We start from the raw sequence: 57,671 nt of genomic DNA on the forward strand, positions 1-57,671 counted from the left end.
TTTCTGTGATAATATCAATACAATGAATACAAGAACATATAACGTCGATGGAAGCAAAGAGGCTTGTTTTAGATTTTGGGGAAAGCACCACAGTAAGAGAGTAGAAAAATTTAATAATAAAGATAACTTTTCTAGATGTAAAAATTGTTGGTGTAAAAACATGTGTATGGAATGTGTTGCAAATATGATTGATGGCTACTCTTCCATCATATCTGAAACTGGAACTTTTTTAGGTTGTCAAAAACAAGAGTTAATGGAATAATGTATTTATAAAATCATTGCTATTACTAAGGACGAAAACAAACTATTCAAACTGGTCAATAACTTTGAGAGGTTCATAAGGTATGCTTAAAGAATTCATTTCTAAGAAATTTTTATTAATTTATTTAGTCTGTATTTCCATTACATGGCTGGAAGCAATCATTAATCCAAGCATCGTTAGCATGGTTATTAGGAGTTTTGAGCATCAAAAATTAGAAACGCTTTGGTATGCTCTTGCTCTTGGAATTATTGGAAATATTATCCTTTTGATTGGTTTATCAGGAAAAAGGTATTTCTATGCTAAACTAATCGCTTTTTTTAACTTCAAACTTAAGAAAAAGATTTTTTACCAGTTCCTATATAGTGATTCAATAGCAACTAATGATATCTTGTCTGATTTAGAAAATGATATCAAACAGCTTGAAGATAACTGTATTGAACCATCAGTTATTATTTTATCATCTCTTGGTTTTACCATTGTATCAGCGATTTATGCTTTATGTACCAATTTTTTATTAGGTCTTATTTTTATCCTATTTTATTCAATACCTGCTCTTTGTAGTGGTATTGGATCAACAAAACTCGACCTTATTTCCATGCAAAAATCAAAAATTAATCAATTTTATCTTTCAAAACTAACAAATATCATTGGTGGCGCAAGAGTTATAAAAAATTACCATGGTGAAGAATTCTTTTATGAGAAATATTCACAAGAATTGCATAACAATATCAAGCAAAACATCAACTATGAAAAACAACGTACCATCAATATTAGCATTGTTAATGGAATTGATGCTTTTTGCTCCGTTTTTCCAATCATTATTGGTGGCTTTATGACCTTCTATGGTAAATTATCAGGCGCAAATTTCGTTGCTATTTATTTAGTATCATACAACATTAGTTATCAATTCCAAGATCTTTCGTATTACATTAATACTTTTAAATCTAGTAAAAATTTACGTCAAAAATATCAACAAATTTTCAACATTCCTACCGTTGATATCATGAGAAGTCACAACGATTTTTTTCCTATTCAGTTAAAAAATATTAATCTTACATTTGATGACAAAGTCATCTTTTCCAATTTTTCTTATCAGATATCTTCAGGTCAAAAAATTGCCGTTATCGGTCCAAGTGGCTGTGGAAAATCAACCCTACTTAATATCATTTATGGCGAAATGCTGCCAGATTCTGGTCAAGTTTTATTTAACGGAAAATCTTTACAAAAACAACAAATAATGCAATCTACTGCTTACATTCTTCAAGATAGTTATTGTTTCAACGAATTAACACTAGAAGAAAATATTGCCTTGAACAAAACTTTCGATGTTAATAAAATGGATAAAATACTGAACTTAGTCAACATTACCTATCTGAAAGGAAAAATTATTAACCCTAATAAAATATCAGGTGGAGAAAAACAACGCATAGAAATTGCACGAAGTTTGTATCATGATAGCAACTTAATTTTAGCCGATGAGGTAAAATCAAATTTGGATAAGGCTAATGCCAAACAAATTGAAGAAATTTTATTAGCAATTCCACAAACAGTCATCGAGGTTATTCATCATTATACAGATGAAACTTTAAATCATTATGACCAAGTTATTGATTTATCACATAAAAACTCTTAATAAATATATTTAAAAAGTCTAGGAGCTGTCCTAGACTTTTTCTATCTTCACCCTAGATTTGCGATGGTACAGCCGCTACCGCCTGCATTTTGTGGGGCGTAGCCGAATGATTTGACGTGCTTGTTGCGGCGAAGGTATTTTGTCACCCCTTCACGGATAACACCTGTTCCGATACCGTGAATGATATCAACTTGTGCCATGTTATTTAGCAAGGCTTGGTCGATAAATTCGTCCAATTCTTGCATGGCTTCTTCATAACGTTTACCACGAAGGTCAAGTCGAGCACGTGGTCCAGCTGATTTCTTGCTTTTCTTAACCACATGAACTTGTTTTTTCTTAGGTTTTTGCGCTTCTTCTTGAACTTTGACAAGGCTAAATTCGTCTTCTTTAAGCGTCATCTTAATAAGACCAACTTGCGCTTCCCATTTACCATTTTTGGTTTGGTTAATCAAGGTTCCGCGTTGACCGTAAGCTGTGACGATAATGTCATCACCCACGCGCGGTGCACGCAATTTCTTGGCTTTCTTAAGAACTTTATTTTTCGATAAATCAACTTCAGGTGCTAATTTTTTCAACTGACTTTTAGCTTCAATGACTTCATGTGGTTTAAGGCTTGCTTTGTGGTGAAGATTTTTAAGGATTTCTTCACTTTCAGCCATGGCTTTATCCACAATTTCTTGTGCCTTAGCAGAAGCTTTTTCAAGTTCTTTGTCTTTTGCATGTGAGAATTCATTGTAAAGTTTCTTGACTGCACGGTTGAATTTAAGGTTATCTTGTTCAACTTCTTTGATATGGTCAAGACGTTTACGACTTTCATGCGTTTGTTCTTCCAAACGTTCGATGATGCGGTTAACATCTGTATCAGAATCCGTCAAACGCTCTGCTTCATTGACAATCACTTCAGCAAGACCTAATCGACGGGCAATTTCAAAGGCATTTGAACGCCCTGGCACACCTTGCATGAAATGATAAGTCGGGCTCAGAGTCTCTGTATCAAATTCCATGCTGGCATTTTCAACAAACTCTGTCTCGATACCGTAAGCTTTTAGTTCAGGATAGTGAGTTGTTGCCATGGTTTTGACTTGTGTCAAACGCAAATGCTCCAAGATTGAAATGGCAAGGCTAGCTCCTTCTTGCGGGTCAGTACCTGCCCCCAATTCATCCACAAGTACCAAACTATCTTTGTCAGCTGCCGCCAAGATATCCACAATATTTGTCATATGGCTTGAGAATGTTGACAAGCTTTGCTCGATAGATTGCTCATCACCAATATCAGCGAAAATCTCATTGAAAACAGCGACTTTACTACCTTTGTCAGCTAGGATTGGAAGTCCTGATTGTGCCATAAGCTGTGCTAATCCCAAAGTTTTCAACATAACCGTCTTACCACCAGTATTTGGACCAGTGATGACGATAACTGTCAATTCATCTAAGAAATGCAAGTCATTTGCGACTGGATTTGTCAACAGCGGGTGACGAGCTTGCAAAAGTTGCACAGTTTTATCTGTGGATAACTGTGGAACAACTGCTTTGTTTTCTTGCATGAAGAGGAATTTTGCACGCACAAAATCCAAATGTCCCAAAACCCAAGCATTATTTCGAATAATATTAGTATGAGGGCGAAGCATATTTGACAATTCGCGTAAAATACGAGCCATTTCATGGCGTTCATCTGCGCGTAATTGTGTGATTTCTTCATTTAGTTGCACCACTGCACGCGGCTCAATATAAACCGTGCTTCCTGATGCTGAAATATCATGCACGACCCCTGAGATGCGATTGCGGTAGCTATTTTTCACCGGCAAAACCGCACGGCCATTACGACTAGCAATCAAAGTCTCTGTCAAATGGTCAGCTTGCTTTTTCAAAATGTCCTGCAAGACTTGACGAACTCTGCTTTCATCATGATTGATTTGACGACGAATTCGGTCTAATTCATGACTTGCAAAATTCTCAATAAATCCACCATCGTTAATGGCTTGTAAACTTCCTTGCAGACTTGGTAAAAGTTCAATTTTCTCAAAAAGAGTGTTTAAAGCCGTCAAGTTAACATTTTCCAAATCGTTATAGAAATGCTTAACTTCTGCTGATACTTGCAAGATTTTCTTAATATCAATAATCTCTGAAACATTGACATCCGCATCTAATTCCAAGCGGCGCATGCTTTCAGAAATATCACGTAAACTGCCTAAACCAAAGCCATGTTGCTCAACAAAAATCTGTTCCATATCTGACATTTCAGCAAAAGAACGTGAGATACGGTCAGAATCTGTCATCGGAGCAAGCTTACGCAATTCATCTTGCCCTTGTTCAGTTTGTAAATAGCCAGCAAAAAGTTGCTTGACCTTATCAAATTCTAACTGTTCTAAAATTCTGTTATTCATATCACTATTATACCAAAACTTACCTTATTCTAGTGCTCTTTTAGCACACTCATGTTCATACAAAAATAAGGGCTAAACGCCCTTCTTCTTATCCTAAAATGGCTGTTACCCAAAGTGCCTTAATAACACCTGTCAATGGTTGGAAATAATTAATAATCAAACGTGCAATCCAGCTGCTTGAGAGAAGATTTTGAACCATTGACATCGGGACAGTTGCAAGTAATGTCAAGACTAAGCCAAAGAAGACTAAAGCTACCAAAACAGCCATGATGCCACTAAAACAATTAAGCTTGACACTATCAAAATGGTGAACTGGTGCCAGATGCACCAAAATCCCTATAAAACGAAAAATGGCATAAACTAACATGTAAATAGCTGTGAAAGCCACCCCAGCATAATAAACTCTATCTAAATCAAAAATATTAACGTCCGTGAAGAAATTCATGCTGGCACCTTGCCCTGCATTTGAGTAAGGAATCCATAAAGTAATCTCTTCAGACAATGCTTGATAAAAGCGACTAGCCACAACTAATGACACAATACTTGCTACAAAATAGTAAGCTTGTAAGATAATACCTCGTGAATAGCCAATGTAAAAATGCCAAGCTAAAATCAGCAAAATAAAAACTGATAACATACATTATTCCTCATCAGAATCAGATTTGCTGGCTTTCTCCTTAATATCGTCAATCGCCTCAGAACGGAGAGCCGTCAATTCTTTTTCCATTTTTTCAACTTCAATCTCACGACTAAGCTGAGTTGAAAGCGAATTGAGAGCCATCAAAATAGCAATCGTTTCATTATCAGCTTGTGGTAATTTTTCTTTGATTGTATTATATTTTTCTTTGGCTACACGCTCAACTTCCTCCATGAAGAGGTTATCCTTATCTGTTGTCAATGTGAGCGACTTTTCTCCAAAGACGAATTTATAACGATTTTTGCTTTCCATATAGTCACCTCTTTGACATTATACCTTAAAATAAACATTTCGTAAAATGAAAGCGTGAAAATCCCAGTTTCAACAGGCTATTTTGCCACCTTGTCATCTTTTTATGTTACAATAAAATTATGAATACAATTGTTATGAAACTAGGGAAAATTGACTTGCAAAACCTCATTAAAACACTAGCTGGCAGACAAGTCACAAACAATAATCCCTACGTCACTTTTGCCGCAAAAGTAAATGGCGTCACAGTCCTTGCTTACACCTCTGGTAAAGTCGTTTTTCAAGGAAATGCTGCACAAGAAGTTGCTAGCCAATTTGGTTATCAAGCGTCAGAAGACACGCAGAATACTAAGGCTGGTCAAGCCATGCCTTTAATCGGTTCAGATGAAGTCGGCAACGGTTCTTACTTTGGTGGCTTAGCGGTTGTTGCTAGTTTTGTAACTCCTGATGACCACGCGCTACTAAAGAAACTTGGTGTCGATGATTCTAAGAATTTAACGGATAGTAAGATTCGCCAAATCGCCCCAATCTTAGAAAAGAAAATCAAGCATAAAGCTCTGCTATTGTCCCCTCAAAAATACAACCAAGTCGTTGGAAAAGGTAAGATGCACAATGCAGTCTCTGTAAAAGTAGCTCTTCATAATCAAGCTATTTATCTGCTACTGCAAGATGGCGTAAAACCTGAAAAAATCGTGATTGATGCTTTTACTAGCCGTCAAAATTACGAAAAATACCTCAAAAATGAGGTAAATCACTTTGACAATCCTCTAACGCTAGAAGAAAAGGCTGAAGGGAAATACCTTGCTGTCGCAGTTAGCTCCATTATCGCCCGTAACCTTTTCTTGGAGAATTTAGATAAGCTAAGCCAAGAAGTACAGTACAAACTTCCAAGCGGTGCTGGTAGCAAATCCGATAAAGTAGCTAGTCAAATCCTAGCAGCTTACGGCATACCTGGCTTAGAACACACTGCAAAACTCCACTTTGCAAACACCCAAAAAGCACAAAATTTATTAAAAAAATAACATCGAGGAACCAATTATGAAACAATTCATCAAAGAATGGGGACCCTTTATCCTCTTTTTAATCGCCCTTGGTCTTGTTCGTCTTTTCCTTATCCAGCCTGTGAGTGTTGACGGTCATTCTATGGACCCTACGCTGGCTGACGGAGAACGCCTAATCGTTCTAAGAACTGCCAAAATCGATCGCTTTGATATTGTTGTAGCTAAGGAAAAAGAAGGCAACAAAACCAAAGAAATCGTTAAACGTGTTATCGGACTCCCAGGTGATACTATTACCTATAAAGATGATGTTCTTTACGTCAACGGTAAAAAGACAAGTGAACCTTACCTGGACAAGTACCAAAAAGCTTTTGAAGATGATGATTTACAAGACATTTACTCTTACAACACCTTATTCCAACAACTAGCTGAAAACTCTGATGCCTTCACCACTGCTAAAGATGGCAGCACTGAATTTACCGTCAAAGTTCCAAAAAATCAGTATTTCTTGCTTGGAGATGACCGCATCGTTTCAAAAGACAGCCGTGAAGTTGGTTCCTTCAAAAAATCAGCTATCGTCGGCGAAGTCAAATTCCGCTTCTGGCCACTCTCAAAAATTGGAGGCATCAACTAAATTCAACGAAGACTTAACTCACACGAGTTAGGTCTTTTTAATGCGATGTTTGTCTATCACATTGGCGAATGATATAATAAAGCCACTATAACAATCAAGTAAGGATGACTTATGGAATACTTCTTTTCTGGCGCTATTGACCGTATTATTTTTGAAAATGCCAGTAACTTCTTTAAAATCATATTACTCGAAATCGAAGATACCGATTCTGACTTTGATGATTTTGAAATCATTGTCACAGGAACCATTGCTGATGTCATCGAAGGCGAAAATTACACCTTCTGGGGAGAATTAACCCAGCATCCAAAATATGGTGAACAGCTAAAAGTTACCCGATACGAGCGAACAAAACCAACGTCTTCTGGACTCATCAAGTACTTTTCAAGTGACCACTTTAAAGGCATCGGTAAAAAGACAGCTGAGAAAATTGTCCAACTCTACGGCGATAACACGATTGATAAAATCTTGGAAGACCCTAGTAAGCTTGAGAGAATTTCTGGACTCTCTAAAGAAAATCGTGATAATTTTGTTGCCAAATTAAAGCTCAACTACGGTACTGAGCAAATCCTCTCAAAACTTGCCGAATACGGCTTAACCAATCGTGTGGCTATTAATATTTTCAATCATTATAAGGAAGAAAGTTTAGAGATTATCCAAGAAAATCCTTATCAACTGGTCGAAGATATTCAAGGTATCGGCTTTAAAATTGCGGACCAGCTCGCCGAACAATTGGGCATTGAGGCAGATGCACCGCAGCGTTTTCGTGCCGCACTCGTTCATAGCTTATTTGAAACCTCGGTTGAAAATGGGGATACTTACGTTGAGGCGCGTGATTTACTAGAAAATGCTATTACCATTTTGGAAGAAGCCCGCCAAATTGAGCTAGACCCTGCTGCTGTTGCTAAGGAATTATCTACGCTTATCGCTGAAGACAAGGTGCAAAACATCGGCACAAAAATCTTTGATAACACACTGTTTTATGCCGAAGCTGGTATCAAGAAAAATCTAACACGCATCCTTGACACTCCATTAACTAAACAATTTTCAGACCAAGACTTACAAGAAGAAATTGAAGACATCGAAGACGCCTTTGGCATTTCTTATGACGCTGTCCAAAAAAATGCCATTAAAGAAGCTCTTCAAAGCAAAGTTTTCATTCTAACTGGTGGACCAGGGACTGGTAAAACAACTGTTATTAACGGTTTGATTGCTGCTTATGCTGATTTACACGGCATTGATTTAGAGAAGAAGGATATCCCAATTGTTCTTGCTGCACCAACAGGTCGCGCAGCGCGGCGCATGAACGAATTAACTGGGCTTCCAAGTGCAACCATCCACCGTCATCTTGGCTTAAACGGCGACAATGATTATCAAGCCATGGATGATTATTTGGACTGTGATTTGATTATCATCGATGAATTTTCAATGGTAGATACTTGGCTAGCCAATCAGCTCTTTAGCTCCATTTCATCAAATACTCAAGTCATTATCGTTGGTGATAGCGACCAACTTCCATCCGTTGGCCCTGGGCAAGTGCTAGCTGATTTACTTAAAATCAAAACACTGCCGCAAATAGCACTGACAAAAATCTTTAGGCAATCTGAAGACTCAACCATTGTCACACTGGCTAATCAGATGAGACAAGGCGTCTTGCCAGCTGATTTCACTCAGAAAAAAGCGGACCGTTCTTACTTTGAAGCTGGCGCTCAATATATTCCTGAAATGATTCCAAAAATCGTCAGTGCAGCTATTAAAAGTGGCATCAGCCCTCAAGAAATTCAAATTCTAGCGCCTATGTACCGTGGTGCTGCCGGCATTAACCGCCTCAATACAATCATTCAAGATTTGCTTAATCCACTCGGTGACCAATTATCCTTTGCTTTTGGTGATATGAATTTCCGTAAAGGGGACAAAGTTCTTCATTTAATTAATGATGCCGAGCTCAATGTCTTTAACGGAGATATCGGCTATATCACAGACTTGATTCCTGCCAAATACACAGAATCAAAACAAGATGAACTCTACATGTCTTTTGACGGGACTGAAGTGATTTACCCTCGTAACGAATGGCACAAAATCACGCTTGCCTACGCCATGTCCATTCACAAATCACAAGGGAGTGAATTCCAAGTAGTTATTCTGCCAATTACGCGCCAAAGTCGTCGTCTTTTGCAACGCAATCTGATTTACACAGCTATTACCCGCTCTAAGAGTAAATTAGTCATGTTGGGAGAGATTGCTGCCTTTGATTACGCCATAAAAAATGAAGGCTCTAAACGCAAGACTTATCTCGTCCAACGCTTCACAACAAATCCAGAAGACCTTGACAACTCAGAAACGATAGAAAATCCAGACGAAGCAAAAGAAAGCCAAAATGAGCCACTAGAAGATAAAGCAATTTCTTCTTCTGCTCACATTGAAGAAGAAAAATCCGAAAAAGTTGTTCAACTTAGCCTTGATTTTGACGAAGACAAACCAGATAACGTCAAAGAATACCGTCTAACAGAAGAAAATCTTCCATTTATTGATCCAATGATTGGTATCACTCAAGAAGATATCGAACAATTTTTCAAAAAGTAATAATAAAAAACTAGGTTAATTTAGCACTAAATTCCTAGTTTTTCTTATGCATTTATTTTGTATAAATATAAATTTTCAGATGATAGAATAGCTTTACACTTAAAACATTTAGAGGTTTAAAACGATTTAATCCTTGAAACTAAAGGGTTTCTTGATATAACATCTCTTGACAGAAAAGTGTTTACATATAAGGAAATTGTGTTATAATATCTGTACTATCATAATAGGATTACCATTATTTTTAGGAGGTTTGAAATGGTTTCTTATGAAAAAATTCGTCAATCTTTGCGTTCTTGGACGCTTTTTATCGCTTGGGTAAATGTTCTTGCTGCGCTAAGCAAAGTTTGGAGTGTTATTAGCCATTATATCGTCGTTAATAACCTTGATAAGTTTAAAGAACAACTTGATGCTGAGAAATTCCGAATTCTTGAAGCTTCTACCAATGTTGGGATTGTTATCATTGCAGTTATTGCTCTTGTTGTTAACATCATTGTAGCTGTTTTAGCATTCAAAAACTTATCAAAAATCAAAGACAATGCTCCAAGTTTATCACCTTACCGCATTGCCTTGATTTATACTGTTGTTTACAATCTTGCAAGCTTTGCCTTGAGTGTATATCTTAATATTCCACTTTCACCATTCAATATCGTTTTGCCACTTGTCTTTTTGGGGCTTTATGCTTATGTGTACAACAAAGCGGCACAGCTTTTAGATAAAGAAGACGATGAGACTGATTCTGAAAGTGTTAATCAATAAACTTTTAAGAAATCAAATACCGTCTCAGAACTTGAGCTAAGACGGTATTTTAATTTTTAAAAGAGATTTAACGGACGAATATTATCTTCTAATCCCGTGATAGTAACCCCCAGAAGACGCACACCAGATTTTGATTCTTCTAAGCTGTCAAATATCGCATGAGCAGCTTGGTCAATCACCTCAAAATCATTGGTGACATCATCTAGTGTTTTACGCTTGGTTAAAGTCGAAAAATCCGCGTATCGAACCTTCAAAACGACAGTGCGACCAACTTTATTATTTCGCATTAAGCTGTCCACAACTCGACGTGTATTTTTTGAAATCTCCGACTTAATATCAGCATCCTCGTACAGTAATTTACTGTAGGTACGTTCACTCCCAATAGATTTTCGAATACGATTGGGTCTGACTGGTGAATTTGAAATACCTCGCGCTTTACGGTACAAATCATAACCAAAGCGCCCGAAATGATCAATCAAGGTCATCTCTGGTATTTCTAATAAATCCGCCCCCGTAAAAACACCCATTTGATGTAGTTTTTCAACTGATTTTTTACCAACACCATGAAACTTTTCAATTGGTAATTTTTTCAAGAAATCCTGCGCATCTTCTGGCAATACTAAGGTTAAACCTTTCGGTTTATCATAATCCGAAGCTAGTTTAGCTAGAAATTTGTTATAAGAGACACCGGCTGAACAAGTCAAGTGGACTTCTTGCCAAATATCATATTGAATCATTTTAGCGATTTTAATCGCTGACTTGATGCCACGCTTATTTTCAGTCACATCCAAGTAAGCCTCATCAATCGACATGGGCTCAACAAGATCTGTGTAACGTCTGAAAATCTCACGAATTTGCATTCCGATTTCTCGGTATTTCTGATAATTTCCAGAAATAAAAATAGCCTGTGGACAACGCTCGTAAGCTTCTTTTGAAGACATGGCAGAATGAACGCCGAATTTTCTGGCTTCATAGTTGCATGTCGATACGACGCCTCGTCCACCTGTCTTACGCGGATCAGAACCGATAATCACAGGCTTCCCTTTGAGGTCTGGATTATCTCTTTCTTCCACTGATGCAAAAAAGGCATCCATATCAATGTGAATAATTTTTCGAGAAGTGTCATTAATTAATGGAAAAATAAGCATCATCCAGTCCTTTCTAACTCTATTATAACAATTTTCATTGCTTTCAAGCAAAACTTACAAATTTCTAGTACAGTTACCCGAGTTTCTGAAACTGTACTAGAAAAGATTCTTGTTTGTTCCAATTTTTTCGCTTGGGAAAACGCTTCCTTTGTGCTAAACTTATACTTGTAAATGTAACAGATGACTTGTTACTAGAATTTAAGGAGAAATCTCATTATGGCGACTGTTAAAACAAATGCAGATGTTTTTGAAAAAGCCTGGGAAGGCTTTAAAGGTACTGACTGGAAAGAAAAAGCCAGCGTTTCTCGCTTCGTTCAAGCTAACTACACACCATATGATGGTGATGAAAGCTTCTTAGCACCAGCTACTGAACGCTCTCTTAAAATCAAGAAAATCATTGAAGACACTAAAGCTAAATACGAAGCAACTCGTTTCCCAATGGACACTCGTCCAACATCAATCGCAGATATTCCTGCCGGCTATATTTCAAAAGACGATGAATTAATCTACGGTATTCAAAATGATGAGTTGTTCAAATTGAATTTCATGCCAAAAGGTGGTATCCGTATGGCAGAAACAGCACTTAAAGAACATGGTTATGAACCAGATCCTGCTGTTCATGAAATTTTCACAAAATACACTACTACAGTAAATGACGGAATTTTCCGCGCTTATACATCTAATATCCGCCGTGCCCGTCACGCTCACACAGTAACTGGTCTTCCAGATGCTTACTCACGTGGACGTATCATCGGTGTTTATGCTCGTCTTGCTCTTTATGGTGCAGACTACTTGATGCAAGAAAAAGTTAACGACTGGAACGCTATCACTGAAATCGACGAAGAATCTATTCGTCTGCGCGAAGAAGTTAACATGCAATACCAAGCTCTTGGTGAAGTTGTTAAACTTGGTGACCTTTACGGTGTTGATGTCCGTAAACCAGCCATGAACGTTAAAGAAGCTATCCAATGGGTAAACATCGCCTTCATGGCCGTATGTCGTGTTATCAATGGTGCCGCTACTTCTCTAGGACGTGTGCCAATCGTTCTTGATATCTTTGCTGAACGTGACCTTGCTCGTGGTACTTTCACAGAATCAGAAATCCAAGAATTTGTCGATGACTTTGTCTTGAAACTTCGTACTGTAAAATTTGCTCGTACTAAAGCTTACGACGAACTTTACTCTGGTGACCCAACATTCATCACTACATCTATGGCTGGTATGGGTGCTGACGGTCGTCACCGTGTTACTAAAATGGACTACCGTTTCTTGCACACACTTGACAACATCGGTAACGCTCCAGAACCAAACTTGACAGTTCTTTGGACTGATAAATTGCCATATTCATTCCGTCGCTACTGTATGAAAATGTCACACAAACACTCGTCAATCCAATACGAAGGTGTAACAACAATGGCTAAAGACGGTTATGGTGAAATGTCATGTATCTCATGTTGTGTATCACCACTTGACCCAGAAAACGAAGAACAACGTCACAACATCCAATACTTTGGTGCTCGTGTAAACGTCCTTAAAGCTCTTCTTACTGGTTTGAACGGTGGTTACGATGATGTTCACAAAGACTACAAAGTATTTGACATCGAACCAGTTCGTGACGAAATCCTTGATTTCGAAACTGTCAAAGCTAACTTTGAAAAATCTCTTGATTGGTTGACTTCAACTTACGTAGATGCTCTTAACATCATTCACTACATGACTGATAAATACAACTACGAAGCTGTTCAAATGGCATTCTTGCCAACTAAACAACGTGCCAACATGGGATTCGGTATCTGTGGTTTCGCTAATACCGTTGATACTTTGTCAGCAATCAAATATGCTACCGTTAAACCAATCCGTGACGAAGATGGTTACATCTACGACTACGAAACAACTGGTGACTTCCCTCGTTGGGGTGAAGATGACCCACGTTCTAACGAACTTGCTGAATGGTTGGTTGAAGCTTACACTACTCGTCTTCGTAGCCACAAACTTTACAAGAACGCTGAAGCTACTGTATCTCTTCTTACAATCACATCAAACGTTGCTTACTCTAAACAAACTGGTAACTCTCCAGTTCACAAAGGTGTTTACCTCAACGAAGATGGTACTGTAAACCTTTCTAAACTTGAATTCTTCTCACCAGGTGCCAACCCATCTAACAAAGCTCGTGGTGGTTGGTTGCAAAACTTGAACTCTCTTGCAAGCCTTGATTTCTCATATGCTGCAGATGGTATCTCACTTACAACTCAAGTTTCTCCACGCGCTCTTGGTAAGACATTTGATGAACAAGTTGATAACTTGGTAACTATCCTTGATGGTTACTTCGAAAACGGTGGACAACACGTTAACTTGAACGTCATGGACCTTAAAGATGTTTATGACAAGATTATGAATGGTGAAGATGTTATCGTTCGTATCTCAGGTTACTGTGTCAACACTAAATACCTTACTAAAGAACAAAAGACAGAATTGACACAACGCGTCTTCCACGAAGTTCTTTCAATGGATGATGTTGCTGAAACTGTTGCTGCTAAATAATAAATATCGAAAAAGACTTTGTCAGTTGACAGAGTCTTTTTTTGTCCTTAAAATAGAGCTATGAAAATCAAACAAACCAGAAACACACTTTCAGATACCTACTTGGATGCCATGAAAATCCGTCAAATCGTTTTTGTAAAAGGACAAGGTGTTCCTTTATCTCTTGAAATTGATGAAAACGAAGCTTATTGCCTGCATTTTGTTCTTTATAATGACTTAGGAAATGCTGTCGCTACTTGCCGTATTTTGCCAAATCAAGACCACAGCAAAGCCACCTTGCAGCGTATGGCTGTTCTTCCCGACCAACAAGGAAAGCATTTTGGAAAACACCTTCTAGAAGAGGTCATCACTTTTTGTAAACAGCAAGGCTTTAAAGAAATAATTCTCCATGCGCAATTAACCGCAAAAGGCTTTTACGATAAACTTGGCTTTACTCCTTTTGGTGAAGAATTTGAAGAAGCAGGCATCCAACATATCAGCATGATGAAAACTTTATAAAATAAAAAAGCACTCCTGACACAAAGTCAAGAGTGTTTATTTTTCACTGTTTAGAGATGAATAGCGATTGACTGCTTAAAACTATTCTTTTCCTCTTAAGCGACGGAATTTAGCCTTAATGGCTTCTGCAATATCATTACCCTGTTCTTTTAAATGATTGACACGACGTTCATTCATGTCTTCTTGAACCTTATCATAAAGTTCATCTTGAACTTGACCTGCAAGTTCAACTTCGCGAGCAAGGGCAACAGCATCCCAACGCATAATATTAGTCTTATAAGGAGCAAAGACATGGTTCAATATACTTTCGTCCTCTTCATGCACCAAAGCAATAACAGCAACATCGCCATCAAGTAGCTTAGTTGTCACTTCTTCAATCAAGCTATTGTCAGTAGCATCTGTCATACTACCACTCGCAGCGCCGGCAAGACTTCCGATACCGTAGCCGATAATAACACCAATCGGTCCGCTCAAGATACCAATCAAACCACCGACAATGCCACCAATCGTTGCATATTCATGGCTGGTATCATCAAAATCAACAGAATCTTTGATAGTGATTTTACCATTTTCATTCTTGACCAAGGCAATTTGTGCGATTTGGGTGTGGCTGTCTTGCTTGAAAGCTTTTAATTCTGAAAATGCTTGATAAGCTTCACTTTCAACATTGAAAACAACAGTAAGTACATCTGCCATAACCTTGTCCTCCTTTTCTCTGGTTACCTTCATTATAGCACTTTCACACTAAAAAAGCCGAGAAAAAGTAAAACGTTTTCACAATAATAGCAATCTTTTTAAAAATTTTCCTGAATCCAGTTAGAAATTTTCTGACGTTCTTTAATCCAAAGCGGACGGTCATCGTAAGAATAGGTCCTATTAGTTAAGAAAATAGCCGCTTTTTGCTCTTTATGGTTAATAGCCACATAAGTCCCCGTATAACCCGTGTGGTCTAGCCAATCTCCTTCTTTATTCCAAGCAAGTGAACGTTCCTTATTAGCATGACTAAAGTTTTGCCAAATATCACGCGCAAAATCATCCGTCAGATAATGCTGACACAGCTTTTCAAGGTCAGCTAGATTAGAAAATAGCCCAGCTGAGCCAGCGTGATTTTTAAGCACCTTAGCTTTAGGGTCATGGACAACTCCGTCAGAAATCCCTGCTACCGTTGGCACAGCACCTTTAACTGGTCCAAAACCTGTCTTAGTCATGTCAAAAGGTTCAAAGACAGTTTCTTTGAAAATCTCATCTAAAGATTTCCCAAAAATACCTTCTAACATGAAACCAAGCAATAAAAAGTTAATATCTGTGTACAAGAAATCTTTTTTATCTTCTACCGTAATGTGATTAATAGCCTCTTTTAACTCCTTGGCGTTAAGTGCATCACGATTCGGAATAAAAGGATTAATTCCACTGCTATGTGTTAAGAGCTGGCGAAGCGTCAGTTTTTCCTCATGAAAATCAGGATAATACTGCTTAAGCGGTGCATCAATATCCAACTTTCCTTCACGGACAAGTGAAATAACAACTGTTCCGACACCAACCACCTTAGATACAGAGGCCAGATCATAAACTAAACCAGAAACAACAGGAGTCTTACCATCAATCGTTCCAATATAATGCTCATTCCATTGATTGTCTTTAAAAAGAGCTAAACTAGCTCCATGATAAATATTGCGATCGATTTGATTATTGATAATGTCTAGTAAATCTGTCATTTGATAAACCAAATTTCAACTTGACTAGGATCCGAAAGAACCAAAACACTTTCTTTTTTATCTAAATAGATAGATTGTCCTTTAGCCTCTAAATAATCAGCCAAAGCTTTAAGATCGTAGTTCTTAGGAACCTTAAATTCTAGAATTTCTAAATCCCATGTTTTTAAAGGATCAACAGTTAAGTCTGCACCTTTACCTTGTTCAAAGTTGATATCTAATGGTAATTTACCAGCAAAGACATCTTGGTAAAAGGCTTGTGTACCAGCTTTGTCAGCAACATTAAGTGTCAAACTTTCAAAATGAAATTCAGATACTTCCTCTAAGTCATCATTTTCAGGGAAAGTTTTGTTCTCAATTTCTCTTAATTCATGGATGTTATCTTCTGAATGCAAGAGGAAAAGGTCACCTTCTGGAGATACTGTCTCAAAAGCATAACCACGTTTACCTTTGAAAAGTCGTTCTACATCGATGCCGTTACCTAAAATACCTTCGATTTCAGCTGCTTTAGGAATTTTAACGACAATTCTATTAATCTTTTTGTCACCTTCAACAGCACGAGTATCAGGCGCTGGCGATTCTTCAATAACGAAACGAGCATTTCGTTGTTTTGTTGAAAATACAGCAATAGCATTTTCTTCATTCACTAACTTAAAGCCTAATTTTTGATAAAAATCGATGTTATGATCACGATTGTTGATACGTAAAACGGGATGCCTAAACGTGACTCCACTAAATAAAGTCATAATTATCTCCTCACAGTGTTTTTTGTTAGATTATGTTGTATAAGTTCTTACAAAAATAAGGACCGGGTCTTTTCTATTTTAGAAAAAAATAGTCAGTTTGACAAGAAATTATGCTCTCCTGCATTAATAAAAAAAAGAACCCGAAGGTTCTTTTCTGGTTTATTATCTCGTTATCTTATAGGTATAAGAATTTGAACAAGGCAACTGCAGCAACACCAGCAAGGATTGGAGCTACAACTGGTACCCATGAATACCACCATTTAGAATCGCCTTTGTGTTCACCAAGAATTGATTTTGGAAGCAAAGCATGGACGATACGTGGACCAAGGTCACGTGCAGGGTTAAGACCAGGACCTGTAGGACCACCAAGTGAAGTTACAAGTGTCATAACAAGGAATCCGATACCCATGTGAGCAACAGCAAGTGAACCTGTTGTGTATGGTGCAACTTGAGTTGCAGCTGTTGAAGCATCATAACCTGCAGCAGTCAATTGAGAAATCAATTGTGCACCGAAGTAGTTTTTAGTAAGAGCCATTGCACCAAAGAAAAGTACAAATGATCCAAGGAACTCGTTCAAGAAACCATTAACCCATGCAGCTTTGTGAGTTTCTTTTGTACCATCGTCAACAGCTGAGATAGTTGAGAATGAACCAAGGATAGCATTTGGGTTTTCAGTTTGAAGGTAGTATGGTTTGTGAACCATAACAACAAGCAATTGACCAAACATTGCACCAAGTACTTGAGCGATAATATATTGAGCAACGTGTGACCATTCAAACATACCTGAAACTGCAAGTGCAATTGTGAAAGCAGGGTTGATGTGGTTACCTGAAACGTTACCAAACATAAGAGCTGGCATCATAACACCAAAACCATAACCAAGAGCAATGATAACCCAACCTGAGTTGTGTCCTTTTGTACCTTTAAGATCAACGTTTGCAACAGCACCGTTACCAAGGATGATAAGAAGAGCTGTTCCAATAAATTCTGTGATGTATTTCACAGTCCATGAAAAGTCCATGTCTTTTTGTTTCCTCCAAAAAAAATATAGTTTAGACAACTAACATTTTATCAAGTATAATAGATAATGTAAAGGTTATCTGTAAAATTAAAACGTTTACTTTTAGAAGGAGAAATTTTCATGAAATATAACCAATTCTCTTACATACCAAGGCCTGCCGATGCTTGTGAACAAGAATTACAAGCTCTTGGATTTGAGCTTAACAAACGTCAATCTGATAAAGAGACACTGGAGCACTTCTGTCGTAAGATTTTCTTTAATTATAAAGACACGGATTACCCACTTCACAATCTTATTGCAGATTTCGAGACAGATTTACTGACATTTTTCCAATCTGATCGTCCTCTAACGTCAGATATTTTTTATACCGTTGCCCTTCAATTACTCGGATTCACACCACACGTTGATTTTACAGATACAACTGACTTTTTAGAGAAAATCGATTTTCCAATCAATTATCAAAAAGGACACGTTATTGAGGCCCTTTACCACCTCCTTGTTAGCCGCCAAAAAGGCGGAATGACTTTACTTGATGATTTAATCAGTAAAGGTCTGATTCCAGTTGATAATGATTACCATTTCTTCAACGGCAAATCTTTAGCGACCTTTGATACGAATGACTTGATTCGTGAAGTTGTCTACGTTCAATCACCACTTGACACTGACCAAGATGGTCAATTAGATTTAATTAAGGTCAATATCATTCGTCCAAATACCAAACATCACGTGCCAACCATGATGACAGCGAGTCCTTACCACGAAGGGACAAATGGCGTTGCTAACGACAAGAAACTTTACAAAATGGAAGGCGACTTAGCCATCAAATCTGCTGGTAAAATCAGTGTGGAGACACGTGACTTCGAGCCACTTGAAACTCCTGAGCTAGACCTTCCAGTCGGTGATGCTGAAGAAAGTTTTAGCTTTATCGATCCTTATACCTTGAATGACTATTTCTTAGCTCGTGGATTTGCTAATATCTACGTTTCTGGTGTTGGAACCGCTGGCTCAAATGGCTTTATGACAAGTGGTGACTACGCTCAGGTAGAAAGTTTTAAAGCTGTTATTGATTGGTTAAATGGCAGAGCAATCGCCTTTTCTAGCCACCGTCGTGATCAAAAAGTGCTAGCTGATTGGTCAAATGGACTTGTTTGTACCACTGGTAAATCTTATCTCGGGACTATGTCAACTGCCCTTGCCACAACCGGCGTTGAAGGACTAAAAGTCATCATTGCCGAATCAGCTATTTCATCTTGGTATGACTACTACCGTGAAAATGGTCTTGTCTGCAGCCCTGGTGGTTACCCTGGTGAAGACCTCGATGTCCTTACCGAATTGACTTACTCACGTAATTTGCTTTCTGGTGATTATCTCCATAACAACGCACACTATCAAGAACTTTTAGATGAACAATCTTCAGAACTTGATCGTACTTCTGGTGATTACAACCAATTCTGGCATGACCGCAACTATCTTCCACATGCTGATAAAGTGAAAGCTACTTGTGTTTACACACACGGTCTTCAAGACTGGAACGTTAAACCACGTCACATTTTTAACATTTTTAACGCATTGCCAAGCTCTGTTGAAAAGCATGCCTTCCTTCACAATGGAGAACATGTCTACATGCACAACTGGCAATCTATTGATTTTCGTGAAAGCATGAATGCTTTGCTCTCTCAAAAACTCTTAGGTCAAGATAATCACTTTGATTTACCAACATTGATTTGGCAAGATAATAGTCAGGAACAAACTTGGACAAGTCGTCTTACTGAATTTGGTAGTGATACCAAAGAAACTTTACCACTTGGAAAAGACCGTCAAATCATTGATAACCATTATGGCAAAGATGAATTTGAACGTTACAGTAAAAACTTCCGAAACTTCAAGAGTGATTTATTTGCCGGTAAAGCAAACGCTATTTGCCTTGATATTCCAGTTAACCAAGATTATCAAATCAATGGTCAGGTAACATTACATTTGACACTTAAATCAAGTGAAAATAAAGGTCTCTTGTCAGCACAAGTTTTAGATTATGGTCAGAAGAAACGCTTCAAAGACGTTCCAACCAATCGAGCTCTACATGCTATCGATAACGGCCGCAACTTCTCACGTGAAGCACTTAAAGAATTACCATTTGTCAAAACACAAGAACGTGTCATCACAAAAGGTGTTCTCAATCTTCAAAACCGAAATGATTTGCTAACAGTTGAAGACATCAAACCAAATGAATGGATGACACTTGATTTCACTCTCCAACCAAGCATCTATAAACTTAAAAAAGGTGATAGCTTACGTGTTCTTCTCTACACTACAGACTTTGAACACACTATCCGCGACAATAGCAATTATATTTTAACCGTTGATTTAGACCAATCAAGCATTAGTCTTCCGGTAGAAAAATAATTATAAAAAGGTTGAACCCTAGGTTCAACCTTTTTTATTTATGAAATGTTAGTAACATCTGTGTTCCAATATTTTCCTGACTTCTGACTTGGATAGTAGCCTCATGAAGTTTTAAAGCATGTTTGACAATAGACAAACCAAGACCAGTTCCACCAACTTTTCTTGAGCGACTTTTATCAACACGATAGAAGCGTTCAAAAATCCGTTCTTGTTCTTCTTTTGGAATGCCAAGACCAGTATCCTTAATAGCTAAGAAAACGTATTTTTCATCCGATGTTATTGTAACTTCGACGCTTCCTTTATTACGGTTATAAGTAATAGCATTATCGCAGAGATTGTACAAAACTGAGTGAATCAAAGCAGGATTTCCTAGCATCATGGTTGGCTGACCTGTTAAGTGTAAATGGATCTGTCTCTGACTAGCTTTGGTAGACAAACTATCAAGAACATTTTTAGCAATTGCATAGATGTCCAATGTTTCCATAGGTACCTGATCAGTCTCATCCAAATGTGAAAGATTGATAATATCTTCAACTAGTTGAACCATGCGCTTAGATTCTTTGTAAATTTTGCCTGCAAAATAAGGAGCATCCTCACTTGAAACCATTCCATTAACCAGCATCTCTGAGTATCCCGAGATAACATGTAAAGGTGTCTTTAATTCATGTGAGACATTAGCCGTAAATTCATGACGCAGCTGCTCAATTTGTAATTGTTCCGTCACATCAAATAAAAGAATGACCAAACCTGTCACATGACCATCAAATAAAATCGGGCGAATCAGAACTTTATAACTCTCTTTGTCAAAATGAATAATTCCCTCTTGCTTATGACCAGCTAGACCTGATTTTAACCATTTATGAAACGACAAGTCTCTCGTAATTTGTAAGATGTCTTTTCCAAGACAAGTTTGATCTGTCTGAAAAAGTTGTTGCGCCGCGTCATTAATACTAATCACCTGACACTTAGCATCCAACAAAATAATACCTTCTTTAATTTTTGAAATGATGGTATCAAATTCTTCTTTTTTCTGGTTTAACAAGGCTTCTTGCTTACTCAACGCTTTTTGATGATGATCAATTCGTCTTAACAAAGGAGAAATTTCATCATAAGCTTCATTTTGCAGTGGCTGATCTAGATCTAAATCATTTAGAGGAGCCACAATACGTTTGGCAGTATATCGCGCAACCCAGATTGATAAAGCAATAGCTAATATGATAATCAAGGCAAATGGTTGAAACATGCGAATATACAGTAATAATAAGCTGTGCTGTGTCACTGATAATCGGATAACCGTTCCGTCATCAAGACGCTGTGCTAAATACAAGGACTTAGTTGTTAAAGTAGATGAATAGCGCGTGCTTTCTCCATAACCATCAGCCAAGGCTTCCTTGAATTCTTTCCGATTGGCATGATTATCCATCTTCTTTGCATTAGACTGACTATCATAAAGAACATCTCCTTTATGGTCAATCCAAGTCATTCGAACTCCTGATACCTTAAGGTGATTAAAATAGCTTTTTCCCTCAAGATTGACCCCTTGGGCAACTAAGGACGTCTCTGTCTGAAGTTGTTCTTTTTGTACTTGAGCAAAATAGCTATAGAGAACCCCCATAATCAGCATAATTGCTAAAAAGAGAATTCCCAAAGTTACCATAAGCGTCGAACGAAAAATCTTCTTAACCATTGTCATCCTCCAGGCGATAACCGACACCACGAATCGTTTGAATATAATGGCTAGCATCACCAAGTTTTGTTCGAAGCGTTCCAATATGGACATCCACAGTTCTCGTTTCACCTAAAAAATCATCTCCCCAGACTTGTTTAAGTAGATCTTGTCTGGTAAATACACGATTGGGATTTTTCAGCAAAAGAGCAAGAAGTTCAAACTCTTTCAGAGTTAAATGAATCACTTGATTATCTTTTTTAACAATATAATTTTCCACATCTAGTGATAAATTTCCAAGCTGTAGTTGCTTAGGAGCAGGTGCTTTTTGACTTCGACGCAAAACAGCCTTAATTCGTGAAATCATCTCCATCATGCCAAAAGGCTTAACAAGATAATCATCGGCTCCCATATCTAGCCCTTTTACCTTGTCGTATTCCGTTCCTTTGGCTGTTGCCATAATGACTGGAATATCTGCAGTCGTAGGTGTTCCTTCTAGCTTTTCTAAAATGGCTAAACCATCACTTCCAGGCAACATAATATCTAATAAAACCAAATCAGGCTTTTGACTAGACACGGCTTGCCAAAAGTCATCAGCGTTTGGAAATCCAAGAGCTTCAAAACCAGCTGTTTTTAAAGTATATAGCATCAATTCACGGATATCATCATCGTCTTCAACACAGTAAATCATATGTCATCTCCATCTAATTGCCCAGTAATGGAAAAAATCACCCATTTGGCAATATTAACCGTATGGTCACCGATACGTTCAATGTATTTAGCTACCATCAAGACATCAATAGCATGCTCGCCATCAACATCTTTGCCTGAAAAATATGTCATCAAATTTACCTTTATTGTATCAAAATCTTGGTCAACTGTATTGTCGTAACGAACAACCTGATTTGCCATCTCTTCATTGTCGTATACAAAGGCATCAATACTGGTTGTTACCATACCTACAACATGGCCGACCATTTTTTGCAAATACTCTAACTCTGGTCCAGGTTGAATGTGACCTTGATTCACAATTTCACCAATTTCTGCAGCTTGCGCTCCAATACGTTTCATGTCATAAACCATCTTCAATGCTGCTGAAACTCGCCTTAAATCTTTAGCAACAGGCTGTTGACGTAAGAGTAATTTCAAACACTGCTCCTCAATATCACGCTCAAGCCGTTCAATTTTCTGGTAGGTTTTAACCACATTGTTAACCAAATACGAATCATCTTTCTTCAAAAATTGAACTGATTTTGAAATGACATCCTCACACAAGGCTCCCATCAAGATGACATTTTTCGTTAGCTCTTGCAGCTGATTTTCAAATGTTGAACGAATCATCCAAATCTCCCTGTAATATAATTTTCTGTTCTTTCATCTTGCGGCAGTGAAAAGAGCTGGCTTGTTTGATTACACTCAACCAACTCCCCCATGAGAAAGAAAGCTGTCTTATCTGAAATTCTCACTGCTTGTTGCATATTATGAGTTACCATGACAATGCTATATTTTTCTTTTAAAGCAATCACCAAATCTTCGATTTTTGACGTTGATATAGGATCCAATGCACTAGTTGGTTCATCCATCAATAAAACTTCTGGCTCAATAGCTAAAGCACGCGCAATGCAGAGACGTTGTTGTTGACCACCCGATAAACCCATAGCCGATTTCGTCAAACGATCTTTGACCTCATCCCAAATTGCTGCTTGTTTTAAAGAACGTTCAACAATTTCATCTAGTTGAGTCTTCGCGTGAATCCCATGTGTTCTCGGTCCAAAGGCAATATTGTCGTAAATGCTCATTGGAAATGGATTTGGCTTTTGAAATACCATACCAACTTTTTTACGTAATCTGTTGATATCAATATCTTGATAAATGTCTTCATCATCTAGAATCACTTTCCCAGTGATACGACAATCTTTAACCAAATCATTCATGCGATTCAAACTTTTTAACAAGGTGGATTTTCCACACCCTGACGGCCCAATAAAAGCTGTGATTCCATTTGCTGGAATTTCTAAATCAATCGATTTTAACGCGTGAAAATCACCATAATATAAATCTAAATTATCAACAATTAACTTACTCATCACTCATCTCACTTCCTAGACGTCTAGCCACAAAACCAGATAAAACATTAATACCAATGACTAATACCAAGAGAACTACTGCTGTTGCATAAGTCTGATTAAGATATAAGCCCTCACCAGATATCGCATACATATGAACTGCTAAAGTTCTAGAGGAACTAAAGACACTTCTTGCTACTTCCGCAACAGTTCCAGCTGTAAAAATAAGAGCCGCAGATTCTCCGATAATACGGCCAATTGCTAAAATAACCCCTGAGAAAATACCCGGTATTGCACTTGGTAAAACTATTCTAAAAATTGTCCGTAATTTTCCAGCACCTAAAGCAAAGGCTCCTTCTCGGTACCCATCAGGAACAGATAGTAAAGCTTCTTCCGTTGTACGCATGATTAGGGGAAGAATCATAATACTTAACGTAATACCACCTGATAACAAAGAAAGACCAAAATGCGCATACTTAACAAAGAAAAGTGCCCCAAACAAACCATAAATAATCGATGGAATTCCTGAAAGTGTTTCGGTAGCAATCCTAATAATTGAAACTAATGTGTTATCCCTTCTAGCGTATTCCGTTAGGTAAATAGAAGCACCAATTCCAATCGGAACAGCAATCAAAAGAGTCAATACCGCTATCAACAAGGTGTTAATCAAAGCTGGTAATAAAGAAACATTTTCTGTCGTATAAGTTAAAGCAAATAAGCCCTTACTAAGATGAGGTACACCCTTAACTAGAATATAAATGACAATAAAAGTGATAACTAAAAAACTTAAGAAGGCTGCCAAATACACCATGCAAAATAAAATCATCGACAGAGGATCTTTTTTACGAGAGTCAATCTTTTGTTTGATATTTCTCTGATTGATATTTTTCATACTAATCCTCTTTCCGTAATAATGAAAAAGCAATGTTAACAATCAAGACAAACAGAAACAAAATAACAGCCGTTCCAATCAAAGCTTGCCTATGAAGTCCTGATGAATACCCCATTTCCATAACAATATTTGTTGTTAGTGTTCGAACCCCTGAGGTTAATGAGCTTGGTAAAATCGCCTGATTACCTGCTACCATAATAACAGCCATAGTCTCTCCAACAGCGCGACCAAGTCCGAGAATAACGGACGCCAATATGCCACGTTTGGCAGCTGGAAGTACCACAAAAAATATACTTCTTTCATGAGAAGCTCCTAAAGCTAATCCTCCTTCGTAATAATGATTAGGCACAGCCCTAATCGCTGATTCCGACACACTAACTATAGTTGGCAAAATCATTATCCCCAAAAGAATCGATGCCGTTAGTACTCCCATACCATAGCCACCAATGTAATTACGCACAAAGGGAACAAGGACAACTAAACCAAAGAAACCATAAACAACCGACGGAATTCCTGCCATTAAATTAATAGCTGACTTCAAAAGCTTATAAAGAACAGGTGGACAAAATTTTGCCATAAAAACTGCCGTAAAGATACCAATCGGAACCCCTATGATTAAAGCTCCCAGCGTCACATAAAGTGACCCAACAATCATTGGTAAAATGCCAAATTCATTACTTGATGGACGCCAAATTTCTCCCAGAAGAAAATTTTTAATGCCAATTTCTTTAATAGCAGGCAGTCCATTTGCCAACAAGAAAATGCATATCAATAAAACTGAAACGATTGAAATACAGGCTGTTAAAAAGAATAGCCCCTGCATGATTTTTTCTTTTTTGTGATTCATGACATCCTCTTAATCAGTCAAGTCTTTCCAGTCTGTTATTTTGCCAGAAAAGATATCTTTTACCTGTTGGCTGGTCAAATTTTCTACCTCATTAGCCTTATTGACAACAAGTGCAATGCCATCCATTGCAATAACAGTTGATGAAACACCTTTTGCTTTTTCAGCTTCCTCTAATTCGCGAGAAGCCATACCAATATCCGATGTTCCATCAATAGTGTCAGTGATACCGGTTGATGAGTCACTTTGTTGAATATCGACTTTAACACCCGGATTAACTTTGCCATAAGCTTCTTTCAATTTTTCCATAACTGGAGTTACCGAACTAGATCCAGAAACCACTACTTTTCCAGTAGTCACACTTGTTTGATAAGGCTCTTTTTGCTCAAGAGGAATATAGCCATTATCCTTAACAATCTTTTGACCATCACTACTTAAGATATAAGTCATGAAATCCTTTGCTGACTTACTGATTTCTGATTTTGTCACAATATTAAATGGACGAGAAATCTTATAAGAACCATCCTTAATTGTCTCAACACTAGCTTTTTGGCCATCGATATTCAAAACTTTGACACTGTCATTAAGAGCACCTAATGATGCATAACCAATTGCTGACTTATCTCCAGCAACAGTCGTTAATGTGACCGATGTTGAGTTCGTTACGATAGCACTTGATGTAGTCATATCAACTGTATCGCCTTTACTATTTTTTCCTTTTAAATCAAAAAGCTCAACAAAAGCACCGCGTGTCCCTGATCCTTCTTCACGAGAGACAACATTAATCTGCCCCGTTCCTGACTCAGTTTTAGATGATTTTCCACAAGCAGATAAGACTGAACCTGCTCCCAAACTAAGTAGAGCTAAACTGGCTAACATTTTCCATTTTTTCATGGCTTTCTCCTTTAACATCTTTATAGTCGTCATTATAAGCAGTTAATATCAAATCCATTACCTTTTTTTTGTAAAGTTTTTGTAAAATCCTCTCTTATCAGACCAAAAACAATAATCATAACCCTAACTCCAAACTTTAAGTTCTATAGGAAAGATGCTATAATATTAATATCTTTTTCAAGATAAATTTCCAAATTAATAAAGGCTCAAACCCTCGCTACGAAAGGAATCTAGATTATTATGATGAACATGCAAAACATGATGCGCCAAGCTCAAAAACTCCAAAAACAAATGGAGAAAAAACAAGCTGAATTGGCTAGCACTACTTTTACTGGAAAATCAGCCCAAGAACTTGTTGTTGCTGAATTTACAGGTGATAAAAAATTGGTAAACATCACATTTAAGGATGCTATTGTTGATCCAGACGATATTGAAACACTTCAAGACATGACAACACAAGCTATCAACGATGCTCTTTCTCAAGTTGATGCTGCTACTCAAAAAACACTTGGCGCTTTTGCAGGTAAATTGCCATTCTAAAGTAAACATCAAAAAAGCTCGAACCATTTGGTTCGAGCTTTTTATTTACTTGCAACTTCTAAACAATAAGATTTTTCATGACAATGCGGGCAAGTGAGTTTTCGTGTTTTTGGCGTATGCGGAGCAAAGAAAAATGTTTTAAAATTTGGTTGAAATCGGTGATGACAATTTGGGCAAACGTAAGCAACATTTTGAGCATATACCTTTGAAAACCAGATTGCAAAAGGTAGTATGATGATTTCAGCAAGCAGATAAATCCAAAAATTCCTTGCCACAATTGCCCATACTATACTTCCCACTTGAAGGATAATTAAAGGCAAAAAGATGAAAAACATCTTCCGATGGACCTTTTTCAAAGATAATTGATTTTTCATGGTAAGAGAAATGTCTGATAAAAAGTCTAGTGATTGTCCAGACTGGCTCTTAACTCTGTCAAGTAAGTTTACAGCAGTGTCAAGTTTAGCTTTCTTTTCTGCAAGTTGCTCTTTAGTTTCTTTGATATGTTCTACAAGAAGAAGTTCTAAAACCTGCTTGGCATTTTTTTCAGCAAAAAGACGCTTAATCTGCTCAATCGAAAAATCCAACTCTCGTAAAAAACATATCAGATGTAGCCGTTCCAAATCACTCTCGGTATAGATACGATGACCACCTTCTGTCAATTGTGACGGTAGCAAAATACCACGCTTATCGTAGTACTGCACTGTGCGAACCGAAACACCAGCCAATTTAGCCAAATCACCAGTTGTGTAAGTCTGAGACATTTCCTTCACCTCCTTTCTGCCCTCATTATAGGACATAACCTAAGGTCACAAGCAAGAGGTTACCCTAGATGATTTTTCCTTCTTTGAAAAATAGCTAAGCTCTTAATCGAAAAAGCCACCCAAAGCAGCAAATGGATTGTCACCATGCTCTTCTTCTTGCTGATTCAGATAAGATTTATTCTCATCAAATTCCATAAATTTTTCATAGACTAGAGCTGTCATACGAGCATCTTCCAAAGAATTATGCCCTTGTCCAGAAATTCCTAAAAAATCAGCAACGCTTGTCAACTTAAGATTTGCAATTCCATTCAAATCAGAACTACGACGTTCATAAGCTTCATCATAAAGATCAACCTTGTAAAGCTCTGTCAAGTCTAAATCATTCTCAGCTAAAAGAGGCAAGTCAGATTTCAAGGCATTATAACCAACTAGAGCTGTCTCACCTACGAAATCTTTAAAATCCGCCAAGACTTTATCCAACTTTGGAGCGTTCGCAATTTTTTCAGATGTAATACCTGTTAAGCCATTAATAAAAGATTGTAAAGGAACATCTGTGTAAACGTAAGTGTCAAAGTTGTCAACTTCTACACCATCTCGAAATTTTACAGCAGAAACCTGAATGATGTGACTGATCTCAGCAACAGTATTAAATTCCAAGTCAAAGGAAATATACTCAGATAGCTTTTCCATAATTCCTCCCTAAAAACATCATCATTTCTTTATAAAACAAGCTGGAACTTTCGTCCCAGCTCCGCCTAATAAGCCTATTTTTTACCAAAGAGACGAGCAAATAATCCTTTCGGAGTGGCTGCTTGTTCTTCTTGCTCTTGAATAGCTTCTTCTGTTTTTGTTTGAATTTCTTCAAACTCAGCCTTAGCTTCATTAAGTTCAAGTTGAAGACGTTTGCTATCTTCCATAGCAGCTAGTGTCAATTGTTGTTGTTGATCTAGTTGCTTGTCTTTCTCACCGATTTGAACATCTTTAACACGAAGTTGCTCATCTTTTGAAGCCAATTGTTTGTCCTTAGCTTTTAGTTGTTCATAGAGACGTGTAATCTCTGTATTTTTTTCATCAACTAAAATTTCCAAAAGTTCACGTTGTTTTGTTTCTTCGTCAATTGGATCATCTTCAAAAATAGTTTTTTTATAGATTTCCTCTAATTTGATCAAGCCGCTACGATTAACTACTGTAACACCTTTTTCATTTTTATCTACATCTTCTTCTGGGAGATTCTTAACACGATTATTAACCGCTTGGCGGCTAACTCCTAGAATCTCAGCAATTTCACTAACTGTTTTCTCGATTGCCATAATATCCTCTTTTACATTGAAATACTTATGAAAAGGATAACACATGAACACTTGATTGTCAATTTTTAGCCAGTTACTTGACTGCTTAAAGCTTGAATTGATAGGCTTTTTTTGCAATCGTGTCAACTTTCTGTCATTTTCTGTAAACTCGCTACTCTATTTCAAAAATATCTATTAGCATTTGACTACGGGATAGAAATATTTTATGCTACAATGATTATATGAAACAATACGATACAATTATCATCGGCGGGGGACCTGCTGGAATGATGGCTGCTATTTCCAGCAGCTATTATGGCTACAAAACATTACTGATTGAAAAAAATAAACGCCTCGGCAAAAAATTAGCTGGTACAGGTGGCGGTCGTTGTAACGTCACAAATAACGGTACTATTGACGACCTGATGGAAGGCATCCCTGGCAATGGGCGTTTTCTATATAGTGTCTTTTCACAATTTGACAACCATGATATCATGCGATTCTTTGAAGAAAATGGCGTTGCTTTAAAAGTTGAAGACCATGGGCGCGTCTTCCCAAAAACTGATAAATCCAAAACAATCATCGATGCTCTAGCACATAAAATTAGCGAACTAGGAGGCACCGTTTTAACAAATACCGAAGTCGTTTCTGTGAAAAAAATCGATAACCTTTTCCACATCAAATCTGCTTCAGATGAGTTTGTCTGTAAAAAACTCATTGTCACAACTGGTGGGAAAGCTTATCCATCAACTGGTTCGACTGGATTTGGCTATGAAATCGCTCGTCACTTCAAGTTAAACTTAACCGAACTTGAAGCAGCAGAAAGTCCTTTATTAACAGATTTTCCACACAAGGAACTTCAGGGAATTTCTCTGAGCGATATCAACCTATCTTATGGGAAACATCACATTACACATGATTTACTCTTTACCCACTTTGGACTATCTGGACCCGCTGCGCTTCGCATGTCTAGTTTTATTAAAGGTGGAGAAACTATCACACTCGATGTTATCCCCAATATATCCACAGAAGACCTTCTTGCATTTTTAGAAGAACATCGTGAAAAATCACTTAAGAATACTCTTAAAATGCTTGTCCCTGAGCGCTTAGCAAACTTTTTTGCTCAGCCATTTCCTGAAAAAGTCAAACAACTGACCCCAAATCAAGAAAAAGAGCTTGTGGATAAGATAAAAGCTTTACCAATCAAGGTCGCTGGAAAAATGTCTCTCGCAAAATCCTTTGTAACCAAAGGCGGCGTTGACTTAAAAGAAATCAATCCTAAAACTCTTGAAAGCAAGCAAGTTCCAGGCTTGCACTTTGCTGGCGAAGTCCTTGATATCAATGCCCACACAGGTGGTTTTAATATCACGGTTGCCTTGTGCACAGGCTGGGTTGCTGGAAGTTTACATTATTAACAATTGTTGAGAAATCCAATTTTGGATTTCTTTTTTATATTTTTTAAAAAATATTTAACTAGTTAAGGTTTTTTGTTTGATTCTTAATCCAAAAGTGTTATAATTAATTTTGTTAACCAGTTAACTAAAAGGAGATATTATGGCTAAAAAATCAAAAATCGCTAGATACAATAAACAATTAAAACTCATTGAACAATACGCAGACTTGCGTCGCGAACTAAAAGCTAAAGGTGATTACGAAGCCCTTCGTAAATTACCACGTGACTCAAATCCAAATCGCTTGAAAAACCGTGACCGCATTGACGGTCGTCCTCATGCTTACATGCGAAAATTTGGCATGAGCCGTATCAACTTCCGTAATCTTGCTCACGAAGGAAAAATCCCAGGGGTCACAAAAGCCAGCTGGTAATATATCTAGAAAGAAAAAAGTTTTTATCACCAAAAAAGCAGACGTAGTCTGCTTTTTTAGTTAATGTAATAAGTGTAATAACGGTTATCCACAGTTAAACGTGGAAAATCTTCAGGTAAATCTGCCGAAGTAATTTCTTTAAATCCAGATTTTTGATAAAAATATTGAGCAGCTTCAAAATCTGATGTTGTTCCAAGAAATATCGCCTTTTTACTATTTTCATAACAATAAGTAATAAATTCTTCTAATAACTTTTTCCCTAAACCTAATTTTCGATAAGGTTTTGCAACAAACATTTTCTTTAAAGCAACATTCCCATCTCTAAGTGCAACTAAACCAAGACATCCAATTACATGACCACTGCTGCTATCCACAGCCACCCAAAACTGTCCACCTTTATTTTGGTATGAACGTTCAATATTCAATAAATCAGGTTGATCAGATAGCGTGATTGGAAGTAGAAATTCATTTTGTTGAATATCTAAAATCATCTCTTTTACTGACTGATTAAATTTTGGCTCAAAAATTCTGATTTCCATAAACTCTCCCCTTTTATTTAATTGTATTTGCAATAATATTTCTCATATTATAGCACATTTTATTGTAAATGCAATAATTTTTTGATAAAATTTATTCGAGGAGATAAAATGTTTAAAATCATTCGTACTATTGGTGCCATTACGCGTACTATTCAAATAGATTCTAACAATCACTTTAAAGAATTTGGCTTAAATAATAACCTTTATATCTATATCATTCGTATCTGTGAACAACCTGGTATGTTTTTAGGGGAATTAGCTGATAATGTCCAAATTGATCGCACAACAGCCTTTAGAACCATCAAAAAACTTGTTAAGCTTGGCTATTTTGAATTAAAGAAAGATTCTGTTAATCAAAAAATCAAGCGTGTTTACCCAACAGAAAAAGCCATGGACATTTATCCACAACTTCATGAATATGAACAGCAACAATCTGATTTGCTATTATCAAACTTATCCACAGATGAAGTTGCTCAGCTCGAAAAACTCATGTCAAAATTAAACTACTAAACCTGGTAATAAATCAAAAGCCCCTGAAATTTTCAGGAGCTTATTTATATTTAATCCAATGTATCAAAGGCTAGACTTGGTTTGGCATTTAAATCAAGTCCTGCAAAATGTCCTTTGTCGTATTCAATAGCTGCAGCTAGTGAAACCATTCCCGCATTATCACCACATAGACGTAGTGGGGGAATGACAACTTCTGCTTCTGTGATTTCATCTGCTAAACGTTCACGAAGCCCTTGGTTTGCCGCCACACCACCTGCTACTACAAGGGTTTTAACTGGATATTTCTCCAAAGCTTTTTTGGTTTTAGCCATTAAAACATCTAAGACAGCTGCTTGGAATGATGCTGACAAATCTTCATTTGAAAGAGTTTCACCTTTTTGAGCCGCATTATGATGGAGATTAATAAAGGCTGATTTCAACCCTGAGAATGAAAACTCAAGATTGTCTTCTTTAATCATCGCACGTGGGAAATCATAGATATCTTTTCCTTTATGTGCCAATTGGTCTATTTCACGTCCCGCTGGGTAAGTCAAGCCCATCACACGACCAACTTTGTCATAAGCTTCACCTACAGCATCATCACGTGTTTCACCAACAATCTTATAATTACCTGGTTCAGACACATAGACAAGTTCTGTGTGACCACCAGAAACCAATAAAGCCATCAATGGGTATTGAAGTTCTTTTACTTCACGCGCCGCCATTAAGTGTCCTGCCATGTGGTTGACTGGAATCAATGGCAAATTGTTAGCCCAAGCAAAAGCTTTAGCAGCCGCCATTCCAACCAGAATCGCACCAACCAAACCAGGTCCGTAAGTGACTGCAACCGCATCTAAGTCGCTAACTTCAATGCCTGCAGCTTCCAAAGCATCCTTAAAGCAAGTTGTAATTACTTCAACATGGTGACGACTAGCTACTTCAGGCACGACACCACCAAAACGCTTATGACTTTCGATTTGGCTTGCGATGACGTTACTTAAAATCTCACTGTCATTTTTTAAAACCGCAATACTTGTCTCATCACAAGAACTCTCCACGGCTAAAATATATCTATCTTTCATCGATTAATTACCTCGTATTTACCTTCGCGCTTCATGATAATCGCATCTTCTACTGGTTCATGATAATATTGCTTACGCTTGCCAATAATGTCAAAACCAAATTTCTCATACAAAGCTTGTGCAGGAGTATTTGACGCTCTCACTTCCAAGAAAATCGGAAAATCAACATGGTCCAGATTAGCCAGTAATTGGCTACCTAAGCCATGTCCTTGATAAGCTTTTTTTATGGCAATATTTGTAATTTCTAGTTCCCCAGCCAATTGTGAAATGGCTAAAAATCCTACAACTTTTTCATCTTTTTTGACAAAAAAGTAATCAACATTATCCTGTTGCATGTCTGATAAAATCTGCTTTTCAGACCACGGAGATACTAGGTAAACATCTGACAATATCTCATAAACAGCAGTAACACTTGCTTGTAAATCTTTCATATTAGATGCGATTGACGTAATTTGCACTTGGATTTTCTGTGTGTGTTTTAAGCCAATTTTCTTCTGCTTCAACACGTTTTAGATAACTTGGCACAAAGCTATCCACATCAACTGGTTGTAACTCTTGACCACGTCTACCAATAGCATAAGCTGACGGCAAAACAGAAAGAACCTTAGCTTGCGGAAGACTCTCAGCAATTTGATTGCTGAAATTAGCAACTTCACCAACAAACATAACAGCTTCTTCGTCCTTAACCGCTTCAAGAACATCGGCAAAGTTCATGTGTTGGTCGTCTTTAACAGATTGACCGTCTTTGTAAAAACCAGCATAAACATTGTTACGACGAGCATCAATCACTGGGACAACTAAGCCATCAAAATCAGCTGTAGCAGCAAGTGCATAAAGACTAGAAACACCTACCAATTCAATATTCAACGTATAAGCTAGCGTTTTAGCAGTCGCAACTGCCACACGAAGACCAGTATATGAACCTGGACCTTGAGCTACTGAAATTCTATCCAAATCAGTTGGTTTTAAATCAACTGCTTTCATCAAAAAATCAATCGCAGGCATCAAATTAATGCTGTGATTTTTCTTAATATTGACCGTTACATCGGCTAGTAAATTTTCACCATCCAAGATGGCAACAGACAAAGCCTTACTTGATGTATCAAAGGCTAAAACTTTCATCATTTAAATTCCCTCACTTGATTATACTTCTTATTTTATGATATAATTTTAATAATTGCAACGAATCAAGGTTAAATCAATTACTCAGAAAAAATTTAATAAGAACTGGTCAAGTAGCAAGTATGTACAAGCTAGTTGACGTGTTTTGTGTAGTTTGATTAACCACAGGTATATCAAGAAAGGAAAAAACTATGATTTATAAAGTTTTTTATCAAGAAACAAAAGAACGTAACCCACGCCGCGAACAAACTAAAGCTCTTTATTTAGAAATTGACGCAGCTAACGAACTTGAAGGACGTATCAAAACTCGTGAACTTGTAGAGGCAAAAACACCTTACAACGTTGAATACATTGAACTTCTTTCAGACAAACACTTAGCCTACGAAAAAGAAACAGGTGCCTTTAAATTAACGGAGTTATAACATGTCACAAATCAATTTAAAACCCGAAGAAGTTGGGGTTTATGCGATTGGTGGTCTCGGAGAAATTGGTAAAAACACTTACGGTATTGAATATCAAGATGAAATCATTATCGTAGATGCTGGTATCAAATTCCCAGAAGACGATTTGCTCGGTATTGACTACGTTATTCCAGACTATTCATATATCGTTGACAATATCGATCGCATTAAAGGCCTTGTGATTACTCACGGGCACGAAGACCACATTGGTGGGATTCCTTTCCTTTTGAAGCAAGCCAATATTCCAATTTATGCTGGACCACTTGCGCTTTCACTTATCAAAGGAAAATTGGAAGAACACGGACTTTTACGTGACGCTAAACTTTATGAAATCAACGCCAATACAGAGTTGACTTTTAAAAACCTTAGCGTTACATTCTTCCGTACAACCCACTCAATTCCGGAACCTCTAGGAATCGTTATCCACACACCACAAGGTAAAATTGTCTGCACAGGGGATTTCAAATTTGACTGGACACCGGTTGGTGAACCAGCAGATATCCACCGCATGGCTGCACTTGGTGAGGATGGCGTCCTATGTTTGCTATCTGATTCTACTAACGCAGAAATTCCAACCTTTACAAACTCAGAAAAAGTTGTTGGACAATCTATTATGAAGATTATTGAAGGTATCCACGGACGTATTATCTTTGCGTCATTTGCCTCAAACATCTTCCGTCTCCAACAAGCTGCCGAAGCAGCTGTTAAAACTGGACGTAAAATCGTAGTCTTCGGACGTTCAATGGAAAAAGCCATTGTAAATGGTATTGAACTTGGTTACATCAAAGTTCCAAAAGGAACATTTATCGAACCAAGCGAAATCAAAGACTACCACGCTAGTGAAATCTTGATTATGTGTACAGGTAGCCAAGGTGAATCAATGGCTGCGCTAGCACGTATTGCTAATGGTACACACCGTCAAGTTACACTACAACCTGGCGATACTGTCATCTTCTCTTCTAGCCCAATTCCTGGTAATACAACAAGTGTTAACAAACTTATCAACACTATCCAAGAAGCTGGTGTAGAAGTTATCCACGGAAAAGTTAACAATATCCACACATCTGGTCACGGTGGACAACAAGAGCAAAAACTTATGCTCCGCTTGATGAAACCAAAATTCTTCATGCCAGTTCACGGTGAATACCGCATGCTTAAAATCCACGCTGGTTTAGCGATGGACACAGGTGTGCCAAAAGACAATATCTTCATCATGGAAAACGGTGATGTGCTAGCTCTTACAGCTAACTCAGCTCGTCGTGCTGGACACTTTAACGCCCAGGATATCTATGTTGATGGTAATGGTATCGGAGATATCGGTGCTGCCGTACTTCGTGACCGCCGTGATTTATCTGAAGACGGTGTTGTTCTTGCCGTTGCTACTGTTGACTTTGATAGCCAAATGATTTTGGCAGGTCCAGACATTCTTAGTCGTGGATTTATCTACATGCGTGAATCTGGTGACCTTATTCGCGAAAGTCAACGTGTTCTCTTCAATGCTATCCGCATTGCTTTGAAAAACAAAGATGCAAGTATCCAATCTGTTAACGGTGCTATCGTTAACGCGCTTCGTCCATTCCTATACGAAAAAACTGAACGTGAACCAATCATTATTCCAATGATTCTCACACCAGATGATAAATAATCAAAAAGCTAGTTGATCACATCAACTAGCTTTTTATCAACAACTTATCCACAGAAATAAAAAAGCCTGGAATTTTTCCAGACTTATTCTATCTTGTTAATAACTTTCTGGATAGATATAGCTGACTGTTCCAGCAGTGTTACTCTTTGTTGGATCAAACCAACCACGATAATTATCAATCCATTGTTTATTGCCATAATTAGATTCTAAAACTTGGATTTGCCCACTGGCATTTACAGCTGTCACGTAAGCCACATGCCCATAACTATCAGGATCAGTCCAGCAGACAATAGCTCCTACTTCAGCCTGTGTCCCAACCACATAACCTTGTGAAGCGGCATTGGCTGCCCAATCGCCAGCATTTCCCCACCAATTACTTGCCCAAGTAGCTACCTGCTTAACACCCCAAGTGCATTGCCCAACAGGGTAAGTATTAGTCGAGCTGTCCTGCTTTGACGCTGGCACATCAGTTTGGCTTGCCTCAGAATTCCTACTTGATGTTAACAAATTAGTCACAAATGGATCAATTGGTGTCTTATCAGGTATCTGTAGCACTTGCCCAGGAACAATAGTGTCATAAATCGACATACCATTTAAGGCTGCTAAATCATAAACACTCAGTCCATACATCTGCGCCACACTATAAAATGAATCACCACTTTGCAAGGTGTAAGTATCTGCTTTTACATTTACTTGTGAAAATAGCAAAGCACCTGACAATGTCGCCGTAGCTAGAACTAATTTTGTTTTATAATTCATAAAAATCTTCCTCCCTTTATGAACACTAGTATAGCAAGCCAATATTACAAATTATATAAAGGATTGTAAGCGTTATATTTCACGAAATCTCAATTTGCAAAATGAACGTTACAAAAAAACTGCCCAATGGACAGTTTTTTTATGATTGAAAACAAGAAAGTGTGTTAAACGCTTAGATTAATTCATTATTGAGCAACCATGACACGAAGGCCTTGGTCGATTTGTTCAGCAGCCTTACGTCCTTCACGGATTCCCCAAATGACAAGACTTGGACCACGACGAGCATCACCAGCAACAAAGACACGATCGTTGTTAGTTGAATAATCATCATAAACACTTTGGACACCAAATTGTTCAAAGAGTGATTTTTCAGCACCAGTGAATCCCATTGCTAACAAAACAAGGTCAGCTTTAATCGTTTCTTCGGTACCTTCGATTGGTTTGAAACCAGGACCAACTTTGATAGTTTTCGCAGCAATGACTTGGCCACGATCAGCACCAATAAATTCTGTTGTTGATGTTGCATAAGTTGTCAATTCAGTATCTTGAACATAGTTAGCTTCTTCTTGTCCATATCCAACGCGTTTGATCATTGGATATTGTGGCCATGGATTAGTTGGTAAGCGTTTTTCTGGTGGTTCTGGAGTGATTTCAAGCTGTTTAACGCTTGCTGCACCTAAACGAACCGCTGTACCGATACAGTCATTACCAGTATCACCACCACCGATAACAAGAACATGTTTTCCTTCAAGTGTTGGACCAAGTTTTTTGTTATCAGATGCAAGAACATTTTTAGTTGTTTCTGTTAAGAAATCAACTGCAAATCGAATACCAGTCAAGTGACGACCAGGAACATCCAAATCACGTGGCACACTAGCACCAGTGGCAAGAACTACACGGTCATATTCTTTCAACAAATCATCTGCAGTAATATCACGTCCAACTTCTGTATTGGCAACAAAATTGATACCAAGTTTTTCCATAAGATCAATACGACGTTGAACAACTTCTTTATCCAACTTCATATTTGGAATACCGTACATCAAAAGTCCACCAAAGCGATCACTACGTTCATAAACTGTAACACTGTGACCAAGTTTGTTAAGACGCCATGCTGTTGAAAGGCCCGCAGGACCTGAACCAATAACGGCAATTTTAAATCCTGTACGAAATGCTGGACGACCTGATTCTTCTACCCAACCATTTTCAAAGGCTGTATCGATGATAAAACGTTCGTTATCATGGATAGTAACACCAGAGCCATTGAGGCCCTCTGTACAGCCTTTTTCACATGGAGCTGGACAAACACGTCCAGTCATCTCTGGAAACGGATTAGTGCGTGATAAACGCTCAAATGCACGCTTATAGTCACCTTTGTATAGTAAATCATTCCATTCAGGAATCAAATTGTCATTTGGACAACCTGAAACTGCACGTCCACCACCGTAAAATTGTCCTGAGTGACAGAAAGGAATCCCACAAGACATGCAACGCGCAGCTTGCTTTTGGCGCTCTTCTGCTGTTAATGGAACTTGTAATTCTTCAAAGTCCAAGATGCGTTCAGCAACAGGACGAAACGGATTGTCTTTTCGATCATATTTCAAAAATCCAAACGGATTAGCCATTTTATTTACCCCCTGTTACTTGTGCGAGAAGCTCTTCTTTTTCTGCTGCTGTTTCAGCTCCACCAGTTGCAATTTCGAAAGTACGCAATTCAAGTTCGTCACCTTCTAGACCAGTATTAGCAAGAGCATACTCAATGTTATTGATTTCGTGGAACTCAGTTGGGTAAACTTTGACAAATTTATCAACTTCTTGTGCCCAGTTGTCAAGCAAACGTTTAGCTTTGGCACTACCAGTGTATTCGTAGTGTTTTTGAATCATATCCACCAAAACATCGTCACCACGTGTTTCACCAACTTTGTAAAGGTCAACCATTTGACGGTTAACTTTTTCAGCGAAATCGCCATCAGCATCGTAAACGTAAGCAACACCACCACTCATACCAGCAGCGAAGTTACGACCTGTTGTACCAAGGATAACCGCAACACCACCTGTCATGTATTCACAACCGTGAGCTCCGACACCTTCAACAACAACTTTCGCACCTGAGTTACGAACACAGAAACGTTCACCAGCACGACCAGCGAAGTAAGCTTCACCTTTGACCGCACCAAAGAGGGCAACGTTACCAACAATTGGTGAATTTTCAATATCATAAGCAGCATCATGTGGTGGTTTCACAATCAAACGTCCACCTGACATAGATTTAGCAATATAGTCATTGGCTTCACCAACCAAAGTCAATTCCATACCTTGAGTAATAAAGCTTGCAAATGATTGACCAGCAATACCAGTGTATTCGTACTTAATCAAACCAGGTTCAACTGAGTAGTTACCATAACGTTCAGCCATCCAACCTGCCATACGAGCTCCAACAGCACGTTGAACATTGTTGATTGATTCTTTAACTGTTACGCTTGTACCACTATCGACAGCGGCTTTGGCAAATCCATCCAATTCTTTCCATTGACGTGCTTCAGCAAATGGATCTTCTGTCTTACGTTCAATTGGATAAGCTGTTCCAAGCATACGAGAGAAATCAAGTGATTTAGCTTTACCTTTTGGAACAAATTTAGCTTTCAAGATTTCTGAATGTCCAACCATTTCATCAACAGAACGGAAACCAAGCTCAGCCATGTATTCACGCAATTCTTCTGCCATAAACATCATCATGTTGATAACATGTTCAGGTTTACCAGCAAAGTGTTTACGAAGTTCTGGATTTTGTGTTGCAACACCAACAGGACAAGTATTAAGAGAACATACACGCATCATGACACAACCAATTGAAATCAATGTCAAACTTGCAAATGAATATTCTTCTGCACCAAGAAGTGTGGCAATGGCAACATCACGACCTGTCATCAATTTACCATCTGTTTCAAGCGTCATACGTTGACGAAGACGATTAAGTGACAATGTTTGATGAGCTTCAGCCAATCCCATTTCCCATGGAAGACCAGCATCACGAACAGAGTTACGAGGAGAAGCTCCTGTACCACCATCATAACCAGAGATAACAACCTTATCAGCACCAGCTTTTACACAACCTGTAGCGATTGTACCAACACCAGTACTTGAAACCAATTTAACATTGATTTTAGCGTAAGGATTAATAGCTTTAAGGTCATAAATCAATTGAGCCAAATCTTCGATTGAGTAGATATCATGGTGAGGTGGTGGTGAAATCAAACGCACACCAGGCGTTGCACCACGAATTTCAGCAACCCATGGGAAGACTTTTTGACCAGGCAATTGGCCACCTTCACCAGGTTTTGCACCTTGTGCCAATTTGATTTGGATTTCTTCAGCAGACATAAGGTATTCAGCATTAACACCAAAACGACCTGAAGCGACTTGTTTAATCTTAGAGTTCAAGTTACGACCATCTGGCTGTACTTTGAAACGATTACGGTTTTCCCCACCTTCACCAGAGTTAGATTTAGCTCCAATTGAGTTCATTGCTTCAGCGATTGTTTCGTGCGCTTCTTTAGAAAGCGAACCAAAACTCATGGCACCAACTTTGAAACGTTTAACAATTGCTTCTGCTGGTTCAACCTCAGAAAGGTCAACTTTTGGACGATCTGATTTAAATTCCCAGATTGAACGAAGTGTCGTCGGAGTTGACAAGGCTTCTTTATCCAATTCAGCAGTGTATTCTTTGAAGAGTTTGTAATCTCCTTTACGAACAGCTTGTTGGAAATTGTAGATTGTATGTGGATTGAAGAGGTGGTATTCACCATCTGCTTTAAATTGATAGATACCGCCACTTTGCAAATAATCACCACGACGAGGACCAAATGCATCTTCCATACGTTGAAGATATTCTTTTTCAATTTGATCAAGTGACAATCCGCCGATACGAGTTACCGTACCTGTAAAGTATTTGTTAACAACTGAGTCTGAAAGACCAACTGCTTCAAATAATTGAGCCCCTTTGTAACCAAGGATTGTCGAAATCCCCATACGGCTCATAACTTTAACGATACCTTTTTCAGCTGCTTTACGGTATTTTTCAAATGCTGTTTCATCTTTACCGTATTCTTTCAATGTTGCATAAGCACCATAAGGGTGAACGGCTGCAGCACCATAACCAACTAAAGTTGCAAAATGGTGAACTTCAATAGCTTCTGCCGTATCCACAACGATTGAGAATTGACTAGCTTTTCCTTTGACAACCATGTAGTTATTCAAACCAGAAACAGCCAAAAGCATTGGGATTGTTGTTTGGTTTTCTTTTACATTGCGGTCTGAAAGAATGATAATCTTGCTACCATTATCAACAGCTTTTTCAGCTGCTTTGAAAAGATTTTCTAACGCACGTTGCAAACGATTATGTGATGGTTCAACAACATCGTAAACTGTTGAGAGAGTTGTTGCACGATAACGTTCGTCTTGCAAGTTAGCGATTTTGGCAAAATCTTCGCTTGAAAGAACTGGACTATCAATTTTAACTTTGACACAGTTATCAGCACCATCAGCTTTGAAGTTACCATCACCACCGAGGTAAACACTTGTTGAAACGACAATTTGTTCACGAATCGCATCGATTGGTGGGTTTGTAACTTGGGCGAATTGTTGTTTAAAGAAAGTGAAAATAGATTGACTCTTATTAGAAAGAACTGCTAGTGGGCTATCAAATCCCATAGAAATAACAGGTTCTTCACCTTTTTCAGACATTGGGAGGATAACTGTACGAATAACTTCTTCATTATATCCGTAAGCTTTCCACATTGTTTCAATGTCATTTGTTTCTTGAGTTAATTCTGAAGCTTCAAAGTCATTAAGATGTGCAATATTTTCTTCAACCCATTCTTTGTATGGATGTTGTGCAGCATAGTAGGCTTTGACTTCTTCATTACGCATCAATTTACCAGAAGTTGTGTCAATCAACATCATGTTACCAGGTCCAAGCACACCTTTTTCGATAACGCGACTTGGTTCAAGGTCAACAACACCAGATTCACTTGAACAGATTAAGAAGTTATCTTTTGTCAATGAATAACGGCTAGGGCGCAATCCATTACGGTCCAAACGAGCACCAACCATATCACCATCTGTAAAGACAAGAGCAGCTGGACCATCCCACGGAGCCACAAAACTTGATGCATATTCATAAAATGCTTTAAGATCATCAGGAAGACCTGATTCATCACCCCAAGCTTCTGGCACCATCATCAATAAACTTTGTGGAATATCACGGCCATTGCGATAAAGATACTCTAAACAGTTTTCCAACTTGGCAGAATCTGAGTTTTCTTCATTATAAACTTCAATCTGGTGGCTGTGCATCCAGTTTTCTGCACCACGAAGGGTATTGATTTCACCATTGTGAGCCAAGAAACGGAATGGTTGTGCACGATCCCAAGATGGGAAAGTATTTGTAGAGAAACGTGAGTGTGTCAATGCAATGTGTGATTTAAAATGTTCATCTTGCAAGTCAGGGTAGAATAGCCCTACTTGAAAGGCATGAAGCATCCCTTTATACACAATTGTTTTGCTTGAAAGAGAACAGATGAAAAATTCATCAGATGAAAAGCTCTTTTCAAGTTGACGACGCAAGCGGAACAATTTGTCTTCAAAATCACGACCAGCTTTAGTATCATCAGGTTTTTTAACAAAAACTTGTACAAAACTTGGCATAATTTCTTGTGCCGCTGGACCACAATTGTCATAATTGAATGGCACATCACGAGTCATCAAGACATGGAAACCAGCTGATTTAATTTCTGCTTTAACTGCTTCTAGAAGGCTATCTTTAGCCTCAGTATCTTGAGGTAAAAATAGTTGTGCAACAGCGTAGTCACCTTTGTTAGGTAAATCATAACCTGCTTCTTTTGCTTTTACTTGGAAAAATTCATCTGGCAAAGCAAGCAACATTCCGGCACCATCACCAGTATCAGGCTCTGCACCTGTACCACCACGGTGATTCATACGTGTCAACATTGTCAAGGCATAATCAATCAAAGTATGACTTGCTTCACCATCGAGTTGTGCAACAAACCCCATCCCACAGGCATCTGATTCAAAAGATGGATCCCAAAGCGTTGTCTGCTGCGCCCTCAAAGCACTTTCATTCATAGCTCTTACTCCTATCATTAATACAAATAGTCTAAAATAGACTAAAATAGTCTAATTATTCAGAATATTTACTTCACATTATACCACATTCTCTCTAATTAGAATAGCTCTTATTTAAACTTTCTATTTAGAATGTGGTATTTTTTGGAAAAAAAAAGACAGCTAGAAGCTGTCTTACTTACTACTACTTCTTAGTAAAGATCTAGATAGTTGTCGATTTCCCATTGTGAAACAAAGGCCGCATAGCTTGACCATTCAATTTTCTTAGCTTCCACAAAGTTTGTAAAGATGTGATTTCCAAGAGCAGCTTTAACCACTTCATCATCTTGCAATGCTTTAACGGCATTGTGCAATGTTGATGGAAGATCACGAATTCCAGCTTCTTTACGTTCTTCTTGAGTCATGATGTAGATATTTGATTCAACTGGAGCTGGTGCTTCAATTTTGTTTTCAATACCATCAAGACCTGCTTCAAGAAGGACAGCAAGAGCAAGATATGGGTTAGCAGTTGGGTCAACTGAACGAAGTTCCAAACGAGTACCCATTCCACGTGATGCAGGTACGCGGATAAGTGGTGAACGGTTACGTCCAGCCCATGCGATGTAAACTGGTGCTTCATAACCAGGAACCAAACGTTTGTATGAGTTTACAGTTGGGTTCATGATTGCAGTGTAGTTATAAGCGTGTTTCATCAAACCGCCAAGGAAGTAATATGCTGTTTCAGACAATTGCATACCTTTTGGATCTTCAGTATCAAAGAATGCATTATTTCCATCGTAGTCAAACAATGACATGTTACAGTGCATACCTGAACCGTTGATACCGAATTTAGGTTTAGCCATGAATGTAGCGTAAAGACCGTGTTTACGAGCAATTGTTTTAACAACAAGTTTGAAAATTTGAATGTTATCACATGCTTTCAAAACATCAGCATATTTAAAGTCGATTTCGTGTTGACCAATCGCAACTTCGTGGTGACTTGCTTCAACTTCAAATCCCATTTCAGTCAAAACATTAACGATTTCACGACGAGTGTTATCTGCAAGGTCAGTTGGTGCAAGGTCAAAGTAACCACCGCGGTCGTTTACTTCAAGAGTTGGTTCACCTTTTTCATCCAATTTGAACAAGAAGAATTCTGGTTCTGGACCAAGGTTAAATGATTTGAAACCAACTTTTTCCATGTGACGAAGTGCACGTTTCAAGTTACCACGTGGGTCACCTGCGAATGGTTCACCTTCTGGAGTGTAGATATCACAGATCAAACCTGCAACAGCACCATTTTCACCACCCCAAGGGAACACTGTCCATGTATCAAGATCTGGGTGCAAGAACATATCAGATTCGTTGATACGTACAAAACCTTCGATTGAAGAACCATCGAACATTGCTTTGTTTGACAATACTTTGTCAAGTTGTTCGTCAGTTGCTGGGATTTCTACGTTTTTCAATGTTCCAGCGATATCTGAGAACATCAAGCGTAAAAATGTAACATTTTTTTCTTTGACTTCGCGACGGATGTCAGCTGCTGTAATAGTCATGAATTTAGGTCTCCTTTTAAAACCGAAATAACCGAGCGGCGCTTATTTAAATGCGCCAATTGCTAATGTACTGTGATGGGGCCGAAAAACGACCTTGGTTTCGGAGTTCATCTTGTAAGATTCGACGAACATCAGCATCAGTTAAAGACTTCTGCTTTTGAAGTGCTTTATCTTGTCTATCCGCGTATTCACGCTTGATAGCCGCAATATTTAGCCCCTCGTCAAGGAAATCTTTAATTTCAAGCAATCGATCCATATCGTTCAACGAAAACATACGACGGTTACCTGAAGTACGTTCTGGGGTTATTAACCCTTGATCCTCATAATAACGAATCTGACGTGCTGTTAAATCGGTCAATTTCATTACTGTCCCAATGGGAAAAACCGCCATGGAACGTCTGAGTTCTTTTTCTTTCATGATGACCTCCTTCCGATAATTATTATAGTCTGAAAATTCTAAACTGTCAACCCCATATGTCAGGAAATATGACATTAAGACTCAATTTTTTTCATTTTTATTTTTCAACCACTCGCGAACCATGTCTACATCAGAATTAACGAGTATAGCAACAAAGACTCCGCAGAATGTTTCAAACACCCTTGCAAAGACATACAAAATCGTATCCCCAGCTGGGATTGATAGCGTAATAATTAAAAGTGCCGATGTTCCACCAATAATCCCTGCTTTATTATTAATCGAAACATTGATCATAATGCCAAGCATGGTAAATACTGGAACAAAAATCAAAGTCACCCAAAATTGGTTGTGGAAAAATTGATTAATTAAAAAGAAGAGCAAAGATAGAAAACCACCGACACTATTTCCAACAATACGTGAAAAACCAAAGTGAACACTTTTATCCAAACTTTCACGTAAACTGAAAACAGCCGTCAGCGTTCCAATCTGCAGCCCTTCCCAACTAAATAAATGAAATAATAAAAGAACCAAAAAGACAGACAAACCAGTCTTCAGCGTTCGCATCCCTAACTTAAACTTACTCGGATCAAATTTATAATTTGATAAAAGATCTTTCAAATACTTCATAACCCACAACCCAATATATTTTCTTTATTTTAACACATTTTAAATCGTTTTCGCTAGACTGGAATGCGTTTACTTTTTCAAGTGTAAATAAAAGAAGAGCCCCAAAGGGCTCTTCATTTCTCAAAGTTGAGAATTATTTGTCAGTCAATGCAGCAAGACCTGGAAGTACTTTACCTTCAAGAAGTTCCATAGAAGCTCCACCACCAGTAGAGATCCATGAGAATTTGTCTGCACGGCCAAGGTTGATAGCTGCGGCAGCTGAGTCACCACCACCGATGATTGATTTAACGCCTGGTTGTTTAACGATAGCGTCCATTACACCGATTGTACCAGCTTGGAAGTCAGGGTTTTCAAATACACCCATAGGTCCGTTCCAAACAACTGTTTTAGCACCAGTCAATTCTTCATCGAATTTAGCGATTGATTTAGGACCGATATCAAGACCAAGGAATCCAGCATCTACAGCTGCACCTTCAGTATCTTTAACTTCAGTGTAGTCAGCAAAAGCGTTAGCTTCTTTTGAGTCAACTGGCAAGATCAATTTACCGTTAGCTTTAGCCAAAAGTTCTTTAGCAACGTCAAGTTTGTCTTCTTCAACAAGTGAGTTACCGATTTCGATACCTTGTGCTTTAAGGAATGTATAAGTCATACCACCACCGATAAGAACTTTATCAGCTTTTTTCAACAAGTTTTCGATAACACCGATTTTATCTGAAACTTTTGAACCACCAAGGATTGCGATAAATGGACGAACTGGGTTTTCAACAGCTTCTTGGATGTAAGCAATTTCGTTTTCAAGAAGGAAACCTGCAACAGCTTTTTCAACGTTTGCAGAGATACCTACGTTAGATGCGTGTGAACGGTGTGCAGTACCGAATGCATCGTTAACGAAGATTCCGTCACCAAGTGAAGCCCAGTATTTACCAAGTTCTGGATCGTTTTTAGATTCTTTTTTACCGTCAACATCTTCAAAACGAGTGTTTTCAACAAGAAGAACTTCACCATCTTTAAGGTTGTTGATAGCTTCTTCTAGTTCAGCACCACGTGTAACACCTGGGAAGACAACATCTTGACCAAGTTTAGCTGCCAAATCAGCTGCTACTGGAGCAAGAGATTTACCTTCTTTATCAGCTTCTTCTTTAACACGTCCAAGGTGAGAGAAAAGAATTGCACGACCACCTTGTTCGATGATGTACTTGATTGTTGGAAGAGCCGCAGAAATACGGTTGTCATTAGTGATAACGCCATCTTTCAAAGGTACGTTAAAGTCAACACGGACAAGGACTTTTTTACCTTTCAAATCAACGTCTTTAACAGTCAATTTAGCCATTGATAGGACTCCTTATAATTTTTTATACATGCTAATTATATCACAAAACCTGTAAAAGAGGTAGTTAAATCAATAGAATTTGTCCCTCAGCCTCTACAAGCGTACGAGATCTAAAAGAACATATTTACAGAAAACAAAAAAGAGAGGAATAAATCCTCTCTTTAACTGATCAACTCAATGATTATTTAGCAATTTTTGCGAAGTATTCAAGAGTACGAACAAGTTGTGAAGTGTATGACATTTCGTTGTCGTACCATGAAACAGTTTTAACCAATTGAGTACCGTCAGCAGCTTCAGTTACTTCAGTTTGAGTTGCGTCAAACAATGAACCGAATGAGATACCTACGATATCGCTTGAAACTACTTGGTCAGTGTTGTAACCGAATGATTCAGTTGCAGCAGCTTGCATAGCAGCGTTAACTTCTTCAACAGTTACTTTTTTGTCAAGAACTGAAACAAGTTCAGTAAGTGATCCAGTTGGAACTGGTACACGTTGTGCATGACCTTGAAGTTTACCGTTCAATTCAGGGATAACAAGACCGATAGCTTTAGCAGCACCAGTTGAGTTAGGAACGATGTTTTCAGCAGCAGCACGTGCGCGACGGAAGTCACCTTTACGGTGTGGTCCATCAAGAGTCATTTGGTCACCAGTGTAACCGTGAACTGTAGTCATTGTACCAACTTTAAGACCGAAGTTTTTGTTCAAAGCGTCAGCCATTGGTGCAAGACAGTTAGTTGTACATGAACCAGCTGAGATAACTGTTTCAGTACCATCTAGGATTTCGTGGTTAGTGTTAAATACGATTGTTTTAACATCTGATCCACCAGGAGCAGTGATAACAACTTTTTTAGCTCCACCTTCGTGCAAGTGTTTTTCAGCAGCAGCTTTAGTTGCAAAGAAACCAGTTGCTTCAAGAACGATTTCTACACCGTCGTTAGCCCAGTCGATTTGTTCTGGGTCACGTTCTGCAGAAACTTTAACGAATTGACCGTTAACTTCAAAACCACCATCTTTAACAACAACATCACCGTTGAAACGACCTTGAGTTGTATCGTATTTCAACAAGTGAGCAAGCATAGCTGGGTCAGTAAGGTCGTTAATACGAGCTACTTCAACACCTTCAACGTTTTGGATACGACGGAATGCAAGACGACCGATACGACCGAAACCGTTAATACCAACTTTAACTACCATTAGTGATTTCCTCCTTATGAAAATCAAAAAAAAATTTTTTATTTTAAAAGGTTTCCCTTTTAGACAATTGTGAAAAGATTAACTTACGTAGGCACAAATCAACCTTTCAACGCTATTATTATATAACTATTTCGCTAAAATTGCAAATATTATTACCGTTTTCATTACAAAAAAGGACGCTCATTTGAGCATCCTTTTTAACAGTAATTATTCACCAGAATTTTTCTTGATGATTTCTTCTTGAACTGATTTAGGAACGTCTTCGTAGTGGTCAAATACCATCATGAATGTACCACGTCCTTGAGTTGCAGAACGAAGAACTGTTGCGTAACCGAACATTTCAGCAAGTGGAACGAAGGCACGAACGATTTGGCTGTTACCGTGAGCTTCCATACCATCAACACGTCCACGACGAGCTGTAACGTGACCCATAACGTCACCAAGGTTTTCTTCTGGAGCTGTGATTGTAACAAGCATCATTGGTTCAAGAATAACTGGGTGTGCAGTTTTAGCAGCTTCTTTAAGTGCAAGTGATGCAGCGATCTTGAAGGCTGTTTCAGATGAATCGACATCGTGGTATGAACCATCGTAAAGTTTAGCTTTAACGTCAACCATTGGATAACCAGCAAGAACACCGTTAGCCATAGATTCTTGAAGACCTTTTTCTACTGCAGGGATGAATTCACGAGGAACCACACCACCGACGATAGCATTTTCGAATTCGAATCCTTTACCTTCTTCATTTGGAGTAAATTCAATCCAAACATCACCGAATTGACCTTTACCACCAGATTGGCGTTTGAAGAATCCACGTGCTTGAGTAGCTTGACGGAATGTTTCACGGTATGATACTTGTGGAGCACCTACGTTAGCTTCAACTTTGAATTCACGTTTCATACGGTCAACAAGGACGTCAAGGTGAAGTTCACCCATACCAGAGATAACTGTTTCACCAGTTTCAACGTTAGTTTCAACACGGAATGTTGGATCTTCTTCAGCAAGTTTTTGAAGAGCGATACCCATTTTATCTTGGTCAGCTTTAGATTTAGGTTCAACCATCAATTGGATAACTGGTTCTGGAACATCGATTGATTCAAGAATAACTTTAGCTTTTTCATCAGTCAATGAGTCACCAGTTGTAGTATCTTTCAAACCAACAGCAGCGGCGATATCACCAGCGTAAACTGTTTCGATTTCGTTACGGTGGTTAGCGTGCATTTGAAGGATACGTCCGATACGTTCACGTTTACCTTTAGAAGTGTTAAGAACGTAAGAACCGCTGTTCAATACACCTGAGTAAACACGGAAGAATGTCAAACGACCTACGAATGGGTCAGTCATGATCTTGAACGCAAGGGCTGCAAATGGTTCGTCATCTGAAGCTGGACGTTCTTCTTCTTCATCTGTATCTGGGTTAACACCTTTGATTGCAGGGATGTCAAGTGGGCTTGGAAGGTAATCGATAACCGCATCAAGCATCATTTGAACACCTTTGTTTTTGAAGGCAGAACCACAAAGAACTGGGAAGAATTCAACGTTGATAGTTGCTTTACGGATAGCAGCTTTCAATTCAGCTTCAGTGATTTCTTCACCTTCAAGGTATTTCATCATCAATTCTTCATCAGTTTCAGCAACTGCTTCGATCAATTTTTCACGGTATTCGTTAGCTTGATCTACGTATTCTGCTGGGATGTCTTCTTCAAGAATATCTGTACCAAGGTCGTTAGTGTAGATTTCAGCTTTCATACGAACCAAGTCAATGATACCACGGAAGCTATCTTCAGAACCGATTGGCAATTGAATTGGGTGAGCGTTAGCTTGAAGACGATCGTGAAGTGTGCTTACTGAGTAAAGGAAGTCAGCACCGATTTTATCCATTTTGTTTGAGAATACGATACGAGGAACACCGTATTCAGTAGCTTGACGCCAAACTGTTTCTGTTTGAGGTTCTACACCTGATTGTGAGTCAAGAACTGTAACCGCACCATCAAGAACACGAAGTGAACGTTGTACTTCGATTGTGAAGTCCACGTGCCCTGGTGTGTCGATAATGTTTACGCGGTAGTCTTTCCATTGTGCAGTTGTAGCGGCAGAAGTGATTGTGATACCACGTTCTTGCTCTTGTTCCATCCAGTCCATTTGTGAAGCACCTTCGTGTGTTTCACCGATTTTATGGATTTTACCAGTATAGTAAAGAATACGCTCAGTTGTTGTTGTTTTACCAGCATCGACGTGAGCCATGATACCGATGTTACGAGTTTTTTCAAGTGAAAATTCGCGAGCCATTTTTTTCTCCTATTATAAATTTAGTTTACTACTTTATTATAACATACTTTTAGAACGGATAGGCAGGACCTACCCGTTCTAAAGATGTTTTATTAAATTTGATACAACTTAAGCAAAAATAAATTCTGATTAAGCAAATTTCGAATGCCAGTAGTAAAACAAATTAAATGCATTCGAAGTGACGTATCATTATCTTGCAGATTACCAGCGGAAGTGTGCGAATGCACGGTTTGCTTCTGCCATACGGTGTGTATCTTCGCGTTTTTTAACTGAAGCACCAGTGTTGTTAGCAGCATCAAGGATTTCTTTTGCAAGACGATCTTTCATAGTGTGTTCACCACGATCACGTGATGCGTTTACCAACCAACGAAGTCCAAGAGTTGTACGACGTTCTGGACGAACTTCAACTGGGACTTGGTAGTTAGAACCACCGACACGACGAGCACGTACTTCAAGAACAGGCATGATGTTTTCCATAGCTGTTTCGAATACTTCAAGTGCATCGTTTCCAGTAGCTTCTTTAATTTGTTCAAATGCATCATATACGATTGATGCAGCAGTACCACGTTTACCATCAAGCATAACACGGTTGATAAGACGTGTTACAAGTTGTGAATTGTATAATGGATCTGGCAATACTTCGCGTTTTGGCGCTCTATTTTTACGACTCATTCTTTCTTATCTCCCTTCTTATTATCCTTTAGGACGTTTAGCACCGTATTTAGAACGGCTTTGTTTACGGTCAGCAACACCTGCAGTATCAAGTGCACCACGAACGATGTGGTAACGTACCCCTGGAAGGTCTTTTACACGTCCACCACGGATAAGAACAACACTGTGTTCTTGAAGGTTGTGTCCGATACCTGGGATGTATGCAGTAACTTCGATAAGGTTGCTCAAACGTACACGAGCGAATTTACGAAGGGCTGAGTTAGGTTTTTTAGGTGTCATTGTTCCAACACGTGTTGCAACACCACGTTTTTGTGGTGAAGATACGTTAGTTTGAACTTTTTTGTGGCTGTTGTAACCAACGTTAAGAGCTGGTGATTTAGATTTTTCAACTTTAGATTTACGTGGTTTACGTACCAACTGGTTGATTGTAGGCATCTACTTTTCTCCTGTAAGATTTTTATTTTGGTTGATAGGGCGCTTGGTGACAGTCCCTATCTAAAATGTGTACTTTGCAACATTTGTCAGCACGTCTCTGTACACTCTGGAGAGACCAAAAGTAAAAAGTACCGTTCATAATAATACCATAAGACTGGCAACATGTCAACTGATTTTGCTTGTTTTTCCTGTTTTGAAACATTATTTTCAGAGATACAAAAAAAGAGGCAATCGCCTCTTTCTGATTATTTGTCAAAGATATTACCAAGTTCTACTTTAACGTGGTTATTTTTAACGTCAATTTCTGAAACTTTTAGCAATGATTTGTAGTTCATGCGGTCACGTTTTTCTTGTGCATTTTCAGCAAAGACAGCAACACCAACTAATGTACTATCAAATTCTGTCAAAAGGCTAACCATACCAGAAATTGTACCACCACCTTTAAGGAAATCATCGACAATCAATACTCGGCTATTTGGTTTCAAGCTACGTTTTGACAAGAACATCTTTTCAATACGATCACTTGATCCGCTTGCGTAATTGACTGAAACCGTAGAACCTTCAGTGATTTTAAGGTCTCGGCGAACAATAACAAAAGGTACATTTAAAATGTTAGCTACAGCATTAGCTAATGGCACACCTTTTGTGGCAACTGTCATAACAGCATCAATCTTGTGTCCTTTAAAGGCATTAGCAATAATACGCCCTACACTTTGTAGAATGCGTGGTGTACTTAACAAGTCTGATAAATAAATATAACCACCTGGAAGGATACGATTACTTTCTGACATACTATCACGTAAATCTTCAATAACCGACCTTGCTTCTTCTTCAGAGATTCCTGGTGTAAAAATGACACCTCCACTTGCCCCTGTGACAGTTTCAATTTCACCAATGCCAGATTCTTCAAAAGCTTTTTTAATGATGGCAATGTCTTCAGAAATCGAAGATTTTGCTGCTTCATATTTTTCAGCAAAAGTATTTAAGCTTGTCAACTTATAAGGGTTGTTAATCAAATAGTTGGAGATGACAACCATGCGTTCACTACGTCGTAATTTCATAATTTCTCCATTTTTTAGTATCTGTTTTTGTTATTATAACATAAGAAGACGAAAAAAACGAACATTTTAATAAAAAAACTACATTTTTTATGTTTTTTCCTAATGTAAAGGTATTCCAGAGAGCATAATATTAAAATATTTTGTTATTTGATATTTTTCTAACCATGATATTTCACCCTAAAAATCGGAAGAAAAGCTGTCATATCAATGTTGTAAGCGATATCTTTTGATAGTAAAAAATGCTCGATGATATAATAATGGTAAGAAAAGCTGCTGTAAATAATATAACTAATATTTCTGGTTTAATTGATAATTCCTCGTGTATTCGCACACGAGTCAATGAGAAACGGAGGTTCGATTATGAAAAAGCTGTTCAAATTAGCTGGTTTGATGCTAGCAACGATTTTTAGGAGCTTGTCGGGCGCAAAATAACGCTACTGCTTCAAATCAAACCGAAACAACTAGCTCTAGTTATTCTAGCTCAGACATTTTTAATGTAGCATCTCAACTTTTTTGGATGGAACTTATGTTTTAGAAAGATTTGATGAAGTTAAAACTTTAACCATCAAGGATGGAACTGGCAAACTAGAAACTAAGAAATACGACGAAAAAATTGATATTGATTCAGTAAAAGTCAATGTTGACAAACAGATTATCCTAATCGGTGATGATATGAAAACCTATCAATTAGACGGTAATCAACTTACTTTGACTGAAGGTGATGGAAGCCAAGATATCTATACGAAGCAATAACTAATACAACTGTGCATCATTCAAAGGTATCCGTCTGGATACCTTTTTTATAAAAAAAAACCGTGGGCGAACCACGATTAGAATTTCTTAAATCGATTAATTATAGCTTTGGTTTATAGAAAGAACGGTTGTCCATAGCAAAGATACGATTTGTCATTTCGCCTTCATCGATACGGCTTAGGGCCGTTGTCATCATCATCATTTCAGCATCGATATTATCAATCATGTGAATAATTTCTGCTTCCATGACACGTGGCCGAACTGGACTACCATATTCCAGTAAACCATGGTGACTTAAGACAACATGACGGAGAATAATAACATCTTCTTTCGTATCATCAATATTTAACTCTGTCAAAACTTTTGTAATTTCTTCATCAATCAAAGCAATGTGACCGATTAGATTACCACGAACCGTGTACTCTGTGTTGTCTGGACCTGTCAATTCAATAACTTTAGCTAAGTCATGGAGCATAATACCAGCATAAAGCAAGCTCTTATTAAGCTGTGGATAGACATCACCAATCGCATCTGCCAAGCGAACCATAGTTGCTGTGTGGTAGGCTAAACCTGATTCAAATGCATGGTGATTAGTTTTAGCAGCTGGATAAGTGAAGAATTCTTTATCATATTTGCGATAGAGTGCACGAACCACACGTTGCCAAACCGCATTTTCAATTTTAAACATCATCTGTTCAAGATATTCTTTGACATCAAGAACATCAACAGGTGATTTTTCTTTGAAATCGCGTGGGTCATTTGGTTCACCTTCTCGTGTATTACGTAGCGTAATTTGGTTCACTTGAGGTGTGCCGTTATAGACCTCACGACGTCCTTTCATATAAACAACTTTACCTGCAGTGTATTCTTCAACGTTATAAGGCTGAGCATCCCAAAGATTTCCTGAGATTTCACCACTATCATCTTGGAAGGTGAAGGCGATGTAATCTTTACCAGCTCTTGTCTTACGAAGTTCTGCAGATTTTATCAAGTAGAACCCTTCAAAGAGTTCGTCTTTTTTCATTTGACTAATTTTCATGATTGTCCTCTTCTTCTAATGGTGGGAGGTTAAGCAAGCTTTTCGTTGCTTGATCTTGGTAAGATTCTACTGTATTCAACGCACGGATAATTGCATTTGTTCGTGTGGAAATCAAGCTATCCAAGGTATTATTTGCAGTATTAATTTGTTTTTGAGCTTTAACAAGCATATTGCCAAATTTCTCAAATTCCACCTTAACATTCCCTAGAATCTTGCTGATATCGTTCGCATTTTTCTGAATATTAAGAGTTTTGAATCCGACAGCAAGCGAATTTAATAGAGCTGATAGCGTTGATGGGCCTGCCACAACAATATTCTCATCACGTCGCAAGCTATCAAAGAAGCTAGCATTGCGAACCACTTCTGAATACAATCCTTCTGTCGGTAAAAACATAATACCGAAATTAGTTGTCTCAGGTGGATTTAAGTATTTTTTATTGATATCTTTAGCAAATCGCTTGATACTATTTAGAAGTGACTTACGATAAAGTTCAACTTGTTCCTTATCACCACTTTCATAAGCATCTTCTAAACGATAATAATCTTCCAACGGGAATTTTGAATCGATTGGCAAATAAACATAGCCATCGTCTTCAACTCCTGGGAGTTTGATGGCATATTCCACGCGTTCGCTTGAGCCAGAAACGGTCGGAACTTCACGTTCGTACTGACTTGGCGTCATGATATCTTCGATAATTTGCCCTAATTGCAATTCACCGAGAATACCACGCGTTTTCGTATTAGAAAGCACTTTGTTCAAGGTACCAACATCCTGAGCGACTGTTTTCATCTCACCCAAACCTTGATTAACAGATTCTAATTGTTTTGAAACTGTCTCAAATGAGGCTTTCAAACGATTCTGCAAAGTCTGCTCTAGCTTTTCTTCAACGGTCTGACGCATTTCTTCTAAGCGTTTTTCATTAGACGCTTGCATTTCTTTGACAGAATTTGTCAAATTACGATTAATGATTTCTAGGCGTTGGTCAGAACGGTCGCGGTTCTCACTTAGACTTTTATGAAGAACATCGCGAATATCATTTAATTGTGTGTATAAATCATTTTGCAGACGATTAAGCTGATTATTCAAAGCCAAGACCTGATCTTTTTGAGCTAAATCAAGTTGATAAGAGACTTGGTCAGATAAATTATCTGCATTATCGTCCATTTTTTGTGATAAATCATCAGTTAGCTTTGCGATTTTTGATAAAAGGTATACCAACAAAGCAACTCCGATGACTCCTAACAATAAAGTTATTACTAACATATTACCTATCCTTACTCTGAATAACGATAAGATAACCCGATGCTAAGGTAACTGTAATAGGCTGCTGGTCTAGAAATTCGTTGCTAGAATAAATTTTCTTTTTGAAAAAATTTTTAGCATTCAAATTATATTTAGCTCCTTCAATGGTTAAATCTGCATCGCCATCAGCCATAAACGAAACATAACTCATTCCATCTTCTGGCATAACATGACAAGTTCCAGCAGGATAAAATTGAACACTATTTTGCTTATCTCGCAAAGTTATCTGACGCATAAATGGTGCTAAACCAGGATCTCCAGGCAAGAAGAGATTGGACATCATATGATCAATTCGACCACCAAAAGCTCCGAAAATAGTCACTTGGGCTTTCGGATACTGCTCAAAAACAGTTTTTAGAGCTAGTTCTGTGTCAGTGTCATCCTTTTCAGGATTTGCTTGAATAAAAACACCTGCTTTATGCTGAATCCCTTGCAATTCATCTTGACTAACTGAGTCAAAATCACCAACTGCAATATCCAGCGGGAGCTTATTTTCTAATAAAAACAAACTGCCTCGATCCACACCAACATAAACATCAAAACCAGTGGAAAAATCTGATAATTGACCACCAGCAAATACAGCTACCTTAGTCATCTAAAGCCACGCGCAATGTTTCTACTTGTGCAGTCAAATTGCTTGCTTTAAAGAGATATGATCCTGCAACAAAGACGTTAGCTCCGGCTTGATAGCATGCTTTAATAGTCTTGTTATCTACACCACCGTCAACTTCAATATCAAAATCGTAACCTTTTTCGTCACGAATTTTAGCAACTTTTTGAACCTTTTCAAGCATTTCAGGAATGAAAGCTTGACCACCAAATCCTGGGTTAACTGTCATGATAAGCACTTGGTCAACCAAGCTCAAAACAGGTTCAATAGCTGAAACAGGTGTTCCTGGGTTGATAACAACACCAGCTTTCATGCCAGCTTTTTTAATTTTTTGAAGGGCACCATGAATGTGAAGGGTTGATTCTGCATGAATTGTCATGATATCAGCACCAGCTTGTGCAAAAGCATCAACAAAGCGTTCGGGATTGACAACCATCAAGTGGCAATCAAAAACAAGTTTGCTGTGTTTACGCATGCTAGCCACAACATCTGCACCAAAAGTAATGTTAGGTACAAATTGGCCATCCATAATATCGATGTGCACATATTCAGCACTTGTTTCTTCAATACGTTTTAATTCTGAAGCAAAGTTAGCATAATCAGCAGCTAAAATTGATGGAGCGATTTTATTGTTTGACATAAGTACCTACTTTCTTTTTACAACTTTCTTATATGTTTCGCGACGATTCTCAATTTCACTGAGAAATTGAAGATAGTTATCATAACGTGACTGCCAAAGTTCTCCAGACTCAACGGCGTCTTTGACCGCACACGATGGTTCATGAGTATGCGTACATGAACGGAATTTACACAAACGACTTAAACGACGGAGCTCTGGAAAAGCTTTGTTCAGGTCTTCTGCATTAGTTATTTCGTAATCCAGTGATGAAAATCCTGGCGTGTCAGCGATTTTACCACCGTTGACATTATAAAAACTAACAGCTCGTGTCGTGTGTCGACCACGCCCAAGACTATCTGAAATTTCACCTGTTTCTAGTTTCAAATCAGGAGCAATCTTGTTTAGCAATGTTGATTTTCCAACACCTGTCTGTCCCATAAAGGCGGTTACTTTGTCCGTCAAGAGCGGAAGCAATTCGTCTAAAGATGTGCAAAATTGATAGCCAA

Annotated in this window: 53 protein-coding genes and 2 pseudogenes (1 of these 55 running past the window's edge); 16 read left to right on the forward strand and 39 right to left on the reverse strand. The window is 38.2% G+C overall.

What is annotated here, in order from left to right; translation table 11 throughout:
• Positions 1-262 (forward strand): annotated as a pseudogene (locus tag SFC32_RS06305) (radical SAM protein); the annotation flags it as partial.
• Positions 263-344: 82 nt separating this feature from the next.
• Positions 345-1,895 carry an ATP-binding cassette domain-containing protein gene (locus SFC32_RS06310; protein ID WP_411049568.1) on the forward strand — a complete coding sequence of 517 codons (1,551 nt, stop codon included), beginning with the start codon at positions 345-347 and terminating at the stop codon, positions 1,893-1,895.
• Between the two features lie 47 nt (positions 1,896-1,942).
• Here the strand turns inward: SFC32_RS06310 and SFC32_RS06315 are convergent, their stop codons facing one another.
• From SFC32_RS06315 to zapA, 3 genes are all read right to left on the reverse strand, one after another.
• The gene (locus SFC32_RS06315) at positions 1,943-4,279 is read right to left on the reverse strand and encodes an endonuclease MutS2 (protein ID WP_093815095.1); all 2,337 of its coding nucleotides are present in this window, start codon (positions 4,277-4,279) and stop codon (positions 1,943-1,945) included.
• Between the two features lie 88 nt (positions 4,280-4,367).
• Positions 4,368-4,916, reverse strand: coding sequence for a CvpA family protein (locus tag SFC32_RS06320; protein ID WP_074626827.1), 549 nt, complete (start codon positions 4,914-4,916; stop codon positions 4,368-4,370).
• A 3-nt stretch (positions 4,917-4,919) separates the two neighbouring features.
• Entirely contained in the window at positions 4,920-5,228 is a 309-nt protein-coding gene (gene zapA, locus SFC32_RS06325; protein WP_006531956.1) for a cell division protein ZapA, read from the reverse strand.
• Between the two features lie 119 nt (positions 5,229-5,347).
• On the opposite strand from zapA, the gene rnhC reads away from it, so the two are divergent.
• The 4 genes and pseudogenes from rnhC (at position 5,348) to SFC32_RS06345 (ending at position 10,193) form a co-directional block, all read left to right on the forward strand.
• Positions 5,348-6,247 (forward strand): ribonuclease HIII, encoded by a 900-nt coding sequence (gene rnhC / locus SFC32_RS06330; RefSeq protein ID WP_411049569.1) that lies wholly within the window; start codon positions 5,348-5,350, stop codon positions 6,245-6,247.
• Positions 6,248-6,263: 16 nt separating this feature from the next.
• Positions 6,264-6,857, forward strand: a complete 594-nt coding sequence (lepB, locus tag SFC32_RS06335) for a signal peptidase I (protein WP_411049570.1) — start codon at positions 6,264-6,266, stop codon at positions 6,855-6,857.
• Between the two features lie 111 nt (positions 6,858-6,968).
• Positions 6,969-9,168 (forward strand): annotated as a pseudogene (locus tag SFC32_RS06340) (ATP-dependent RecD-like DNA helicase); the annotation flags it as partial.
• A 524-nt stretch (positions 9,169-9,692) separates the two neighbouring features.
• The gene (locus SFC32_RS06345; RefSeq protein WP_074868538.1) at positions 9,693-10,193 is read left to right on the forward strand and encodes a hypothetical protein; all 501 of its coding nucleotides are present in this window, start codon (positions 9,693-9,695) and stop codon (positions 10,191-10,193) included.
• 56 nt (positions 10,194-10,249) lie between these two features.
• Here the strand turns inward: SFC32_RS06345 and dinB are convergent, their stop codons facing one another.
• Entirely contained in the window at positions 10,250-11,341 is a 1,092-nt protein-coding gene (gene dinB / locus SFC32_RS06350; RefSeq protein WP_074626849.1) for a DNA polymerase IV, read from the reverse strand.
• A gap of 216 nt (positions 11,342-11,557) precedes the next feature.
• Between dinB and pflB the strand changes: the two genes are divergently transcribed.
• Both pflB and SFC32_RS06360 read left to right on the forward strand, forming a co-directional pair.
• Positions 11,558-13,882 carry a formate C-acetyltransferase gene (pflB, locus tag SFC32_RS06355; RefSeq protein WP_074560890.1) on the forward strand — a complete coding sequence of 775 codons (2,325 nt, stop codon included), beginning with the start codon at positions 11,558-11,560 and terminating at the stop codon, positions 13,880-13,882.
• 60 nt (positions 13,883-13,942) lie between these two features.
• A complete protein-coding gene (locus SFC32_RS06360) occupies positions 13,943-14,380 on the forward strand; it encodes a GNAT family N-acetyltransferase (protein WP_074626823.1) in 438 nt (145 codons plus the stop codon).
• Positions 14,381-14,461: 81 nt separating this feature from the next.
• On the opposite strand, the gene SFC32_RS06365 is transcribed toward SFC32_RS06360, so the two are convergent.
• The 4 genes from SFC32_RS06365 to gla form a co-directional block, all read right to left on the reverse strand.
• Positions 14,462-15,076: a DUF1269 domain-containing protein gene (locus tag SFC32_RS06365; protein WP_074626822.1), complete on the reverse strand. Its 615-nt coding sequence runs from the start codon at positions 15,074-15,076 to the stop codon at positions 14,462-14,464.
• Positions 15,077-15,174: 98 nt separating this feature from the next.
• The gene (locus tag SFC32_RS06370) at positions 15,175-16,095 is read right to left on the reverse strand and encodes a serine hydrolase domain-containing protein (RefSeq protein ID WP_158914508.1); all 921 of its coding nucleotides are present in this window, start codon (positions 16,093-16,095) and stop codon (positions 15,175-15,177) included.
• Positions 16,092-16,838 carry a CppA N-terminal domain-containing protein gene (locus SFC32_RS06375; RefSeq protein ID WP_411049571.1) on the reverse strand — a complete coding sequence of 249 codons (747 nt, stop codon included), beginning with the start codon at positions 16,836-16,838 and terminating at the stop codon, positions 16,092-16,094. The genes SFC32_RS06370 and SFC32_RS06375 overlap by 4 nt, the downstream gene beginning before the upstream one ends.
• A 175-nt stretch (positions 16,839-17,013) precedes the next feature.
• Positions 17,014-17,859, reverse strand: a complete 846-nt coding sequence (gene gla / locus SFC32_RS06380; protein WP_074564426.1) for an aquaglyceroporin Gla — start codon at positions 17,857-17,859, stop codon at positions 17,014-17,016.
• 120 nt (positions 17,860-17,979) lie between these two features.
• Between gla and SFC32_RS06385 the strand changes: the two genes are divergently transcribed.
• Positions 17,980-20,262, forward strand: a complete 2,283-nt coding sequence (locus tag SFC32_RS06385) for a Xaa-Pro dipeptidyl-peptidase (RefSeq protein WP_411049572.1) — start codon at positions 17,980-17,982, stop codon at positions 20,260-20,262.
• Between the two features lie 34 nt (positions 20,263-20,296).
• On the opposite strand, the gene SFC32_RS06390 is transcribed toward SFC32_RS06385, so the two are convergent.
• Genes SFC32_RS06390 through SFC32_RS06420 form a run of 7 tightly spaced genes read right to left on the reverse strand, consistent with a single transcriptional unit; the run spans position 20,297 to position 26,624 of the window.
• On the reverse strand, positions 20,297-21,949 hold the full coding sequence (locus tag SFC32_RS06390) for an ATP-binding protein (protein ID WP_411049573.1): 1,653 nt from the start codon (positions 21,947-21,949) through the stop codon (positions 20,297-20,299).
• Positions 21,942-22,619: a winged helix-turn-helix domain-containing protein gene (locus tag SFC32_RS06395; protein WP_074964997.1), complete on the reverse strand. Its 678-nt coding sequence runs from the start codon at positions 22,617-22,619 to the stop codon at positions 21,942-21,944. Before SFC32_RS06395 ends, SFC32_RS06390 begins: the two co-directional genes overlap by 8 nt.
• Positions 22,616-23,269 (reverse strand): phosphate signaling complex protein PhoU, encoded by a 654-nt coding sequence (gene phoU / locus SFC32_RS06400; protein WP_039696281.1) that lies wholly within the window; start codon positions 23,267-23,269, stop codon positions 22,616-22,618. Before phoU ends, SFC32_RS06395 begins: the two co-directional genes overlap by 4 nt.
• Positions 23,266-24,015: a phosphate ABC transporter ATP-binding protein PstB gene (gene pstB, locus SFC32_RS06405; RefSeq protein ID WP_074868561.1), complete on the reverse strand. Its 750-nt coding sequence runs from the start codon at positions 24,013-24,015 to the stop codon at positions 23,266-23,268. Before pstB ends, phoU begins: the two co-directional genes overlap by 4 nt.
• A complete protein-coding gene (gene pstA / locus SFC32_RS06410; RefSeq protein WP_074868563.1) occupies positions 24,008-24,886 on the reverse strand; it encodes a phosphate ABC transporter permease PstA in 879 nt (292 codons plus the stop codon). Before pstA ends, pstB begins: the two co-directional genes overlap by 8 nt.
• A gap of 1 nt (position 24,887) precedes the next feature.
• Entirely contained in the window at positions 24,888-25,733 is an 846-nt protein-coding gene (gene pstC / locus SFC32_RS06415; protein WP_411049575.1) for a phosphate ABC transporter permease subunit PstC, read from the reverse strand.
• A 9-nt stretch (positions 25,734-25,742) separates the two neighbouring features.
• Entirely contained in the window at positions 25,743-26,624 is an 882-nt protein-coding gene (locus SFC32_RS06420; RefSeq protein WP_411049576.1) for a substrate-binding domain-containing protein, read from the reverse strand.
• Positions 26,625-26,864: 240 nt separating this feature from the next.
• On the opposite strand from SFC32_RS06420, the gene SFC32_RS06425 reads away from it, so the two are divergent.
• Entirely contained in the window at positions 26,865-27,164 is a 300-nt protein-coding gene (locus tag SFC32_RS06425; protein ID WP_074564436.1) for a YbaB/EbfC family nucleoid-associated protein, read from the forward strand.
• A gap of 41 nt (positions 27,165-27,205) precedes the next feature.
• Here SFC32_RS06425 and SFC32_RS06430 read toward each other — a convergent pair whose 3' ends face one another.
• The 3 genes from SFC32_RS06430 to SFC32_RS06440 all read right to left on the reverse strand — a co-directional run bounded on the left by SFC32_RS06430 (position 27,206) and on the right by SFC32_RS06440 (position 29,235).
• The gene (locus SFC32_RS06430) at positions 27,206-27,925 is read right to left on the reverse strand and encodes a MerR family transcriptional regulator (protein ID WP_411049577.1); all 720 of its coding nucleotides are present in this window, start codon (positions 27,923-27,925) and stop codon (positions 27,206-27,208) included.
• Between the two features lie 102 nt (positions 27,926-28,027).
• Positions 28,028-28,615: a 3'-5' exonuclease gene (locus SFC32_RS06435; protein WP_411049578.1), complete on the reverse strand. Its 588-nt coding sequence runs from the start codon at positions 28,613-28,615 to the stop codon at positions 28,028-28,030.
• A 74-nt stretch (positions 28,616-28,689) separates the two neighbouring features.
• The gene (locus SFC32_RS06440; RefSeq protein WP_015695665.1) at positions 28,690-29,235 is read right to left on the reverse strand and encodes a DUF536 domain-containing protein; all 546 of its coding nucleotides are present in this window, start codon (positions 29,233-29,235) and stop codon (positions 28,690-28,692) included.
• Between the two features lie 221 nt (positions 29,236-29,456).
• Here SFC32_RS06440 and SFC32_RS06445 point away from each other — a divergent pair, with 221 nt between their 5' ends.
• Together SFC32_RS06445 and rpsN are read left to right on the forward strand one after the other, a co-directional pair.
• Positions 29,457-30,629 (forward strand): NAD(P)/FAD-dependent oxidoreductase, encoded by a 1,173-nt coding sequence (locus SFC32_RS06445; RefSeq protein WP_411049579.1) that lies wholly within the window; start codon positions 29,457-29,459, stop codon positions 30,627-30,629.
• Positions 30,630-30,768: 139 nt separating this feature from the next.
• A complete protein-coding gene (gene rpsN, locus SFC32_RS06450) occupies positions 30,769-31,038 on the forward strand; it encodes a 30S ribosomal protein S14 (protein ID WP_024343539.1) in 270 nt (89 codons plus the stop codon).
• Positions 31,039-31,094: 56 nt separating this feature from the next.
• Here the strand turns inward: rpsN and SFC32_RS06455 are convergent, their stop codons facing one another.
• The gene (locus tag SFC32_RS06455; RefSeq protein ID WP_411049580.1) at positions 31,095-31,577 is read right to left on the reverse strand and encodes a GNAT family N-acetyltransferase; all 483 of its coding nucleotides are present in this window, start codon (positions 31,575-31,577) and stop codon (positions 31,095-31,097) included.
• A 108-nt stretch (positions 31,578-31,685) separates the two neighbouring features.
• Between SFC32_RS06455 and SFC32_RS06460 the strand changes: the two genes are divergently transcribed.
• Positions 31,686-32,087, forward strand: a complete 402-nt coding sequence (locus SFC32_RS06460) for a MarR family winged helix-turn-helix transcriptional regulator (protein WP_411049581.1) — start codon at positions 31,686-31,688, stop codon at positions 32,085-32,087.
• A gap of 50 nt (positions 32,088-32,137) precedes the next feature.
• Here SFC32_RS06460 and tsaD read toward each other — a convergent pair whose 3' ends face one another.
• The 3 genes from tsaD to tsaB are packed head-to-tail and all read right to left on the reverse strand — an operon-like array spanning position 32,138 to position 34,273.
• Positions 32,138-33,148 (reverse strand): tRNA (adenosine(37)-N6)-threonylcarbamoyltransferase complex transferase subunit TsaD, encoded by a 1,011-nt coding sequence (gene tsaD / locus SFC32_RS06465; protein WP_411049582.1) that lies wholly within the window; start codon positions 33,146-33,148, stop codon positions 32,138-32,140.
• Complete coding sequence (gene rimI, locus SFC32_RS06470) at positions 33,145-33,579, reverse strand: ribosomal protein S18-alanine N-acetyltransferase (RefSeq protein WP_411049583.1); 435 nt, start codon at positions 33,577-33,579, stop codon at positions 33,145-33,147. The genes tsaD and rimI overlap by 4 nt, the downstream gene beginning before the upstream one ends.
• Position 33,580: 1 nt before the next feature.
• Entirely contained in the window at positions 33,581-34,273 is a 693-nt protein-coding gene (tsaB, locus tag SFC32_RS06475; protein ID WP_411049584.1) for a tRNA (adenosine(37)-N6)-threonylcarbamoyltransferase complex dimerization subunit type 1 TsaB, read from the reverse strand.
• A 188-nt stretch (positions 34,274-34,461) separates the two neighbouring features.
• On the opposite strand from tsaB, the gene SFC32_RS06480 reads away from it, so the two are divergent.
• Together SFC32_RS06480 and rnjA are read left to right on the forward strand one after the other, a co-directional pair.
• Entirely contained in the window at positions 34,462-34,692 is a 231-nt protein-coding gene (locus tag SFC32_RS06480; RefSeq protein ID WP_039696258.1) for a DNA-dependent RNA polymerase subunit epsilon, read from the forward strand.
• 1 nt (position 34,693) lies between these two features.
• On the forward strand, positions 34,694-36,376 hold the full coding sequence (rnjA, locus tag SFC32_RS06485; RefSeq protein WP_039696257.1) for a ribonuclease J1: 1,683 nt from the start codon (positions 34,694-34,696) through the stop codon (positions 36,374-36,376).
• Between the two features lie 96 nt (positions 36,377-36,472).
• On the opposite strand, the gene SFC32_RS06490 is transcribed toward rnjA, so the two are convergent.
• The 12 genes from SFC32_RS06490 to purR form a co-directional block, all read right to left on the reverse strand.
• On the reverse strand, positions 36,473-37,135 hold the full coding sequence (locus tag SFC32_RS06490) for a CHAP domain-containing protein (protein ID WP_074564449.1): 663 nt from the start codon (positions 37,133-37,135) through the stop codon (positions 36,473-36,475).
• 185 nt (positions 37,136-37,320) lie between these two features.
• Positions 37,321-38,760: a glutamate synthase subunit beta gene (locus tag SFC32_RS06495; protein ID WP_074564451.1), complete on the reverse strand. Its 1,440-nt coding sequence runs from the start codon at positions 38,758-38,760 to the stop codon at positions 37,321-37,323.
• A gap of 1 nt (position 38,761) precedes the next feature.
• Positions 38,762-43,279 (reverse strand): glutamate synthase large subunit, encoded by a 4,518-nt coding sequence (gene gltB, locus SFC32_RS06500; protein ID WP_411049585.1) that lies wholly within the window; start codon positions 43,277-43,279, stop codon positions 38,762-38,764.
• A 191-nt stretch (positions 43,280-43,470) separates the two neighbouring features.
• Positions 43,471-44,817, reverse strand: coding sequence for a type I glutamate--ammonia ligase (gene glnA, locus SFC32_RS06505; RefSeq protein WP_039696248.1), 1,347 nt, complete (start codon positions 44,815-44,817; stop codon positions 43,471-43,473).
• Between the two features lie 46 nt (positions 44,818-44,863).
• On the reverse strand, positions 44,864-45,235 hold the full coding sequence (locus tag SFC32_RS06510) for a MerR family transcriptional regulator (RefSeq protein ID WP_015695674.1): 372 nt from the start codon (positions 45,233-45,235) through the stop codon (positions 44,864-44,866).
• Positions 45,236-45,316: 81 nt separating this feature from the next.
• Positions 45,317-45,862 carry an FUSC family protein gene (locus tag SFC32_RS06515; RefSeq protein WP_074564453.1) on the reverse strand — a complete coding sequence of 182 codons (546 nt, stop codon included), beginning with the start codon at positions 45,860-45,862 and terminating at the stop codon, positions 45,317-45,319.
• A gap of 133 nt (positions 45,863-45,995) precedes the next feature.
• Entirely contained in the window at positions 45,996-47,192 is a 1,197-nt protein-coding gene (locus SFC32_RS06520; RefSeq protein WP_033153373.1) for a phosphoglycerate kinase, read from the reverse strand.
• A 181-nt stretch (positions 47,193-47,373) separates the two neighbouring features.
• Positions 47,374-48,387 (reverse strand): type I glyceraldehyde-3-phosphate dehydrogenase, encoded by a 1,014-nt coding sequence (gap, locus tag SFC32_RS06525; RefSeq protein WP_021143165.1) that lies wholly within the window; start codon positions 48,385-48,387, stop codon positions 47,374-47,376.
• A 207-nt stretch (positions 48,388-48,594) separates the two neighbouring features.
• Positions 48,595-50,673, reverse strand: coding sequence for an elongation factor G (fusA, locus tag SFC32_RS06530; protein ID WP_020917479.1), 2,079 nt, complete (start codon positions 50,671-50,673; stop codon positions 48,595-48,597).
• A gap of 201 nt (positions 50,674-50,874) precedes the next feature.
• Positions 50,875-51,345 (reverse strand): 30S ribosomal protein S7, encoded by a 471-nt coding sequence (rpsG, locus tag SFC32_RS06535; protein ID WP_004233289.1) that lies wholly within the window; start codon positions 51,343-51,345, stop codon positions 50,875-50,877.
• A gap of 21 nt (positions 51,346-51,366) precedes the next feature.
• Positions 51,367-51,780 (reverse strand): 30S ribosomal protein S12, encoded by a 414-nt coding sequence (gene rpsL, locus SFC32_RS06540; protein ID WP_003066537.1) that lies wholly within the window; start codon positions 51,778-51,780, stop codon positions 51,367-51,369.
• A gap of 245 nt (positions 51,781-52,025) precedes the next feature.
• Entirely contained in the window at positions 52,026-52,841 is an 816-nt protein-coding gene (purR, locus tag SFC32_RS06545) for a pur operon repressor (RefSeq protein ID WP_020917482.1), read from the reverse strand.
• A 513-nt stretch (positions 52,842-53,354) separates the two neighbouring features.
• Here purR and SFC32_RS06550 point away from each other — a divergent pair.
• Entirely contained in the window at positions 53,355-53,594 is a 240-nt protein-coding gene (locus SFC32_RS06550) for a hypothetical protein (RefSeq protein ID WP_411049586.1), read from the forward strand.
• Between the two features lie 100 nt (positions 53,595-53,694).
• Here SFC32_RS06550 and SFC32_RS06555 read toward each other — a convergent pair whose 3' ends face one another.
• The 5 genes in view from SFC32_RS06555 to rsgA are tightly spaced (at most 6 nt apart) and all read right to left on the reverse strand, a layout consistent with a single transcriptional unit that may run on beyond the window.
• Entirely contained in the window at positions 53,695-54,633 is a 939-nt protein-coding gene (locus SFC32_RS06555) for a 3'-5' exoribonuclease YhaM family protein (RefSeq protein ID WP_006531898.1), read from the reverse strand.
• Positions 54,623-55,897 (reverse strand): DNA recombination protein RmuC, encoded by a 1,275-nt coding sequence (gene rmuC / locus SFC32_RS06560; protein ID WP_006531897.1) that lies wholly within the window; start codon positions 55,895-55,897, stop codon positions 54,623-54,625. The genes SFC32_RS06555 and rmuC overlap by 11 nt, the downstream gene beginning before the upstream one ends.
• A 1-nt stretch (position 55,898) precedes the next feature.
• Complete coding sequence (locus tag SFC32_RS06565; RefSeq protein ID WP_411049587.1) at positions 55,899-56,531, reverse strand: thiamine diphosphokinase; 633 nt, start codon at positions 56,529-56,531, stop codon at positions 55,899-55,901.
• On the reverse strand, positions 56,524-57,186 hold the full coding sequence (gene rpe / locus SFC32_RS06570; protein WP_204983251.1) for a ribulose-phosphate 3-epimerase: 663 nt from the start codon (positions 57,184-57,186) through the stop codon (positions 56,524-56,526). Before rpe ends, SFC32_RS06565 begins: the two co-directional genes overlap by 8 nt.
• A 6-nt stretch (positions 57,187-57,192) precedes the next feature.
• Positions 57,193-57,671 carry the 3' portion of a ribosome small subunit-dependent GTPase A gene (rsgA, locus tag SFC32_RS06575; RefSeq protein WP_411049588.1) on the reverse strand. It continues 394 nt past the right edge of the window, so the window shows 479 of its 873 coding nt (coding positions 395-873); the start codon falls outside the window, past its right edge — the gene reads right to left on this strand; its stop codon occupies positions 57,193-57,195.

Source organism: Streptococcus sp. TATVAM-FAB8 (assembly GCF_046592795.1).
Taxonomy (GTDB): Bacteria; Bacillota; Bacilli; order Lactobacillales; family Streptococcaceae; genus Streptococcus; species Streptococcus ruminicola.

Excerpts from the sequence above, each read along its gene's own strand:
- SFC32_RS06310 (WP_411049568.1), top strand. The coding sequence starts at position 345 with ATGCTTAAAGAATTCATTTCTAAGAAATTTTTATTAATTTATTTAGTC.
- SFC32_RS06315 (WP_093815095.1), bottom strand. The coding sequence starts at position 4,279 with ATGAATAACAGAATTTTAGAACAGTTAGAATTTGATAAGGTCAAGCAA.
- SFC32_RS06320 (WP_074626827.1), bottom strand. The coding sequence starts at position 4,916 with ATGTTATCAGTTTTTATTTTGCTGATTTTAGCTTGGCATTTTTACATT.
- zapA (WP_006531956.1), bottom strand. The coding sequence starts at position 5,228 with ATGGAAAGCAAAAATCGTTATAAATTCGTCTTTGGAGAAAAGTCGCTC.
- rnhC (WP_411049569.1), top strand. The coding sequence starts at position 5,348 with ATGAATACAATTGTTATGAAACTAGGGAAAATTGACTTGCAAAACCTC.
- lepB (WP_411049570.1), top strand. The coding sequence starts at position 6,264 with ATGAAACAATTCATCAAAGAATGGGGACCCTTTATCCTCTTTTTAATC.
- SFC32_RS06345 (WP_074868538.1), top strand. The coding sequence starts at position 9,693 with ATGGTTTCTTATGAAAAAATTCGTCAATCTTTGCGTTCTTGGACGCTT.
- dinB (WP_074626849.1), bottom strand. The coding sequence starts at position 11,341 with ATGCTTATTTTTCCATTAATTAATGACACTTCTCGAAAAATTATTCAC.
- pflB (WP_074560890.1), top strand. The coding sequence starts at position 11,558 with ATGGCGACTGTTAAAACAAATGCAGATGTTTTTGAAAAAGCCTGGGAA.
- SFC32_RS06360 (WP_074626823.1), top strand. The coding sequence starts at position 13,943 with ATGAAAATCAAACAAACCAGAAACACACTTTCAGATACCTACTTGGAT.
- SFC32_RS06365 (WP_074626822.1), bottom strand. The coding sequence starts at position 15,076 with ATGGCAGATGTACTTACTGTTGTTTTCAATGTTGAAAGTGAAGCTTAT.
- SFC32_RS06370 (WP_158914508.1), bottom strand. The coding sequence starts at position 16,095 with ATGACAGATTTACTAGACATTATCAATAATCAAATCGATCGCAATATT.
- SFC32_RS06375 (WP_411049571.1), bottom strand. The coding sequence starts at position 16,838 with ATGACTTTATTTAGTGGAGTCACGTTTAGGCATCCCGTTTTACGTATC.
- gla (WP_074564426.1), bottom strand. The coding sequence starts at position 17,859 with ATGGACTTTTCATGGACTGTGAAATACATCACAGAATTTATTGGAACA.
- SFC32_RS06385 (WP_411049572.1), top strand. The coding sequence starts at position 17,980 with ATGAAATATAACCAATTCTCTTACATACCAAGGCCTGCCGATGCTTGT.
- SFC32_RS06390 (WP_411049573.1), bottom strand. The coding sequence starts at position 21,949 with ATGGTTAAGAAGATTTTTCGTTCGACGCTTATGGTAACTTTGGGAATT.
- SFC32_RS06395 (WP_074964997.1), bottom strand. The coding sequence starts at position 22,619 with ATGATTTACTGTGTTGAAGACGATGATGATATCCGTGAATTGATGCTA.
- phoU (WP_039696281.1), bottom strand. The coding sequence starts at position 23,269 with ATGATTCGTTCAACATTTGAAAATCAGCTGCAAGAGCTAACGAAAAAT.
- pstB (WP_074868561.1), bottom strand. The coding sequence starts at position 24,015 with ATGAGTAAGTTAATTGTTGATAATTTAGATTTATATTATGGTGATTTT.
- pstA (WP_074868563.1), bottom strand. The coding sequence starts at position 24,886 with ATGAAAAATATCAATCAGAGAAATATCAAACAAAAGATTGACTCTCGT.
- pstC (WP_411049575.1), bottom strand. The coding sequence starts at position 25,733 with ATGAATCACAAAAAAGAAAAAATCATGCAGGGGCTATTCTTTTTAACA.
- SFC32_RS06420 (WP_411049576.1), bottom strand. The coding sequence starts at position 26,624 with ATGAAAAAATGGAAAATGTTAGCCAGTTTAGCTCTACTTAGTTTGGGA.
- SFC32_RS06425 (WP_074564436.1), top strand. The coding sequence starts at position 26,865 with ATGATGAACATGCAAAACATGATGCGCCAAGCTCAAAAACTCCAAAAA.
- SFC32_RS06430 (WP_411049577.1), bottom strand. The coding sequence starts at position 27,925 with ATGTCTCAGACTTACACAACTGGTGATTTGGCTAAATTGGCTGGTGTT.
- SFC32_RS06435 (WP_411049578.1), bottom strand. The coding sequence starts at position 28,615 with ATGGAAAAGCTATCTGAGTATATTTCCTTTGACTTGGAATTTAATACT.
- SFC32_RS06440 (WP_015695665.1), bottom strand. The coding sequence starts at position 29,235 with ATGGCAATCGAGAAAACAGTTAGTGAAATTGCTGAGATTCTAGGAGTT.
- SFC32_RS06445 (WP_411049579.1), top strand. The coding sequence starts at position 29,457 with ATGAAACAATACGATACAATTATCATCGGCGGGGGACCTGCTGGAATG.
- rpsN (WP_024343539.1), top strand. The coding sequence starts at position 30,769 with ATGGCTAAAAAATCAAAAATCGCTAGATACAATAAACAATTAAAACTC.
- SFC32_RS06455 (WP_411049580.1), bottom strand. The coding sequence starts at position 31,577 with ATGGAAATCAGAATTTTTGAGCCAAAATTTAATCAGTCAGTAAAAGAG.
- SFC32_RS06460 (WP_411049581.1), top strand. The coding sequence starts at position 31,686 with ATGTTTAAAATCATTCGTACTATTGGTGCCATTACGCGTACTATTCAA.
- tsaD (WP_411049582.1), bottom strand. The coding sequence starts at position 33,148 with ATGAAAGATAGATATATTTTAGCCGTGGAGAGTTCTTGTGATGAGACA.
- rimI (WP_411049583.1), bottom strand. The coding sequence starts at position 33,579 with ATGAAAGATTTACAAGCAAGTGTTACTGCTGTTTATGAGATATTGTCA.
- tsaB (WP_411049584.1), bottom strand. The coding sequence starts at position 34,273 with ATGATGAAAGTTTTAGCCTTTGATACATCAAGTAAGGCTTTGTCTGTT.
- SFC32_RS06480 (WP_039696258.1), top strand. The coding sequence starts at position 34,462 with ATGATTTATAAAGTTTTTTATCAAGAAACAAAAGAACGTAACCCACGC.
- rnjA (WP_039696257.1), top strand. The coding sequence starts at position 34,694 with ATGTCACAAATCAATTTAAAACCCGAAGAAGTTGGGGTTTATGCGATT.
- SFC32_RS06490 (WP_074564449.1), bottom strand. The coding sequence starts at position 37,135 with ATGAATTATAAAACAAAATTAGTTCTAGCTACGGCGACATTGTCAGGT.
- SFC32_RS06495 (WP_074564451.1), bottom strand. The coding sequence starts at position 38,760 with ATGGCTAATCCGTTTGGATTTTTGAAATATGATCGAAAAGACAATCCG.
- gltB (WP_411049585.1), bottom strand. The coding sequence starts at position 43,279 with ATGAATGAAAGTGCTTTGAGGGCGCAGCAGACAACGCTTTGGGATCCA.
- glnA (WP_039696248.1), bottom strand. The coding sequence starts at position 44,817 with ATGACTATTACAGCAGCTGACATCCGTCGCGAAGTCAAAGAAAAAAAT.
- SFC32_RS06510 (WP_015695674.1), bottom strand. The coding sequence starts at position 45,235 with ATGAAAGAAAAAGAACTCAGACGTTCCATGGCGGTTTTTCCCATTGGG.
- SFC32_RS06515 (WP_074564453.1), bottom strand. The coding sequence starts at position 45,862 with ATGAAGTATTTGAAAGATCTTTTATCAAATTATAAATTTGATCCGAGT.
- SFC32_RS06520 (WP_033153373.1), bottom strand. The coding sequence starts at position 47,192 with ATGGCTAAATTGACTGTTAAAGACGTTGATTTGAAAGGTAAAAAAGTC.
- gap (WP_021143165.1), bottom strand. The coding sequence starts at position 48,387 with ATGGTAGTTAAAGTTGGTATTAACGGTTTCGGTCGTATCGGTCGTCTT.
- fusA (WP_020917479.1), bottom strand. The coding sequence starts at position 50,673 with ATGGCTCGCGAATTTTCACTTGAAAAAACTCGTAACATCGGTATCATG.
- rpsG (WP_004233289.1), bottom strand. The coding sequence starts at position 51,345 with ATGAGTCGTAAAAATAGAGCGCCAAAACGCGAAGTATTGCCAGATCCA.
- rpsL (WP_003066537.1), bottom strand. The coding sequence starts at position 51,780 with ATGCCTACAATCAACCAGTTGGTACGTAAACCACGTAAATCTAAAGTT.
- purR (WP_020917482.1), bottom strand. The coding sequence starts at position 52,841 with ATGAAATTACGACGTAGTGAACGCATGGTTGTCATCTCCAACTATTTG.
- SFC32_RS06555 (WP_006531898.1), bottom strand. The coding sequence starts at position 54,633 with ATGAAAATTAGTCAAATGAAAAAAGACGAACTCTTTGAAGGGTTCTAC.
- rmuC (WP_006531897.1), bottom strand. The coding sequence starts at position 55,897 with ATGTTAGTAATAACTTTATTGTTAGGAGTCATCGGAGTTGCTTTGTTG.
- SFC32_RS06565 (WP_411049587.1), bottom strand. The coding sequence starts at position 56,531 with ATGACTAAGGTAGCTGTATTTGCTGGTGGTCAATTATCAGATTTTTCC.
- rpe (WP_204983251.1), bottom strand. The coding sequence starts at position 57,186 with ATGTCAAACAATAAAATCGCTCCATCAATTTTAGCTGCTGATTATGCT.